Annotated in this window: 56 protein-coding genes (2 of these 56 only partly in view); 55 read left to right on the top strand and 1 reads right to left on the bottom strand. The window is 30.4% G+C overall.

Annotated elements, in window-relative coordinates; translation table 11 throughout:
* From SD960_RS04285 to ctlX, 3 genes are all read left to right on the top strand, one after another.
* On the top strand, positions 1-1,252 hold the 3' portion of the coding sequence (locus tag SD960_RS04285; protein ID WP_318801119.1) for a citrate synthase. Its footprint begins 26 nt before the window's first position; only the last 1,252 of its 1,278 coding nucleotides appear in the window; the start codon falls outside the window, past its left edge; the stop codon is at positions 1,250-1,252.
* A gap of 64 nt (positions 1,253-1,316) precedes the next feature.
* The gene (locus SD960_RS04280) at positions 1,317-2,231 is read left to right on the top strand and encodes a dimethylarginine dimethylaminohydrolase family protein (protein WP_318801118.1); all 915 of its coding nucleotides are present in this window, start codon (positions 1,317-1,319) and stop codon (positions 2,229-2,231) included.
* An 85-nt stretch (positions 2,232-2,316) separates the two neighbouring features.
* Positions 2,317-3,252, top strand: a complete 936-nt coding sequence (gene ctlX, locus SD960_RS04275) for a citrulline utilization hydrolase CtlX (protein ID WP_318801117.1) — start codon at positions 2,317-2,319, stop codon at positions 3,250-3,252.
* 77 nt (positions 3,253-3,329) lie between these two features.
* On the opposite strand, the gene SD960_RS04270 is transcribed toward ctlX, so the two are convergent.
* Positions 3,330-3,959: a MarC family NAAT transporter gene (locus SD960_RS04270; RefSeq protein WP_115847114.1), complete on the bottom strand. Its 630-nt coding sequence runs from the start codon at positions 3,957-3,959 to the stop codon at positions 3,330-3,332.
* A gap of 153 nt (positions 3,960-4,112) precedes the next feature.
* Between SD960_RS04270 and SD960_RS04265 the strand changes: the two genes are divergently transcribed.
* From SD960_RS04265 to SD960_RS04010, 52 genes are all read left to right on the top strand, one after another.
* Positions 4,113-4,478, top strand: coding sequence for a CoA-binding protein (locus SD960_RS04265; protein WP_073395799.1), 366 nt, complete (start codon positions 4,113-4,115; stop codon positions 4,476-4,478).
* A gap of 178 nt (positions 4,479-4,656) precedes the next feature.
* Positions 4,657-5,277 (top strand): recombination mediator RecR, encoded by a 621-nt coding sequence (gene recR, locus SD960_RS04260; protein ID WP_318801116.1) that lies wholly within the window; start codon positions 4,657-4,659, stop codon positions 5,275-5,277.
* 71 nt (positions 5,278-5,348) lie between these two features.
* The gene (locus SD960_RS04255) at positions 5,349-6,143 is read left to right on the top strand and encodes a polysaccharide biosynthesis/export family protein (RefSeq protein ID WP_318801115.1); all 795 of its coding nucleotides are present in this window, start codon (positions 5,349-5,351) and stop codon (positions 6,141-6,143) included.
* Positions 6,144-6,155: 12 nt separating this feature from the next.
* Positions 6,156-8,597 (top strand): polysaccharide biosynthesis tyrosine autokinase, encoded by a 2,442-nt coding sequence (locus SD960_RS04250; RefSeq protein ID WP_318801114.1) that lies wholly within the window; start codon positions 6,156-6,158, stop codon positions 8,595-8,597.
* Positions 8,598-8,606: 9 nt separating this feature from the next.
* Entirely contained in the window at positions 8,607-9,590 is a 984-nt protein-coding gene (locus tag SD960_RS04245; RefSeq protein ID WP_318801113.1) for an SDR family oxidoreductase, read from the top strand.
* A gap of 26 nt (positions 9,591-9,616) precedes the next feature.
* On the top strand, positions 9,617-11,008 hold the full coding sequence (locus SD960_RS04240; RefSeq protein WP_318801112.1) for a UDP-glucose 6-dehydrogenase: 1,392 nt from the start codon (positions 9,617-9,619) through the stop codon (positions 11,006-11,008).
* A 73-nt stretch (positions 11,009-11,081) separates the two neighbouring features.
* Positions 11,082-11,546 (top strand): UpxY family transcription antiterminator, encoded by a 465-nt coding sequence (locus tag SD960_RS04235; protein WP_318801111.1) that lies wholly within the window; start codon positions 11,082-11,084, stop codon positions 11,544-11,546.
* 301 nt (positions 11,547-11,847) lie between these two features.
* On the top strand, positions 11,848-13,131 hold the full coding sequence (locus tag SD960_RS04230; RefSeq protein ID WP_318801110.1) for a nucleotide sugar dehydrogenase: 1,284 nt from the start codon (positions 11,848-11,850) through the stop codon (positions 13,129-13,131).
* Between the two features lie 33 nt (positions 13,132-13,164).
* Positions 13,165-14,172 carry a mannose-1-phosphate guanylyltransferase gene (locus tag SD960_RS04225; RefSeq protein ID WP_318801109.1) on the top strand — a complete coding sequence of 336 codons (1,008 nt, stop codon included), beginning with the start codon at positions 13,165-13,167 and terminating at the stop codon, positions 14,170-14,172.
* Between the two features lie 9 nt (positions 14,173-14,181).
* Positions 14,182-15,228 (top strand): dTDP-glucose 4,6-dehydratase, encoded by a 1,047-nt coding sequence (rfbB, locus tag SD960_RS04220; protein ID WP_318801108.1) that lies wholly within the window; start codon positions 14,182-14,184, stop codon positions 15,226-15,228.
* A gap of 49 nt (positions 15,229-15,277) precedes the next feature.
* Positions 15,278-17,794 carry an SLBB domain-containing protein gene (locus SD960_RS04215; protein WP_318801107.1) on the top strand — a complete coding sequence of 839 codons (2,517 nt, stop codon included), beginning with the start codon at positions 15,278-15,280 and terminating at the stop codon, positions 17,792-17,794.
* Positions 17,795-17,803: 9 nt separating this feature from the next.
* Positions 17,804-18,871, top strand: coding sequence for a Wzz/FepE/Etk N-terminal domain-containing protein (locus SD960_RS04210; protein WP_318801106.1), 1,068 nt, complete (start codon positions 17,804-17,806; stop codon positions 18,869-18,871).
* A gap of 81 nt (positions 18,872-18,952) precedes the next feature.
* Positions 18,953-19,960, top strand: a complete 1,008-nt coding sequence (pseB, locus tag SD960_RS04205; RefSeq protein WP_318801105.1) for a UDP-N-acetylglucosamine 4,6-dehydratase (inverting) — start codon at positions 18,953-18,955, stop codon at positions 19,958-19,960.
* A gap of 3 nt (positions 19,961-19,963) precedes the next feature.
* Entirely contained in the window at positions 19,964-21,169 is a 1,206-nt protein-coding gene (pseC, locus tag SD960_RS04200) for a UDP-4-amino-4,6-dideoxy-N-acetyl-beta-L-altrosamine transaminase (RefSeq protein WP_318801104.1), read from the top strand.
* The gene (locus SD960_RS04195; protein ID WP_318801103.1) at positions 21,156-21,830 is read left to right on the top strand and encodes a class I SAM-dependent methyltransferase; all 675 of its coding nucleotides are present in this window, start codon (positions 21,156-21,158) and stop codon (positions 21,828-21,830) included. Before pseC ends, SD960_RS04195 begins: the two co-directional genes overlap by 14 nt.
* A 48-nt stretch (positions 21,831-21,878) precedes the next feature.
* Positions 21,879-22,754: an aldo/keto reductase gene (locus SD960_RS04190; protein ID WP_318801102.1), complete on the top strand. Its 876-nt coding sequence runs from the start codon at positions 21,879-21,881 to the stop codon at positions 22,752-22,754.
* A complete protein-coding gene (locus SD960_RS04185) occupies positions 22,745-23,506 on the top strand; it encodes a glycosyltransferase family protein (RefSeq protein WP_318801101.1) in 762 nt (253 codons plus the stop codon). The genes SD960_RS04190 and SD960_RS04185 overlap by 10 nt, the downstream gene beginning before the upstream one ends.
* The gene (locus SD960_RS04180; protein ID WP_318801100.1) at positions 23,506-24,813 is read left to right on the top strand and encodes an aminotransferase class III-fold pyridoxal phosphate-dependent enzyme; all 1,308 of its coding nucleotides are present in this window, start codon (positions 23,506-23,508) and stop codon (positions 24,811-24,813) included. Before SD960_RS04185 ends, SD960_RS04180 begins: the two co-directional genes overlap by 1 nt.
* 7 nt (positions 24,814-24,820) lie before the next feature.
* Positions 24,821-25,381, top strand: a complete 561-nt coding sequence (locus SD960_RS04175) for a GNAT family protein (protein ID WP_318801099.1) — start codon at positions 24,821-24,823, stop codon at positions 25,379-25,381.
* Complete coding sequence (locus SD960_RS04170; RefSeq protein ID WP_318801098.1) at positions 25,375-25,854, top strand: GNAT family N-acetyltransferase; 480 nt, start codon at positions 25,375-25,377, stop codon at positions 25,852-25,854. The genes SD960_RS04175 and SD960_RS04170 overlap by 7 nt, the downstream gene beginning before the upstream one ends.
* Positions 25,841-26,878 (top strand): pseudaminic acid synthase, encoded by a 1,038-nt coding sequence (pseI, locus tag SD960_RS04165; protein ID WP_318801097.1) that lies wholly within the window; start codon positions 25,841-25,843, stop codon positions 26,876-26,878. The genes SD960_RS04170 and pseI overlap by 14 nt, the downstream gene beginning before the upstream one ends.
* The gene (locus tag SD960_RS04160; RefSeq protein ID WP_318801096.1) at positions 26,875-28,152 is read left to right on the top strand and encodes a hypothetical protein; all 1,278 of its coding nucleotides are present in this window, start codon (positions 26,875-26,877) and stop codon (positions 28,150-28,152) included. Before pseI ends, SD960_RS04160 begins: the two co-directional genes overlap by 4 nt.
* 132 nt (positions 28,153-28,284) lie before the next feature.
* The gene (locus SD960_RS04155; protein WP_318801095.1) at positions 28,285-29,742 is read left to right on the top strand and encodes a polysaccharide biosynthesis protein; all 1,458 of its coding nucleotides are present in this window, start codon (positions 28,285-28,287) and stop codon (positions 29,740-29,742) included.
* A gap of 12 nt (positions 29,743-29,754) precedes the next feature.
* On the top strand, positions 29,755-31,008 hold the full coding sequence (locus SD960_RS04150; RefSeq protein ID WP_318801094.1) for a glycosyltransferase: 1,254 nt from the start codon (positions 29,755-29,757) through the stop codon (positions 31,006-31,008).
* Positions 30,998-31,933, top strand: a complete 936-nt coding sequence (locus SD960_RS04145; protein ID WP_318801093.1) for an NAD-dependent epimerase/dehydratase family protein — start codon at positions 30,998-31,000, stop codon at positions 31,931-31,933. Before SD960_RS04150 ends, SD960_RS04145 begins: the two co-directional genes overlap by 11 nt.
* Positions 31,934-31,965: 32 nt before the next feature.
* Entirely contained in the window at positions 31,966-33,174 is a 1,209-nt protein-coding gene (locus tag SD960_RS04140; RefSeq protein ID WP_318801092.1) for a hypothetical protein, read from the top strand.
* Positions 33,167-34,222, top strand: coding sequence for an acyltransferase (locus SD960_RS04135; protein WP_318801091.1), 1,056 nt, complete (start codon positions 33,167-33,169; stop codon positions 34,220-34,222). Before SD960_RS04140 ends, SD960_RS04135 begins: the two co-directional genes overlap by 8 nt.
* 16 nt (positions 34,223-34,238) lie before the next feature.
* A complete protein-coding gene (gene rfbF, locus SD960_RS04130) occupies positions 34,239-35,036 on the top strand; it encodes a glucose-1-phosphate cytidylyltransferase (protein ID WP_318801090.1) in 798 nt (265 codons plus the stop codon).
* Positions 35,021-36,136, top strand: a complete 1,116-nt coding sequence (rfbG, locus tag SD960_RS04125; RefSeq protein ID WP_318801089.1) for a CDP-glucose 4,6-dehydratase — start codon at positions 35,021-35,023, stop codon at positions 36,134-36,136. Before rfbF ends, rfbG begins: the two co-directional genes overlap by 16 nt.
* A complete protein-coding gene (locus SD960_RS04120; protein WP_318801088.1) occupies positions 36,124-36,567 on the top strand; it encodes a dTDP-4-dehydrorhamnose 3,5-epimerase in 444 nt (147 codons plus the stop codon). The genes rfbG and SD960_RS04120 overlap by 13 nt, the downstream gene beginning before the upstream one ends.
* Positions 36,561-37,511, top strand: a complete 951-nt coding sequence (locus tag SD960_RS04115) for an NAD(P)-dependent oxidoreductase (RefSeq protein WP_318801087.1) — start codon at positions 36,561-36,563, stop codon at positions 37,509-37,511. The genes SD960_RS04120 and SD960_RS04115 overlap by 7 nt, the downstream gene beginning before the upstream one ends.
* A gap of 11 nt (positions 37,512-37,522) precedes the next feature.
* Positions 37,523-38,293, top strand: a complete 771-nt coding sequence (locus SD960_RS04110; RefSeq protein ID WP_318801086.1) for a glycosyltransferase family 2 protein — start codon at positions 37,523-37,525, stop codon at positions 38,291-38,293.
* A 65-nt stretch (positions 38,294-38,358) separates the two neighbouring features.
* Complete coding sequence (locus SD960_RS04105; protein ID WP_318801085.1) at positions 38,359-39,453, top strand: glycosyltransferase; 1,095 nt, start codon at positions 38,359-38,361, stop codon at positions 39,451-39,453.
* A gap of 193 nt (positions 39,454-39,646) precedes the next feature.
* Positions 39,647-40,780, top strand: coding sequence for a glycosyltransferase family 1 protein (locus SD960_RS04100; RefSeq protein WP_318801084.1), 1,134 nt, complete (start codon positions 39,647-39,649; stop codon positions 40,778-40,780).
* 22 nt (positions 40,781-40,802) lie between these two features.
* Positions 40,803-41,615 (top strand): glycosyltransferase family 2 protein, encoded by an 813-nt coding sequence (locus tag SD960_RS04095; RefSeq protein ID WP_318801083.1) that lies wholly within the window; start codon positions 40,803-40,805, stop codon positions 41,613-41,615.
* Positions 41,616-42,515 (top strand): NAD-dependent epimerase/dehydratase family protein, encoded by a 900-nt coding sequence (locus tag SD960_RS04090; RefSeq protein WP_318801082.1) that lies wholly within the window; start codon positions 41,616-41,618, stop codon positions 42,513-42,515.
* Entirely contained in the window at positions 42,516-43,481 is a 966-nt protein-coding gene (locus SD960_RS04085; RefSeq protein ID WP_318801081.1) for a glycosyltransferase family 4 protein, read from the top strand.
* Positions 43,478-43,903, top strand: coding sequence for a WxcM-like domain-containing protein (locus SD960_RS04080; protein ID WP_318801080.1), 426 nt, complete (start codon positions 43,478-43,480; stop codon positions 43,901-43,903). Before SD960_RS04085 ends, SD960_RS04080 begins: the two co-directional genes overlap by 4 nt.
* Positions 43,896-45,038 carry a DegT/DnrJ/EryC1/StrS family aminotransferase gene (locus SD960_RS04075; protein ID WP_318801079.1) on the top strand — a complete coding sequence of 381 codons (1,143 nt, stop codon included), beginning with the start codon at positions 43,896-43,898 and terminating at the stop codon, positions 45,036-45,038. The genes SD960_RS04080 and SD960_RS04075 overlap by 8 nt, the downstream gene beginning before the upstream one ends.
* 26 nt (positions 45,039-45,064) lie before the next feature.
* Positions 45,065-45,613 carry a dTDP-4-dehydrorhamnose 3,5-epimerase gene (gene rfbC / locus SD960_RS04070; protein ID WP_318801078.1) on the top strand — a complete coding sequence of 183 codons (549 nt, stop codon included), beginning with the start codon at positions 45,065-45,067 and terminating at the stop codon, positions 45,611-45,613.
* The gene (gene rfbD, locus SD960_RS04065) at positions 45,613-46,458 is read left to right on the top strand and encodes a dTDP-4-dehydrorhamnose reductase (RefSeq protein ID WP_318801077.1); all 846 of its coding nucleotides are present in this window, start codon (positions 45,613-45,615) and stop codon (positions 46,456-46,458) included. The genes rfbC and rfbD overlap by 1 nt, the downstream gene beginning before the upstream one ends.
* 78 nt (positions 46,459-46,536) lie before the next feature.
* On the top strand, positions 46,537-47,421 hold the full coding sequence (gene rfbA, locus SD960_RS04060) for a glucose-1-phosphate thymidylyltransferase RfbA (RefSeq protein WP_318801076.1): 885 nt from the start codon (positions 46,537-46,539) through the stop codon (positions 47,419-47,421).
* A gap of 86 nt (positions 47,422-47,507) precedes the next feature.
* Entirely contained in the window at positions 47,508-49,475 is a 1,968-nt protein-coding gene (locus SD960_RS04055; protein ID WP_318801075.1) for a nucleoside-diphosphate sugar epimerase/dehydratase, read from the top strand.
* A 217-nt stretch (positions 49,476-49,692) separates the two neighbouring features.
* The gene (locus tag SD960_RS04050; RefSeq protein ID WP_318801074.1) at positions 49,693-50,559 is read left to right on the top strand and encodes an ABC transporter permease; all 867 of its coding nucleotides are present in this window, start codon (positions 49,693-49,695) and stop codon (positions 50,557-50,559) included.
* Between the two features lie 59 nt (positions 50,560-50,618).
* Complete coding sequence (locus tag SD960_RS04045; protein WP_318801073.1) at positions 50,619-51,884, top strand: ABC transporter ATP-binding protein; 1,266 nt, start codon at positions 50,619-50,621, stop codon at positions 51,882-51,884.
* 74 nt (positions 51,885-51,958) lie between these two features.
* Positions 51,959-52,573: an acyltransferase gene (locus SD960_RS04040; protein ID WP_318801072.1), complete on the top strand. Its 615-nt coding sequence runs from the start codon at positions 51,959-51,961 to the stop codon at positions 52,571-52,573.
* Positions 52,563-53,441: a class I SAM-dependent methyltransferase gene (locus SD960_RS04035; RefSeq protein WP_318801071.1), complete on the top strand. Its 879-nt coding sequence runs from the start codon at positions 52,563-52,565 to the stop codon at positions 53,439-53,441. Before SD960_RS04040 ends, SD960_RS04035 begins: the two co-directional genes overlap by 11 nt.
* The gene (locus SD960_RS04030; protein WP_318801070.1) at positions 53,438-54,331 is read left to right on the top strand and encodes an SDR family oxidoreductase; all 894 of its coding nucleotides are present in this window, start codon (positions 53,438-53,440) and stop codon (positions 54,329-54,331) included. The genes SD960_RS04035 and SD960_RS04030 overlap by 4 nt, the downstream gene beginning before the upstream one ends.
* Positions 54,310-55,455 (top strand): glycosyltransferase, encoded by a 1,146-nt coding sequence (locus SD960_RS04025; protein WP_318801069.1) that lies wholly within the window; start codon positions 54,310-54,312, stop codon positions 55,453-55,455. The genes SD960_RS04030 and SD960_RS04025 overlap by 22 nt, the downstream gene beginning before the upstream one ends.
* A gap of 8 nt (positions 55,456-55,463) precedes the next feature.
* A complete protein-coding gene (locus SD960_RS04020; RefSeq protein WP_318801068.1) occupies positions 55,464-56,366 on the top strand; it encodes a glycosyltransferase family 2 protein in 903 nt (300 codons plus the stop codon).
* Complete coding sequence (locus tag SD960_RS04015; protein ID WP_318801067.1) at positions 56,363-57,502, top strand: glycosyltransferase; 1,140 nt, start codon at positions 56,363-56,365, stop codon at positions 57,500-57,502. Before SD960_RS04020 ends, SD960_RS04015 begins: the two co-directional genes overlap by 4 nt.
* Before the next feature lie 55 nt (positions 57,503-57,557).
* On the top strand, positions 57,558-57,671 hold the 5' end (the start) of the coding sequence (locus tag SD960_RS04010; protein ID WP_318801066.1) for a glycosyltransferase family A protein. Its footprint extends 909 nt past the window's final position; the window shows 114 of its 1,023 coding nt (coding positions 1-114); the start codon lies at positions 57,558-57,560; its stop codon lies off the right edge, out of view.

Below are 57,671 nucleotides of genomic sequence, written 5' to 3'. Positions count from 1 at the left end.
AGATGGTCAAAAAATTGAACTTCCGGTAATCACAGGAAGCGAAAATGAATCAGCTATCGATATTAACAAATTACGTGATTTAACTGGTATTATTACAATCGATCCTGGATATAAAAATTCTGGTTCTTGTAAAAGTGAAATCACTTTCTTAGACGGAGAATTAGGAATTTTGCGTTACAGAGGATATTCAATTGAAGATTTAGCTGAGAAAGCTAGCTTTTTGGAAGTATCATATCTTTTAATTTTTGGTGAATTGCCAACAGCTCAGGAATTAGAGCAGTTTGAAAATGGTATTAAAAAACATACTTTGGTAAACGAAGAGATGAAAAATATCATTGATGGTTTTCCAAAAACAGCACATCCAATGGGTGTACTATCTGCTTTGACAAGTGCTTTAACAGCATTTAATCCAAAAGCTGTAAATGTTGACAATGAAAAAGAAATGTACGAAGCCATTTGTAAAACAATGGGTAAATTTCTAGTAATTGCTACATGGACATATAGAAAATCTATGGGTTATCCTTTAAATTATTATGATAACACAACAGGTTATGTAGATAATTTTATGCAGTTAATGTTTAAATTGCCTACAGGGCCTTACTCTGCAAATCCAGTTATTGTTGATGCATTAGATAAATTATTTATTCTTCATGCAGACCACGAACAAAACTGTTCTACTTCTACAGTAAGAATGGTTGGTTCATCTCACGCAGGTTTATTTGCTTCAATTTCTGCTGGAGTTTCTGCCCTTTGGGGTCCGCTTCACGGTGGCGCAAATCAGGCAGTACTTGAAATGCTGGAAGAAATCAATAAAGATGGTGGAGATACAGATAAGTTTTTAGCGAAAGCAAAAGACAAAAATGACCCATTCCGTTTAATGGGATTTGGGCATAGAGTTTACAAAAACTTTGATCCGAGAGCAAAAATTATTAAAAAAGCGGCTAAAGAAGTATTAGAAACTTTAGGAGTTGATGATCCTATTTTAGAAATTGCTAAAAAATTAGAATCAGCAGCTCTTGAAGATGATTACTTCAAGTCAAGAAATTTATATCCTAATGTTGACTTCTACTCTGGAATTATTTACAGAGCACTAGGAATTCCAACAGATATGTTTACAGTAATGTTTGCTATTGGTAGATTACCGGGCTGGATCGCACAATGGAAAGAAATGCGTGAAAACAAAGAGCCAATTGGAAGACCAAGACAAATTTATACTGGACATCCTTTGAGAGACTTTAAGTCTAACAAATAAAAAACTTTAAAGCTTCACTTAACTGTGAAGCTTTTTTTATATTTGCTCAAAATATAATACTATTATGTTGCAATTAAATGTAAAGAACGAAACGTCAAGATTGCGTGCTGTAGTTTTGGGTTCAGCCGTTCATAATGGGCCAACTCCATCTTTGGAAGAAGCCTACGATCCTAAATCATTGGAACATATTAAAGCAGGAACATATCCAATTGAAAAAGATATGGTTGCTGAAATGGATGCTTTTAATGCTGTTTTTCAAAAATATGATGTAAAAGTTTATCGTCCGGAAATGATTGAGAATTATAATCAAATTTTTGCCAGAGATATAGGTTTTGTTATTGACGACACTTTTGTGAAATCGAATATTTTGCCAGATCGAGAACGTGAATTAGATGCAATTCAATTTGTAATTGATCAAATGGATGCAACTAAAGTGGTTCGCCCGCCGGAGGAAGTTCATATTGAAGGCGGAGATGTTATGCTTTGGAATAATCATATTTTTATTGGAACATATAAAGGCAGCGATTATAAAGATTATATCACGGCAAGAACAAATATGCATGGTGTTAATTTTATCAAGGAATTATTCCCGAATAAAATTGTCAAAGAATTTGATTTGGTTAAATCTAAGTTAGAAGCTCGAGATAATGCTTTGCATCTTGATTGCTGTTTTCAGCCTGTTGGAAAAAATAAAGGAATTATTTATAAAAGAGGTTTTCGTGAGGAAGCTGATTATTTGTATTTGGTCAATCTTTTTGGAAAGGATAATTTATTTCACATTGAGAGAAACGAAATGTACAATATGTTTTCAAACGTATTTTCAATTGATGAGAATGTCGTGGTTTCAGAGAAGAATTTTACTCGCTTAAATAATTGGCTTCGTGCAAATGGTTTTATTGTTGAAGAAATTCCTTATGCAGAAATTGCAAAACAAGAAGGCTTGCTAAGATGTTCTACTTTACCATTAATTAGAGACTAAAAAATAAAGTTTCAAGTTTCAGGTTTCAAGTTTCGTGTTGTTTACAAACTTGAAACCTGAAATTTGAAACAAAAAAACAAAGAAAATGAAACAAACTACAAATGCAATCGTAATGATTCGGCCAGTTGCTTTTAGAATGAATGAGCAAACGGCTGTAAATAATTATTACCAAAAAGTATTAGACGGACTTTTACCAAGTACTGTAAATGCAAAAGCGCAACAGGAATTTGATACTTTCGTTGAGAAGTTAAGAGCAGTTGGAGTTGATGTGACAGTAATCGAAGACACATTAGATACAGATACTCCGGATAGTATTTTCCCAAACAATTGGGTTTCATTTCATGAAAATGGAGATGTAGCTTTATATCCAATGTTTGCCGAAAATCGTCGCCATGAACGTCGTGAAGATATTTTAGATACTCTTGAAGAAAAAGGTTTTGAGATTTCTAATATAATGGATTATACATCTGCAGAAGAAGATGGTTTTTTTCTGGAAGGAACAGGAAGTTTACTTTTAGACAGAGCTAATGCAAAAGCATATTGTGCTTTATCTCCTCGTGCTGATGAAGAATTGTTTATCGAATTTTGTGAAGATTTTGATTATGCTCCTGTTATTTTTGAAGCATTTCAAACGGTTGATGGGGAGCGAAAACTGATTTATCACACCAATGTAATGATGTGTTTGGGTGAAACTTTTGCTGTTATTTGTGCGGATTGTATAGATGATAAAAAAGAACGCAAAATGGTGTTGGATAATTTAAAAGCTGATAAAAAAGAAATTATTTTAATTACGGAAGCTCAGGTAAATAATTTTGCCGGAAATATGCTGGAAGTTCGAGGAGCAAATGACAAAAAATATATTGTTATGAGCGCATCGGCACATCAAAGTTTAACTCCAAAACAAATTGCACAATTAGAAAATCATGCAGAAATTTTAAGTTCAAGTTTAGATACAATTGAAGCTTGTGGTGGAGGAAGTGCAAGATGCATGATGGCTGAAGTATTTTTGCCAAGAAATTAAAAAGTAATTTCAGAATATAAAAAAGGGATAGAACGTAAGTTTTATCCCTTTTGATTTATATAAATAGAGACAATGAATTACATTAAATTTCCTTTGATAATATTTACGATTGAGCTTACTATATATTGAATTCCGATAGAAATTACAATAAAACCAACAATCCTTGATATTGCCACAATTCCTGAAGCTCCTAATATGCGAGCCAGATAATGCGCGCTTTTAAGTATGGCAAAAATGGCAACAGCAATCGCAAAAATGGCTAAACTAGAAATAATGATCTCATTCATTTCATGGTGTTCCTGATAAAAAGCAATTAATAATGACATCGACCCAGGGCCAGCTAACATTGGTATTGCTAATGGAGTAAGCGCGATATCGTTTCGATGATGTGCTTCATTTTCAATTTTTTTGTTGATGCCTCGTTTTTTGTTGAATTTTCCTGAAAGTAAAGAAAACCCTGAATTTACAATCACGATTCCGCCGGCAATTCTAAGAGCGTCAATGCTGATTCCGAAAAAGGTTAAAACATATTGACCTATAAAATAAGAAACCATTAAAATTATAAAAACATTTATCGCTGTCCAAAGTGAAATTCGCGAACGTTCTTTCTGAGAATCATCCTGCGTAAGTCCAACAAAAATAGGAACAGTACCAATTGGGTTTAAAACCGAAAAAAGAGCAGCAAATAAGTAAATAAATAAATCCATAGAGTTTTGGTTAACGAAGTAAAAATAGTCAAATTTTAATATTACAGAACAATTTGATGTAAGGTTATTCGTTTTTTATTGCTTTAATTCGTAAATTAATAACTTAAAATTAGCTCATTCTTTTTGACTACTTTTGTAAAATATTTTAAAATGATGAAAAATAAGAAAACTTTAGTTCTGGGCGCTACTACAAAACCAGATCGATACGCATATAGAGCTATAAATATGTTAGTTCAAAAAGGACATACTGTTTTAGCAATTGGTCAAAATACCGGTGAAGTAGCCGGTGTAAAAATTCAAACCAAAGCCATTCCGGTTAAAAATATAGACACAGTAACTTTGTATTTAAACCCTACTCGTCAGCGTGATTATTACAATTACATAATCGAAGCTCAGCCAAAAAGAGTAGTTTTTAATCCGGGAACTGAAAATCCTGAATTATATCAGTTGCTTGAATTGAATGATATTAAGGCAGAAGTTGCTTGTACTTTGGTTTTATTAGCAACAAATCAATATTAATTTTCGGATGGTCCAATTTAGTTCAAATCCTTTTTTATTCTGTGTCACTAATAAAAAAGGATTTGATTTTATAATTTAAGTAAAAAAACTCTTTAGTAGTATATTTGCTCTTTTAAAATACAGTGAATTTAGTTGTCCCCAAGTCTGCTAAACCATTAAAAGTATTACTTTTGTCGTTATGGAATTTTCATCAAAGTTAATAGAAAAAGCAGTTAACGAAATGTCGCAATTACCAGGTATTGGTAAGCGTACGGCATTACGATTGGTTTTGCATTTGCTAAAGCAACCAAAGGAGCAAACTGGTTTTTTATCTCAGGCATTGCTTAATATGCGTGAGGATATTAAGTTTTGTAGAAGCTGTCATAATATTTCTGATACAACAGTTTGCGAAATCTGTGCAAATTCAGCCAGAAACCATCAGACGATTTGTGTCGTAGAGGACATTAGAGATGTGATGGCAATCGAAAATACAGGACAATACAAAGGAATATATCACGTACTCGGAGGAAAAATTTCTCCAATTGAAGGTGTTGGGCCTGGACAATTAAATATCTCAAGTTTAGTAGAAAAAGTGAAAGCCGGAAAAGTAATTGAGATTATTTTTGCGCTAAGCTCTACTATGGAAGGTGATACAACTAATTTTTACATCTATAAGCAAATTGCAGAATCTGATATTGTGATTTCGACAATTGCAAGAGGAATATCTGTTGGAGATGAATTAGAATATGCAGATGAAATTACACTTGGAAGAAGTATTTTACAAAGAGTACCATTCGAAAAAACTTTTAAAAACAACTAAATAAAACCAAACAAAAGTTAGATTTCCTGAAGATTAAAGGAAAAGCTATATTTGCGACTAAATTTTAAATAATGACAAGAAAAAGCTTTTATATATTGCTGTTAATTAGCACACTTTTTACATCTTGTATTCCAATAAAAGATTTGGTGTATTTACAAGATAAAAACACTTCAGCAGAACAAAATACAATTGCTGCAGTAGAATCTAAACCTTATAGATTGCAAGTTAATGATATTGTTAGTATCGATATAAAAGCAATTGATCCTAAACTTGTTACTATTTTTAATTCAACCGAATCCGCTTCAGGAACTACGGCAAAATCCGAATCATCATTATATTTTAATGGTTTTACGGTAGATGATCATGGAAATATCCGTATGCCAATTTTGGGTGAAATAAATGTAATTGGATTTACAATCGAGGAAGTAAGAGTTAAAATTGAAAAAAAGTTACTTGAAGAATATTTTAAAAGTGATGCGAATATTTTTGTAACTGTCAAATTAGCGGGTTTTCGATATACGATTAATGGAGAAGTGGGAAGCACGGGAACTAAAACACTATTTCAGCAACATGTAAATATTATGGAGGCTATTGCAAATGCTGGAGATATTACGACTGTTGGAAATAGAAAAGCTGTAACAGTAATTCGTCAAACACCAACGGGAGTTCAAATGAACGATCTTGATCTTACAGATGTAAATGTGATGAAATCTCCATATTACTATTTACAGCCTAATGATTACATTTATGTAAAACCACTCAGACAAAAAACATGGGGAACAGGACAAACCGGAATACAATCAATTGGTACAATTATAACCTTGTTGTCATTGGCAACGACGGTTTATTTGATTCTGAAAAATTAAACTAAATTCAAAATGTTAGATATAAAAGATTTTTCGATTTTTGAAAATCATTCAAATTTTGATTTTAAAGGGTTTTTATTGAAAATCGCCAGTTATTGGAAATGGTTTCTCGCTTGTTTAATAATTGCATTTACAATTGCATATCAGGTAAATATTCGAAAAGAGAAAATTTATGCAATGCAAACGATGATTTCTATCAAAGAAGAGAGTAATCCTTTTTTTACTTCAAATACCAGTTTAGTCTTTAACTGGGGAGGAATATCTGATCAGGTAAATGGAATTTCTACTATATTACAATCAAGATCGCATAATGAATTAGTTGTAAGTAAGTTGCAATTTTATATTGATTATCTGAAACAAGGAAAATATAATTTGACCGATGCATATGGAGCAGTTCCTTTTTATCTAAATATTGATAAATCAAAAGGTCAGCTTGCAAATACTTTAATTGGGATTAAGTTTTTAAGTGAAAATGTATATGAAATTCGAATTCCGTTTGAAAATTCTTCAGTTTCAGTAGTAGACTACACGACCAATACTTATTCGAATACAAATGTACAGCCTACAGAATTTGTAAAAAGGTATAAAGTTGGAGAACAGGTTACATTGCCTTTTTTAAATTGGAAATTACAAATCAATGATAATCCCGGTTTTTATAAAGGAAATGAATACTTTGTAAAATTCAATGATTTTAATGGCACAGTATCAAAATACAGAGGTATAAATATTGATTCTGATGATAAAGGTGGTTCTATATTGACTTTAAGTATGCAGGGTACAAACAAAGCCAGAATGGTAGAATACTTAAATGCTACTGTGAGAATGTTGATAAAAATTCAGCTTGACGGAAAAAATCAATTTGCAAACAATACAATACGATTCATAGATAGTACTCTTGTGGCTATGGAAGGGCAATTGAAGCAAACCGGAAACGAATTAAAAACTTTCAGAAAAGATAAGAATGTTTATGACATAGAAGCCGGAGGTGCAAAGTTTTCAGATCAAATAATGAATTTTGATGTAGAGAGAGATCAAATTTCCAGAAAAATAGCATATTATAATTCATTAAAAACTTATTTGAATAACAGTGTCGATTATTCCAGGCTTCCGGCTCCTTCAGTTGCTGGTATTGAAGACCCAAATATTGTTGCCAATGTATCAAAAATAATAGCACTTTCTACTCAAAGGTCAGAGATGGCTTATGCAGTAAAAAGCGATAAGATTTTTAAAGATTTTGATAACCAAATGCGTGCTGTTAAAGATGTTTTATTAGAAAATATCGGTACGGCGAAATCTTCACTATTGTACGATTTATCTATGGTGAATGCTAAAATTGGTCAGGCAGAAAGTACAGTTAAAAAGTTGCCGGAAGAACAACAGGAGTTATTGAAGATTAAAAGAAAATATGATTTAAATGATAATATTTATACTGAATTTCTTCAAAAACGAAATGAAGCAGAAATTGTAAAAGCTTCTAATTTATCCGACATACATTTTATTGATCCGGCCAAAGATATTGGAGGTGGTTTAATTGGACCAAAAACTTCTGTAAATTATGTGTTGGCTTTATTTTTGGGTATCTTAGTTCCTTTATTATTCGTTTTTGGAATTTTCTTCATTAATAATTCAATTCAAAATACTGAAGACGTAAATAAATTGACCCAGATTCCACTTATTGGAGTAATTGGTGTAAACAAGGATAATGTTAATTTAGCAGTATTCGACAAGCCAAAATCTGCTCTTTCTGAGTCTTTTAGGGCTATTCGTTCTTCATTACAATTTTTGTATAAAAAACAGCAGGTAAGTGGTGCAAAAACATTAATGATCACTTCTTCCATAAGTGGAGAGGGAAAAACATTTTGCTCTATAAATATTGCTACTATTTTCGCTTTAAGCGAAAAGAAAACTGTTATTATTGGTTTAGATTTGAGAAAGCCGAGATTAGCTGACGAGTTTAATTTGAGTAATCAGGCAGGGGTTGTGAATTATTTAATTAAACAAAAGACGTTGAGTGAAATTATTAACCCAACTGAAATCCCTAATCTTGACGTTATACTTTCCGGCCCTATTCCACCCAACCCATCTGAACTTATTATAAGTGAAGCTATGAAAGAGTTGATAGAAGAGCTAAAACAAAAATATGATTATATTATTTTAGATACTCCGCCGGTTGGTCTGGTTTCCGATGCTTTAGAATTGGTTCAGTATGCAGATGTAACATTGTATATAGTTAGACAAAATTATACTAAAAAAGATATGATCACGTTGTTGAATACTAGAGTAAAAAGAGGAGAGCTAAATAACACGAGCATTGTCTTGAATGGATATGAAAATAAAGCAAAATATGGAACTGCTTATGGATACGGTTATGGAGTATATTCTAATGGTTACCATGAAGAAGAAGTAAAACCAGGTTTCATGAAGTCTCTTTTTAATAAATTCAATAAAAAATAAATTCAATAAATGGAAACATCGACTCAATATAAAATTTTGATTACGGGTGGAGCAGGTTTTATTGGTTCAAATTTATGTGAGTATTTTCTAGAATCAGGTCATAAAGTAATTTGTTTAGATAATTTTTCGACGGGTCATCGTCATAATTTGAAAGATATTTTAAATCATCCAAATTTTAAATTAATTGAAGGAGATATACGAAATATAGAAGATTGTGTTTTGTCTGTAAAAGATGTTGATTACGTTTTGCATCAGGCAGCTTTAGGTTCTGTGCCAAGGTCTATAAATGATCCCATAACTACAAATGATGTTAATGTTTCAGGATTTCTTAATATGCTGGTAGCTTCACGCGATGCAAAAATTAAACGTTTTATTTATGCGGCAAGTTCTTCAACTTATGGAGATTCTCAAGGATTGCCAAAAGTTGAAGATGTTATAGGAAAGCCTTTGTCTCCATATGCAATTACGAAATATGTAAATGAATTATATGCAGAGATTTTTAGTAAAACGTATGGTTTAGAAACCATTGGATTACGTTATTTTAATGTTTTTGGAAGAAAACAGGATCCAAATGGTGCTTATGCTGCAGTAATTCCTAAATTTGTAATGCAATTCATGCATTATGAAAGTCCGGTAATTAATGGTGATGGAAATTATTCTCGTGATTTTACGTATATTGATAATGTAATTCAGATGAATGAATTAGCTATGACAAGTCAAAATCCGGAAGCTATAAACACTATTTATAATACGGCATATGGTGATCGAAATACATTAAATGATTTGGTTGGGTATTTAAAAAAATATTTAGCTGAATTTGATTCAAAAATAGCAGATGTTGAAGTTGTTTATGGAGCAAGCAGAGTGGGAGATATTCCGCATTCATTGGCAAGTATCGATAAAGCAAAAGCGGTGTTAGGTTACGATCCAAAATATTCGTTGCAGGAAGGATTAAAAGAAGCAGTAAATTGGTATTGGAATAATTTGAAATAAATCAAGGATAACATAATAAGAAATAAATGGAAATCACAAAAATTTGTTGTATTGGAGCTGGTTATGTTGGAGGGCCAACAATGGCAGTAATTGCGCAAAAATGCCCTCATATTCAAGTGACTGTTGTTGATTTGAATGAACAAAGAATTAAAGATTGGAATGATCCAAATACAGAAAATATACCCATTTACGAACCGGGACTTTCAGAAATTGTAGCTCAGGCCAGAGGAAGAAATCTTTTTTTCTCCACAGAAGTTGAAAAAGCAATCGATGAAGCTGAAGTCATCTTTATTTCAGTAAATACGCCAACCAAAACCTATGGAAAAGGAAAAGGAATGGCTGCGGATCTTAAATATATTGAATTATGTGCAAGGCAAATTGCAAAAGTTGCTAAGCAAAATAAAATTGTTGTAGAGAAATCTACTTTGCCTGTTCGAACTGCTGAGGCTATAAAAAGTATTCTGGATAATACTGGAAATGGAGTTCAATTTCAGATTTTATCAAATCCTGAATTTTTAGCGGAAGGAACAGCTGTTTCAGATTTATTAAATCCAGACAGAATTTTAATAGGTGGAGATACAACACCAGAAGGCGAAGCTGCAATTAATTCTTTAGTTGATGTTTATGCTAATTGGGTTAGCAGAGATAAAATATTGACTACAAATGTATGGTCGTCAGAGTTGTCAAAACTGACCGCAAATGCATTTTTAGCTCAACGTATTTCTTCAATAAATGCAATGTCTGAATTATGTGAAAAAACCGGAGCAGATGTAAGCGAGGTTGCCAGAGCGATTGGAATGGATAGTAGAATCGGTCCTAAATTTTTAAAAGCATCAGTAGGATTTGGAGGTTCATGTTTTCAGAAAGATATTCTTAATCTGGTTTATATTGCTAAGTCGTATGGATTACTTGAAGTTGCAGATTATTGGGAGCAAGTAATTATCATGAACGATCATCAAAAAAGAAGATTTTCAAATAAAATTGTTCAGACGTTATATAACACAGTTGCAGATAAAAAAATTACTTTTTTAGGTTGGGCATTCAAAAAAGACACCAATGATACACGTGAGTCTGCCGCTATATACGTAGCAGATGATTTGATCAATGAACAAGCGAAAATTTCAGTTTATGATCCGAAAGTTTCAAGAAATAAAATGCTAAATGATTTAAATTATTTAGAAACAAGGTCAGTTGAAGAAAACAATTCAGCAGTTTTAACGTTTGATGATGCCTATAGTGCTTGCAACGGATCACATGCAATTGCAATTCTTACTGAATGGGATGAATTTGCTGCTTATGATTGGAAGAAAATTTATGATTCAATGCATAAGCCAGCTTTTGTTTTTGATGGAAGAAATATATTAAATGGTAAGGAATTAGAAGCAATTGGATTTATTTATAATGGAATAGGTTCTTAATTGAAGATTAAAATTAATCTGAAATTTAAATAGTAATAACAATAAGGGCTGGATTTTCAATATAGAAAAAATTATGAATTGGTATGTTATTTATACTAAACCCAAATGGGAGAAAAAAGTTGCCGAAAAATTAAATGAAATTGGAATTGAATCTTACTGTCCTGTCATTACTCAAATAAAGCAATGGTCAGACAGAAAAAAGAAAGTTGAAGTACCACTTTTTAATTCTTATGTATTTGTTCAGTTATTAGAGAGTGAACGCAATTCTGTTTTTCAAGTTTCGGGTGTAGTTCGATATTTGTTTTGGTTAGGAAAACCTGCAATTGTAAGAGAGGAAGAGATTAATATTATAAAGAAAAGTTTAGCATCTCCTAATTTAAGTGATGTTTCAGTAACTTCAATTCAGGTTGGAGATCGTATAACATTAGAAACCGGAGCTTTTAGTAATCAGGATGCAATCGTAAAAGAAGTTTCGAAAACCCATTATATTTTAGTTTTAGAATCTTTGGGATGTGTTCTGAAAATAAAATATAAATAATTTTAGGACACAATCAACATCAAATAATACGAATAAGAGAGCAAAAATCACTTTTTGTGTGATATTTGCTCTCTTTTTTCTTGTAAAAAAAATCGTTGTTATCTGATTTGTAAAGATTTGAAAATCCGTTATTCTTTTTATTCTGTTTCTTTTGTAGTTCTGTAAGAAACTCATTGAATAAATTGAGTGAATGTGTTATATTTGCCAAAAAATGATTCTATGGTATCTGTGTCCAATATTTGTGACTCAGAGTAGCGAAGCTATGAGTTATAATGATCAAAGTTGATAAAAGATAAGAAAAATGGATGAAAACATAAAAATTGCCATTATAGGTTTGGGTTATGTTGGTCTTCCTTTAGCGAGACTATTTGCTACTAAATATCCAGTTGTGGGTTTTGATATAAACGAATCAAGAGTAGCTACTTTAAAATCAGGTACTGATACAACTTTAGAAGTGGATGATGAGACTTTACAAAAAGTCTTAGTTGCTAATCCTAATAATGAAAATGGATTGTATTGCACTACTACTCTAAGTGATATTGCAGATTGTAATTATTTTATAATCACAGTTCCAACGCCAGTTGATAAAAATAATCGTCCAGATTTAACTCCTTTATATAAATCTAGTGAATCTGTTGGAAAAGTCTTAAAAAAAGATGATATTGTAATTTATGAATCTACTGTATATCCAGGAGTTACAGAGGAACAATGCATACCAGTTTTAGAAAGAGTTTCAGGTTTAGAATTTAATGTTGATTTCTTTGCGGGATATTCACCAGAAAGAATAAACCCGGGAGATAAGGAACATACTGTTGAGAAAATCTTAAAAGTAACGTCTGGATCAACAAAAGAAATTGGTTTAAAAGTTGATGCTCTTTACAAATCTGTCATTACAGCAGGTACACATTTAGCACCAAGTATAAAGGTTGCCGAAGCCGCAAAGGTTATTGAAAACTCACAAAGAGATATTAACATTGCTTTTGTAAATGAACTGGCTAAGATATTTAACTTGATGAATATTGATACGCAGGAAGTGCTAACTGCCGCAGCGACTAAGTGGAATTTTTTGCCATTTAAACCTGGCTTGGTTGGAGGACATTGCATTGGTGTAGATCCTTATTATTTAGCGCAAAGAGCGCAAGAATTTGGATATCACCCTGAAATAATTTTAGCAGGACGACGTTTGAATGATAGTATGGGCGAATACGTGGCATCGCAAGTAGTTAAATTAATGATTAAAAAAGGGATTTCAGTTAATGGAGCAAATCTTTTAATGCTTGGCATTACTTTTAAGGAAAATTGCCCCGATGTTAGAAACACCAAAATTGTAGATGTAGTAAAATCATTAAAAGAATATGGTATATCAGTTACAATATATGACCCATTAGCAAATATACAAGAAGTTAAAAAAGAATATAAATTGACAACAGTAGATTCATTACCGGCAGAAAAGTTTGATGCTATTGTCTTAGGAGTTGCCCATACTGAGTTTTTAGAATTAAACTTTTCAGAGTTACAAAAATCAAATAGTTTATTATATGACGTAAAAGGAGTTTTAGGTACTATAGCCGATAATAGATTATAGAACTGAAATTCTTTTTTTTATACTAAAAGAAAAATGGAGAAAAACAATTCAATTATACATGTAATTTTGACGGGAGGAGTTGGTAGTAGATTATGGCCACTTTCCCGTAAGAGTCAACCTAAACAATATCTTGAGATATTTGAGAATAAATCTTTATTTGAGATGACGGTTGACAGGAACAGTCATTTAGCAAATAAAGTAATGGTTGTAGGTAATGTAGACAATCATCATTTAAGTGGTAAGGTTATGAATAAAACCAATACTGCTTATGTGAATATTGTTGAAGCTACTCCAAGAAATACAGCTGCAGCTATCGCTTTCGCAGCTTTTGCAGCAAACCCGGATGATATATTAATTGTAACACCTTCGGATCATATTATTGATCGTATGGAAAATTACAATCAGGCGATTAATGAAGCAATTTCAAAAGCACAAGATGGTTATATAGTGACATTTGGAATTATTCCAACCAAGCCAGAAACGGGATATGGTTATATTGAATCAAAAGGGGATAAAGTTTTGTCATTTAGAGAGAAACCTAACGAAACGACTGCAAAGGAGTTTATTGCAAAAGGGAATTTTTTATGGAATAGTGGAATGTTCTGTTTTAAGGCCGGAGTTCTTTTAGAAGAGTTAAAGCAATTTCAACCTGAAGTTTATGAGAAATCAAAAGCTGTTTGGGAAGCAAGTAAGGATGGTTTCTTAGATTTAGATTTATCCTTAGCAATACCATCCATAAGTATTGACTATGCTGTAATGGAACGTAGTAAAAAAATAAAAGTAGTTCCAGCATCATTTTCATGGTCAGATTTAGGATCTTTTGAATCAGTTTATGATTATTTAGTTTCAAAAGGACATCATATTGATAAAAATGGGAATATGGTTATTGGTAGCGGAAAGCACACTACATTTTTAGGATTAAAAAATACTATTTTTGTTTACACTGATACAGCAAATTTAATTCTGCAAAAAGAAAATTCACAAGATGTTAAAGATATCTATAGCGAATTAGAGAAAATAAATTCTGATCTGCTAAATTAATTAATGAAAATGAAAAAAATTCTTATAACAGGTGGTGCTGGTTTTATTGGTTCTCACGTGGTTCGTCGCTTTGTAAATAAATATCCTGAATACCAGATTTACAATTTAGATGCTTTAACTTATGCAGGAAATCTTGAGAATATTAAAGATATTGAAAATCATGCAAACTATACTTTTGTAAAGGGAGATATTGTGGATGAATCTTTTATAAATAAACTTTTTTCAGAACATAATTTTGATGGAGTTCTACATTTAGCAGCAGAATCCCATGTTGATCGATCTATAGAAGATCCATTAGCATTTGTTAAAACAAATGTTATTGGGACTATGAATTTATTAAACGCTGCCAAAAATCAATGGAAAGATAATTTCGAGGGCAAACGTTTCTATCATATTAGTACTGATGAAGTTTATGGGTCACTAGGAGCAGAAGGTCTATTTACCGAAACGACTTCTTATGACCCTAATTCCCCATATTCAGCTTCCAAAGCAAGTTCAGATCATTTTGTGAGAGCTTACGGTGAAACTTATGGGTTGCCATATGTTTTAACTAATTGTTCTAATAATTATGGTTCATATCATTTTCCTGAAAAGTTGATTCCTCTTTTTATAAGTAATATAATCAATAACAAACCATTACCAGTTTATGGAGATGGGAATTATACTAGAGATTGGCTTTTCGTAGAAGATCACGCTATTGCAATTGATTTAGTTTTTCATGAAGGTAAAAATCATGAAACATACAATATAGGAGGATTTAATGAATGGAAAAATATTGATTTGGTAAAATTACTATGCCAGATTATGGATGAAAAATTAGGGAGAATTGAAGAAACTTCTCAAGAATTAATTACTTATGTAAAAGATAGACCGGGCCATGATTTACGATATGCAATTGATGCTTCTAAAATTAATAAAGAATTAGGGTGGAAACCATCTGTAACTTTTGAAGAAGGATTAGAAAGAACTATTAATTGGTATTTGAATAATGAAGAATGGTTACAAAATGTAACCTCTGGCTCTTATAAAGATTATTATCAAAAGCAATATTCTTAAACCAATAATTCTTTTAAACCAAACTTTAAGGTTAAATTGTAAACCATATATGAAAAAGATAATATACGTTCTTGCACTGTTTTTTATTTTACTAATGTCGTCTAATGCAAATGCTCAGGACATTATAAAATCTAAAGATTTAAGTACTGTTAAAGTTGATTATTTATCAGATGATGAAATTGGTAAAATAGTTTCTCAATTAAAAAGCAATAGTGCAACAATTGATGATGTTGAATCAATGGCCTTGTCAAAGGGAATGAGCCAAAATGAATTCAATAAATTAAGAACCCGAGTTAAAGACTACGAGAAAAAAAACTCCAGCGATAAAGATAAAAAAGATAAAGATAAAAAAGACAAGGATAAAAAAGACAAGAATAAATTAAAAGATACAGACGAAGATTCAGAGTTTGGAAGAAAACAAGAAAAAATAAAAAACGAAAAAATAAAAGATTCCTTAAATGCTTTGATTTTTGGATCTGAATTATTTGATAACCCAACTTTAAGTTTTGAGCCAGATCTAAAAATGGCCACGCCAGTGAATTATGTTCTAGGGCCAGGTGATAAATTAGAAGTTAGCATCTATGGTGTTCAGCAATTTGATGATACTGTTCCAGTAAATTTTGAAGGTAAAATTACAATTGAAAATGTTGGACAAATTGCAGTAGCGGGGATGTCAATTGAAGCTGCGACGCAAAAAATAAGAGCCGCAATTGCAAGAGTGTACAGCACTGTTAGATCTGGACAGTCACAAGTTAGTGTAAGTTTAAGTGATATAAGAACTATCAAAGTAACAATTGTTGGAGGGAAGCAACCTGGAAATTATTCTATTTCATCTCTTGCCTCTGTTTATAATGCGTTGCATCTGGCAGGTGGACCAGGAAAAAATGGTAGTTATAGAAATATAGAATTAATCCGAAATAATAAAGTTTATAAAAATATTGATATTTATAAGTTTATAGTTAAAGGAGATCAATCGGAGAATGTAAATTTAAGAGACAATGATGTAATTAGAATTCCTGCCTACACAGAAAGAGTAGTAGTGGAGGGAGAAGTAAAAAGACCGGGAATTTTCGAGATGAAAAAAGGAGAAACATTTTCTGATTTACTAAATTTCGCTTCTGGATTTAATGAATTTGCTTATACAGCATCAGTAAATGTTTTGCAAAAAACAGGTAAAGAGTTTAAAGTTCATGATATAAACGAAAGCGAATTTGGTTCTTATTTGCCTAAATCAGGAGATGTCTTTAAAGTTACAAAAATCTTAAATCGATTTGAAAATCGTATTAAGATAGAAGGGGCAGTTTTTAGACCAGATTATTATTCCTATAGTGAAGGAATGACAATTTCAGATCTTATTACAAGAGCAGAAGGTATTAAAGAAGATGCTTATACAAAAAGAGCAAGAATTATTCGATTAAAAACAGATTTAACTACAGAAATTGTAAATGTTGATTTAAGCGCAGCTTTGTCAGGGGATTTAAATTCTGACGTTGAGTTAAAAAGAGAAGATATTGTTACAGTTTATTCAATACTTGATTTTAGAGAAGAATATAAAATTACTATAGATGGAGAAGTAAAAAATCCTGGAGAATACGAATATTTTGATAATTTAACCTTAAACGACCTAGTAGTACAAGTTGGAGGGTTAACAGGTTCGGCTTCAAAAAGAGTTGAGATTGCAAGAATGGTAAAATCTGATGCAATTGACGATAGCGATCCAAAGCGTATCGAATTAGTAGAGCTTGAAATCACTGCAGATAATAATGAACAAATTAAAAATTTTGTTTTAAAACCTTTTGACGTTATTAATATAAGAAAAATGGCGGTTTACGAAAAACCTGAAATGGTTAAAGTTACTGGAGCAGTAACTTATCCAGGGAAGTATGTACTCGCTAATAAAAGGGAGACAGTTTACAATGTTGTAATGAGAGCTGGAGGATTAACATCAATTGCTAATTTGGATGGTATGAAAATTAAAAGACCAATTAAGGAAGAGCAAATCGAGCAGTTAGAAAGTGTGAATCTTAATCTGGATAAAAAAATAGCAGAAGAAGGAAAAGACCTGAAAGAATCAAATTTAAAAGAAAAGGATACGCTAAGTTCTAAATTATCTAAAAAACTTAGGGATGAATTAAAATTTGCGACGATTCCTGTAAACTGGGAAAAAATTGTAAAAGATAAAAATCATTATTCGAATGTTACCTTGTTTCCTGGCGATGAAATTGAAGTAGCAGTTTATAATGAGGGAGTAAAAGTAACAGGAAATGTATTATTAACTTCTGAAATCCCGTATAGAAGTGGAAAAGGATTTAGATATTATATCGATGCTGTTGGAGGTGTTGATTATAAAGGTTGGAAGAAAAAAGCATATATAATTTATCCAAATGGTAAGGCTTCTGTGACCGGTTCGTTTTTATTTTTTAGATCTTATCCAAAAGTTACTCCGGATTCTCAAATAGTAGTGCCGGAAAAACCAGAAATGAAAAAAATGAGTGCAGGAGAATGGGCTGGTATTGGAAGTGCCCTTGCTAGTATAGCCTTATTAATTGTCACAGCTTTTAAATAAGAAATTTTAATGGAGAAAAAATCTATTGAAAACGATGAAATATCGTTGAAAGAATTAATAGTTAAAGTAAAAGAATGGTATGTATACCTTTTATCTCAATGGAAAATTATTGTTTTAGTCGGAATAGTTGGTGCTGCTTTAGGAGTGACATATTCTTTAATAAAAAAGCCTATTTATACTGCAAGCTTGTCATTTGCGTTAGAGGATGAGAAATCAGGTGGGGGCGGTTTAGGAAGTGCATTAGGTTTAGCTAGTTCATTCGGTTTAGATTTGGGAGGAAGTGGAGGTGGAATTTTTACAGGTTCTAATCTAACAGAACTCTTTAAATCAAGATCTATGGTCGAAAAGACATTGCTATCTTCGGTTAATCTAAATGGCAGGACAACTTCTTTAGCAGAAATGTATATTGAAAATAATGATTGGAGAGAAAGTTGGGACGAGGATCCTAAATTATCAAAATTAAAGTTTTTACCAAATCCAGATCGTAAACATTTTACTAGAATTCAAGATAGTATCATGGGGGTAATGTTTAATAATTTATCTAAGTCTGGATTAACTGTTGGTCAAAAAGATAAAAAGATATCAATTATTAATATTGATGTATCGTCAAGCAACGAGTTATTTGCTAAATATTTTTGTGAAGCTTTAGCAAAAGAAGTAGGTCAATTTTATATTGAAACAAAAAGTAAAAAAGCCAGAATGAATATGGCAATTTTAGAACGTCAAGTTGATTCAATTAGGAGAGAACTAAATGGAGCTATAAAAGGTGTTGCTGTTGCAAATGACAATACTTTTAATTTAAATCCGGCATTGAATGTTAGACGTGCTCCATCTGCTAGAAGGCAGGTTGACGTTCAGGCTAATACGGCAATTTTAACAGAATTAGTTAAACAATCGGAATTAGCTAAAGTTACTTTGCGGAAAGAAACTCCATTAATACAGGTTATTGACAGACCAATTTTACCTTTGCCAAAGATACGTTTCGGAAAAGCCAAGGGTTTAATTATTGGTGGATTTTTAAGTGGATTATTAACAGTCTTTATATTGATTGCAAGGAAAGAGATAAAAAACATTTAAAAACATTTTATATTTAGTATCATAAATTGTAAAATAATTTTAATAAAATAACTGTAAATAATATTTTAGCAAATAAAAAATATGGATCTTCTAAATAAAACAATTTTAATAACGGGTGGTACAGGTTCTTTAGGGAAAGCTTTAACCACACATATTTTTAAATATCATCCCAATATAAAGAAACTTATAATTTTATCCAGAGATGAACAGAAACAATTTCAAATGGCTCAAGAGTTTACAGAAAGTAAATTTCCTCAAATTCGTTTTTTCTTGGGTGACGTTAGAGATCAAGAAAGGTTAATAAGAGCATTTCAGGGAGTTGATATTGTTATTCATGCAGCAGCTATGAAACATGTTCATTTAGCTGAGTATAATCCTGATGAGTGTATAAAAACAAATATAGGTGGTGCTCAAAATGTTATTCATGCTGCTTTGCAGACCACTGTGAGTAATGTAGTTGCTTTGTCAACTGATAAAGCTTGTGCTCCAATTAATTTATATGGTGCTACAAAATTGACATCAGATAAATTATTCGTTGCAGCTAACAACATTAAAGGGGGAAACCCAATTAAATTCTCTGTTGTAAGATATGGAAATGTAATGGGATCTAATGGCTCTGTAATTCCATTCTTCTTGAAAAAGAAAGCTGAAGGGAAATTACCAATAACAGATACGACTATGACTCGATTTAATATTTCGCTTCAAGGTGGTGTTGATATGGTAATGCATGCTATTGAAAAAGCTTGGGGGGGTGAAATTTTTATACCAAAAATTCCATCATATAAAATTACCGATATCGCCGAAGCTGTGGCTCCAGAATGTAGTATAGAAATTGTAGGTATACGCCCGGGTGAGAAAATTCATGAAGAAATGATTACTTCATCTGATTCGTATAACACTTATGATCTGGGCAAATATTTTACAATTTTACCTTCTGTGCCTAATTTTAATCTTGATGATTTTATTTCTTCTTTTAATGCAGTAAAAGTTTCAGAAGGATTTAATTATAATTCTGGTACAAATACAGAATGGGAAACTGTCGAAGGACTGAGAAAATTGATTAAAGAACATGTAGATTCAAATTTTTAACAAATGATTGATAAAGTTATACCTTATGGTCGCCAAAATATAACTCAGGATGATATTAATGTTGTTATTGCCTCATTGCAATCTGACTATTTAACTCAAGGACCACAAATTTTAGAATTCGAACAAGCATTTGCTAGATATGTCGGTAGTAAATATGCTGTTGCAGTTTCAAATGGAACTGCAGCTTTACATTTAAGTACATTGGCATTAGATTTAAAAGATGGGGATAAAGTTATTACTACTCCAATTACTTTTGCTGCTTCAGCAAATTGTGTGAGATATTGTGGTGGTGAGGTTGTCTTTTCAGATATTGATCCTAATACATATCTTTTAGATATTACAAAAGTTAAGGAACTATTGAAATCGGTACCAAAGGGTACTTATAAAGGGATTATTCCAGTTGATTTTGCTGGGAGAGCTGTAGATCTTGAAGCTTATAGAGAATTAGCAGACCAATATGGATTATGGATTATAGAAGATGCTTGCCATGCTCCGGGAGGATTTTTTATGGATAATAATAATTCTATTCAGAATTGTGGGAATAGTAACTTTGCTGATTTAGCTATTTTTTCTTTTCATCCAGTTAAACATATTGCTTGTGGTGAAGGAGGAATGATTACGACAAATGACAAGGTCCTCTATAAAAAACTTTTAGCATTACGTACTCATGGTATTACAAAAAATGAGGTAGAGTATCATAATTCAATGAATTTTGCTAATGGAGTTGATAGTGATACGATCGATACTTATCCGGGTTGGTATATGGAAATGCAGACTTTAGGATTTAACTATAGATTAACTGATTTTCAGGCGGCGTTAGGAATTAGCCAGCTTAAAAGAGCTGATGAAGGTTTGTTAAAAAGAAGAGACATAGCATCTGTATATAATAAAGCGTTTATAGGAAAACCTTATATTAAGGGACAATCAGGTATTATTGAAGGTCATGCTTATCATTTGTATATTATTGAGGTTGAAGATCGTTTAGGATTATACAATTATTTAAGAGAGAACAATATATTTGCTCAAATTCATTATATACCATGTCATTTAATGCCTTATTATAAAGCATTTGGATGGAAAGAAGGGGATATGCCAAATTCAGAAGAATATTATAAAAGATGTATCAGTTTACCAATGTTTCCAACTTTAACAATTGAAGATCAGAATTTTGTAATAGATAAAATAGACTTTTATTATGGAAGGCGATAATCAAAAGAACTCATTTTTAGGATATGAGGCTAACGCTTGGTTTGTTAGAAACAAAGCGGTAATTGATAACTACAATTTAGATCGAGATAGGGTAATAACTTTGATTAAGGAATATAATCTAGATCCTAAGAAAGTACTGGAAATTGGATGTTCTGCGGGTTATAGGTTAAATGCTATTAATTCCATATACAAAGATTGTGTTACGTATGGTGTCGAGCCTTCTGATAAAGCTATTGAGTATGGCAAAGATAATTATCCTAATGTTAATTTCATACATGGTACAGCAGATGATTTAATGGTATTTGATAAAGAATCTATTGATATTGTCATCGTTGGTTTTGTTTTCTATGTCATTGATAGAAGTATATTATTAAAAGTAATAGCTGAAATAGATAGAGTACTACGAAATGGCGGGATACTTATTATTGTTGATTTTTTTTCCGAAAGTTCTTTGAAAAACGTATACCATCATATTAAAGATTTTAAAGCATTTTCATTTAAGCAAAATTATGATGAAGTATTCACTTCGTCTAAACTGTACTATCTTTTAGATAGATCTACATGGAATCACTCAGAAAAGGTATTAGATGCAACTGATAATTACTATGATAAATACAGTATATCACTTTTAAAAAAAGATATAAACGCTAGTTATAAATAATTATTTCTGTTATTTAATTTTAAATTATAGACATTTATCTTGTAAGAAATGATTAGATCAACAAAAAAAATTGTATTAGGAACAGTTCAGATGGGATTGGACTATGGTATAAATAATGAAACAGGAAAAATAGATTTCGAAAGTAGTTGTCAAATTCTTTCAAAGGCTTTTAAACTTGGTATTGATACATTGGATACGGCAGAAGCCTATGGTAATGCACATCAGGTTATAGGAGATTTTCATAAATTAAATCCAAACTCAATATTCAATATAATTACAAAAGTACCACATGGCAAAATTCACGATTTTGAAAGTAAAGTGTATGATTACCTTAAGGAATTGAATGTTGATTTTTTAGAGGTTTTAATGTTCCATTCTTTTGATTCTTATTTAAGTAGTAAAGAAAGTATTTCCGTTTTAAATAATTTAAAAAAGCAGGGTATAATTAATCATATAGGAGTTTCTGTTTACACAAATGAACAAATTGAAGCATTGTTATTAGATAATAATATTACTGTCGTACAGATGCCTTTTAATTTATTGGATAATGTATCGGTACGCGGTGAGGTAATGATTGCTATGAAGAAGCATGGAAAAATAATTCATACAAGATCTTCTTTTTTGCAAGGATTGTTTTTTAAAGAAAATTACGATGATAATACTATAGCTCAACAATTAACATCTGAATTAAATTCCATAAAAAAAATAGTTAAAGCTCAAAATACTAATATCTCAAATTTAGCATTAAGTTATTGCTTGAATGAGGTATTAATAGATCAAGTTTTAATTGGTGTAGATTCCGAAGAACAGCTTATAGATAATTTGAAAGCTATAAATTATAAGATTGGGGATGATGTAATTGTTGAAATTAATTCATTAAAGGTTAAGAAATTAGATTTATTAAATCCATCATTATGGAAGTAAAAACAGTATTAATAAGTCAAGCGAGAGTTGGAAGTACTAGACTTCCAGGAAAGGTGTTGAAAGAAATAGGAAATCAATCTTTACTCCAGATACACTTGAATAGATTGCAAAAATGTACAAAGGTTTCAAAAATAATTGTAGCTACTACAGTTATGTCAATTGATACAGTTATTTCTGACAAGGTTATTGAATGGGGTTATGAAGTTTTTAGAGGATCTGAAGCTGATGTTTTAGATCGCTTTTACCAATCTGTAAAGGATGAAAAAGCCGATTGGATTGTGAGAGTTACATCCGATTGCCCTCTAATAGATCCTAATTTAGTTGACGAAGTTATAGCATTTGTTCAGGAAAATGATAAGGATTATGGATCAAATGTTCTTATTGAAAACTTTCCAGACGGGCAGGATATTGAGGTTTTTAAATTTTCGGCACTTAAAAAGGCTTGGGAGGAAGCTAAATTACTGTCAGATAGAGAGCATGTTACAACTTATATAAGAAACAATTCTGATTTTAAGGGGGGAAGTTTGTTTTCTGCAATTAATTATCAATGCTATGCAGATTTTTCTAATATTAGAATGACCGTTGATGAACAGAGTGATTTCGATTTAATTGAGATAATTATAAGTAAATTAGGAACATCGAAATCTTGGATAGAATATGTGAATTTTATTATTGAAAATGATTTAATCAAAATAAATGATCAAATTATTAGAAATGAAGGATTATTAAAGTCATTAAAAAGAGATCTATAATGGGAGCAGGACAAGAATTATATAAAAAAGCTAAAACATTAATACCTGGAGGTACAATGTTACTATCTAAAAGGCCGGAAATGTTTTTGCCAGATTTGTGGCCTTCTTATTTTTCAAAAGCCAAAGGTTGTAAAATTTGGGATCTGGACGGTAGAGAGTTATTAGACATGTCTATAATGGGTATCGGAACAAATACACTTGGATATGGTAATGACGAAGTTGACGAGGCCGTTATGGAAACTGTGAAAAACGGGAATATGACTACTCTAAGTTGCCCAGAAGAAGTTTATTTAGCAGAAAAATTGATTGAATTAAATCCTTGGGCCGATATGGTACGCTTTGCCAGGAGTGGAGGTGAAGCGAATTCAATTGCAATTCGTATTGCACGTGCAGCATCTGGAAAAGATAAAGTTGCAATATGTGGGTATCATGGATGGCATGATTGGTATTTATCAGCAAATCATAATGGAAGTGATGATTTATCAGGACATTTGATTCCAGGTTTAAGTCCAAAGGGAGTACCTAAAAATTTGAAAGATACTGTGTTCCCATTTAATTATAATAATTATGAGGAGTTGTTATCAATCGTTGAAAAGAATGATATTGGGGTAATCAAAATGGAAGTAGTGCGAAATTTTGGGCCTGAAGATAATTTTTTGCATAAAGTGAGAGCTTTAGCTACTCAAAAAAATATTGTACTTATTTTTGATGAATGTACTTCTGGTTTTAGAGAAACCTTTGGAGGTATTTACAAAAAATATGGAGTAGAACCAGATATGGCAATGTATGGAAAAACTATTGGTAATGGATATGCTTTAACTGCAGTTGTAGGAAAAAGATCTGTTATGGAGGCTGCCCAAAGTACCTTTATCAGTAGTACTTTTTGGACTGAAAGAATAGGTCCTACAGCAGCAGTTGCTACTCTAAAAGTAATGGAACGTGTTAAATCATGGGAATCTATTACCCAAATAGGAACTAAAATGCGTGAGGGTTGGCAAAAACTTGCAGATACTCATGGTTTAAGTATCACAATATCAGGCATACCAGCTTTAAGTACCTATGGTTTTAATAGCTCTGATGCAATGGCATATAAAACATTAATTGCACAAGAAATGCTTGATAAAGGTTTTCTTGCCAGCACTAATTTTTATGCATCAACGGCACATAATGACGACAATCTTGAGTTATATTTTACCGCTTTGGACGAGGTTTATCATCAAATAGCAAATTGTGAAAATGGCAATTTGCAAATTGAAAACCTTTTAAAAGGACCAATTTGTCATGGTGGTTTTAAGAGATTGAATTAATAAAAAAATGAGAAGTTATAAATGTTTGTCAACTTTGATTTTTCGAGAAAATTTATTTTCGTTAGTTCCAATTAGAGACGAGGATAAATATGATATCTTAAAAATAAGAAATGAGCAAATTTATCATTTAAGACAAAAAAATGTATTGACTAAAGCTCAGCAGGATTATTATTTTAGTGAAATTGTTGCTAAATTATTTGAAGAAGAAAAACCTAATCAAATTTTATTTTCTTTATTAAAAGACGGTGAATTTATTGGATATGGAGGATTAGTCCATATAAATTGGATTGATAAAAATGCTGAAATTTCGTTTATTATGAAAACTGAATTAGAGCAGAGTAGTTTTTCTACTATCTGGCTCAGTTATTTAAAACTAATCGAAAAAGTAGCATTTGATGATTTAAAAATGCATAAGATTTTTACTTATGCTTTTGATTTAAGACCTCATTTATATACCGTACTTGAAAATGCTAATTTTGTTGAAGACGCCAGATTGAAAGAGCATTGTTTTTTTGATAATGAATATATTGATGTCGTAATTCATTCAAAAATAAATAGAATATGTTAAGTTTTAAAAAAGCAAGTTTGGCTGACATGAAACTGTATTTTGAATGGGCAAACGATTCAATTGTTCGAGAGCAATCATATAATTCTGGTACAATTGATTTTGAAAATCATGAAAATTGGTTCAGGTCCAAATTAAGTGATAATTCATGTATGATGGTGATTTTTGAGAATGAAGAGAATTTGAAGGTTGGACAAATAAGAATCCAAAAAGAAAGTGACTACGATGCTGTAATTGGCATATCTATTGCCTTAGAGCATAGAGGTAAGAGTTATGGAAAAGAAATGCTAGAAATGGCAACAGATTTTTTTTTACGTTTAAACCCAAACTTTACAATAAATGCATTTATAAAAGAAACAAATTTAAGTTCTAAAAATGTTTTCGAAAAAGCTGGATTTAAATTTAAGGAGATGAGGAAGTATGAGAATTTTAATAGTTTTCATTACATAAAAAAAGAACAGAATGAAAATAGATAATTTCAAAATAGATGAAGAAAGCAGTGTTTTTATTATTGCAGAGCTTTCAGCCAATCATAATGGTAGCATAGATACTGCTATTGAAACTATTCGCGCCGCAAAACGAGCAGGGGCAGATTGCATAAAATTTCAGACGTATACAGCTGATACTATAACAATTGATTCCAATAAAGAAGATTTTTTAATTAAAGGAACAATTTGGGAGGGTAAAAATCTTTATAAATTGTATCAAGAAGCTTATACTCCATGGGAGTGGCATGAAGAGTTGTTTAAAGTGGCAAAAGAAGAAGGTTTAGTTTGTTTTTCTTCCCCATTCGACAAAACTGCTGTTGATTTCTTAGAGACTTTGAATGTACCTGCTTATAAGATTGCTTCTTTTGAAATTACTGATATACCTTTAATAGAATATGTGGCTTCAAAAGGAAAACCCATAATTATTTCTACTGGTATAGCTGAAGAGGTCGATATAGAATTAGCTTTGGAAGCGTGCAGACGGATGAATAATAATGAAATAGCCTTATTAAAATGTACGTCGAGCTATCCAGCACCAATTTATGAGGCAAATATGTGCATGGTTAAGGACCTTGCGTTAAGGTATAATGTAATAAGCGGCTTATCTGATCATACTATGGGCGCTACAGTGCCAATTGTAGCAACTGTTTTTGGTGCTAAAATCATTGAAAAACACTTTATTTTGGATCGTTCTATAGGTGGGCCAGATTCTTCTTTTTCGATGAACGAAGAGGAGTTTACAGCAATGGTTAAAGCAGTAAGGGAAGCTGAACATGCAATAGGTAAAGTAGATTATAAACTAACTGAAAAACAGGCCAAAGGAAGGGATTTTTCACGTTCATTATATGTTATAAAAGACATGAAAGAAGGCGATATAATTACAAAAGAAAATGTTAGGGCTATTCGACCTGGTTTCGGCTTGCATCCTAGATATCTAAAAGATCTTTTAGGGCAAATCGTCACTAAGGATATTGAAAAGGGAGAAAGATTTGATTTAAAGATGTTAAAATGAAGAAGCAGTTAGGAAATAACTATTATAATACTATTGTTTCAAATGAGGATAATGAAAATTATGATTTACTGCTTAACGATGTAAATGCTGCATTATTTGATTACAGTGATCATCATGCTGCAAATAAACCTAGTTCAAAATCGTTGCTTAAAAATTTTGTAATTAATAAACTATTTTTTGTTTTTTATTTTCGGAATAAATTAAAAAGCAAATATAATGGCAGAAATATAATTTTAAGTAATGCATATATTAATTTAGATATTCCAACTTCGATTACGCTATTACCACCATGGCAGTTTTCAATTGCAAAAATTTCGCTAGGCAATTGGAGAATAACAATGATAATAAGAAAACTGAATTTAATTCGTAAAAAAAAAAGCATAAGACTTTTATTGTCAGATAAATTTAAGTCTTTGAGGATTGAGTTTGAAAAAGAGTTAAATATTTTATTTGCTAAAAATAAGGTTTTAGCTATAATTGTTTCTAATGATATGGCTTTTTTCGAAAAGCTTTCCTTAAAAATAGCCAGAGAGAATGCAATTCCAAGCTTTGTTTATTTACATGGGCTGCCGGCCAGATATAATTGCATTGATGATAACAGAGCAGATTATCTCATTGTATGGGGAACAGGACTTAAGCAATTATATAAAAATGTGGGTGTTAGGGAGGATAAAATTTTAACTTTAAAACATCCTTTTTATTCTTCATTTGACTCTGTTACACTCAACTCAAATTTAACAAATGTTTTGGTACTTACTAAAGCTACGTGTGGAGTTCCTTGTGATTCATCCAAACTTACTTTAACAGAAAGATCTACGGTCCTGTATTATACTGAGCTAGTTAAAGAAAATTTAAAAAAGTTGGGAGTAAAATGTGCTATATTGAGACTCCATCCATCTGAAGATGCAGATTTTTATTTAAAAAATCTTACTGATGACTTTTTTATTATAGATTCTTTGCCAAAAAACGAATCATTGATTAGAGCCAGTCTTGTAATAGGACCTAGTTCCACTATGATTTTTGATGCACTTAAGATTGGTGTAAATTATGTCTTATTTGATCCTATTTTTGAGGGACTTACGTTGGAAGGTCTGCCATTAGTGTCTCCATTTACAGGAGACTCATTTGTAAAGCTTTCAAATAATTTTAAAGATATGGTCTACAATATCAATAATCCCGATAAAAATATATGCTACGATAAATTAAATGATTTTTTGAGCATAGATATAAATGATGAGAATAAATTTTTAAATATTATAAACGCTAATAGCTAAATTATCTAGGTTATCATTGAATATTTAGATTAATCCAATTAATAAAAAAACGTAGTGCAGCAATCATACACAAAAAATTATTTTAAAATTTATCTTTGGCAAGGTATTTCATTGGTATTAAATTTTCTGTCGATGTTTGTGGTAATTCCTTATCTTACTTCGGATCCAATTACTTACGGAATTTATTCAGTATGTATTTCATTTTCTATATTTCTTGCTTATGCTGATTTGGGATTTATGGGAGCAGGTCAAAAATATGCTGCTGAATATTTTGCGAGGGGCAACAAAAAAGAAGAAATTAAAGTTATTGGTTTTACCAATTTTGTTTTATTGGTTTTTTTATCATTGTTTTCTATTGTTTTTTTTATTTTGAGCCAAAAACCAGAGCTGTTAGTTAAAGGAATTAATACGGTCAATCAACATTATATAGCTTCCAGTTTATTACTAATTTTAGCTATTTTTACTCCCACTACTTTGTTGCAACGTTTATTGCAAATGATATTCGGTATACGAATGGAAGATTTTATAATACAGCGCACAAATATCATAGCTAGTATATTTAAAATAATTTCGGTTTTGTGGTTTTTTCGTGAGCAGAACTATGATATAGTTGGGTATTTCTTATTTACTCAAATAGTTAATTTTATAGCGGCATTAATCACGTTGTTTATTGCTAGAAAAAGATACAATTATGATTTCAAATTCTTATCTCACTCAATCTGTTTTAATAGGACAATATTTGATAGAACGAAAGGTCTGGCATTTACAAGCTTGTTTATGACCTTCTCATGGATATTATATTACGAATTAGACTCGGTAGCAATTGGTAAGTTTTTAGGAGCTAATCAAGTTGCTATTTATTCTATAGGATTAACTGTGCTTTCTTTTTTTAGAAGTGTATTAGGGATTTTTTTTTCTCCTTTCAATATTCGGTTCAATCATTTTGTTGGGAGCGGTAATGACGAGTTATTAAGGTCATTCTATTTACAAGTAATAACCATTTTAGCACCTGTGGTAATTTTTCCCATAATAGCAATTGCTATTTTTGCAAAGCCAATTGTACTTGCTTGGGTGGGTATTAATTATTTAGATTCGGTAGAGGTAATTCAATTTCTGGTTTTCTGTAATGTTTTTGCATTTGTTACCTATCCCACAAGCTCTTTGCTGATTGCAAAAGAAAGGCAAAAGACATTATATTTTGTTAGTGTGTTGTTACCTTTTATTTTTTGGTCAGGAATTGCCTTAACCATAAGTGCTTTGGGGATAAATTCATTTGCAATTTTTAAATTGGTAGCCTTTGTATCTTCTGCTTTTGTTTTTTATAAATTAATGATCGATTATTTGAATTTGAATATTTTGGAATCTTTGCAAAACATTTTTTCTCCAATGCTCTTCCCTGTTTTATTTTTAATTTTTATTTCATTTCTGGTAAGAGACTATTTGCCTGAGGAAAAATCGAAAATAAATTTATTAAGTGTTGCAGCTGTAATGTCAGTAATACTTGTCGTATCTTTTGTTATTCAATATTTTGTTTCAGAAAGTTGGAGACTGCAAGTAAGTAAGACTTTGGGGCTATTTAAAAGCAAATAGTTTTTTAAAATCATGAGAAAACAAAAAATACTAATCTTTAGTGATTGTTATATATATGGTGGTAGCGAGAAGTTGATGGCTTTTTTATTGAAAAATGAAATTCTAAATAAAAATTTTATCTTTCTATATGCCTACCGGAAACATAAGAGTTATGAGATAGGGCTGGAAAATGAAAAGTTGTTGGATAGGAAGGGAAATCATCCTTTACTTTTATTGTCAAATGAAACATTATTTCATAAAATAAATATATTAAAAGTAAATAATCTAGTGAAAAAGGTAATTAAATTTCCTTTTTTTTTAGTCGAGAAAATTAAGTTTTATTTTTTGTGGAACTTGTTGGTTTTAATGTATCTCTTGCTAAAAACAAAACCAACTTTAGTACATATTAACAATGGCGGATATCCTGCAGCTAAAAGCTGTAATATATTTGTTGTCGCCAATTATTTAACGATCAAAACAAAAATAATTTACCAGGTAAATAATCAAGCACAGTCGTGTAACAGTTTTTTAGAAAGAATTTATGATAAATTTATTTATAAAAATGTCAATCTATTTATAAATGCCTCACATAAAGCAAAACAGCAATTGGTAGAAAAAAGAAATTTTAATCCTAACAAAATTGTCTTAGTTGATAATTGTGTGCCGTTGCCAGAAGTGAAAAAAAATAAACAAGAGCTTTTTAAAGAATTGAATATACCTTTGGATAGTTTCCTTATTGTTGAGGTTGCTTTTTTATCAGAACGTAAAGGACAACGTTATTTGATAGATGCCTTGTCAGATTTGTTTAAAAATCAATTACTTTCTAAAGAAAAAGTATATTGTGCTTTTGTTGGAAATGGAGAGCAGGAAAGTTTTTTAAAAAATTACATTAATGAACTTGGTTTGAATTCAAATATTTTTTTATTAGGATATAGAAATAATAGTGAAGACTTCATTTCAGCTTGTAATTTATTTATATTACCATCTATAAAAGATGAGGATATGCCATTAGTTTTATTATCAGCTTTAGGATATGGAAAACCAATTATTGCTACTGATTTTGCGGGAATCTCCCAGGTAATAGAAACAAATGTAAATGGTGTCTTGCTACCAAATAATTTGGGAACCTTTAAAGAAACTTTAGCAAATGAAATTTATCGATTATATAATGAGGAATTCTTAAGAGTAAAATTGGGTTCAAACGCGAGGGAAACTTATGCTAATTACAGTCCAGCAACATACGGAATAAAATTGAAGCAAATTTATGAGCAAACTTATGCAAGCTAAAGAAACAATTTTATTGCTAGGAGGAACTGGTTTTATAGGGAGAAATATAATTGACTATGTTCTAATACAAAAAGACTTCAATAATTATAAAATTATCGTTTTATCGCGAGATATCCAAAAGAACTTCGGAGAAAGAGTAGAATTTGTAACCGGAAATTATGAAAATAAAGATGTGTTAATAAGTTTGTTCTCTAAATACAGCTTTACGAAAGTATTCCATTGTGCTACTTCAACCACTCCATTATCTTCGAGTAACAATGTTTTATATGATATTAATGGAAATTTAATTGCTACGATTGGATTACTTGATGTGATGAAAGAATTTGGATGTAATTTTATCTTGTACTTGTCTTCAGGTGGAGCTGTGTACGGTGAAAAACATTTGGATTTAATATCTGAGAATGAAATTTGCAATCCTGTAAGTTCTTACGGTGTAGTGAAATTGACGATTGAAAATTATCTACGTTTGTATAAAAAGCAACAAGGAATTAATTATTTGATTTTACGCGTTTCTAATCCATTTGGAAAATTTCACAGTTCTGAAAATCAAGGGATTGTTAATATTGCTATCCGAAGATCTTTGGTAGGAAAAGATTTAGAAGTATGGGGAGACGGGACACAATCAAAAGATTATATATTTATAGATGATTTAGTGGTTATTATTTTTCAGCTTTTAAAAAGAAATATAGTTAATAAAACGATTAATGTAGGTTCAGGGAAATCAAATCAATTAAATAGGATATTGGATATAATTAAAATATATTTGCCGGCTTTAAAAGTGACTTATTTAGCATCAAAAGCAACTGATGTGAAAGATTTTTGTTTGGATATTTCGTTACTACAATCGATTCTTGATTTTGAATTTACTGTATTTGAAGAGGCTATCAAAAAAACAATTTTGTTCGAAAAAAAACAATTGAAATAAATTAAAAACAGATCATTTTAGCCTTAATTTAGATGGAAATAGTAAGATACAATAAAATAGCCTTAATTTTAGTGCTGCTAATTGGTTTTTTTATATTTATGCATTCTCCGTTTGTTGTGTCAATATACGTACCTTTTATTATTCGCATACCACTATTTTTATTTATTGTTTTTTTTTCACTTTTGACAGTAATAAAGAAAAAATATTTTGTTCGCGTCTATTTGCCAATTATGGTTTTTTTAGTCTTTGCCTTTGTGTACTGGGTTTCTGTAGGCGCAATTTTGGCTGAGATTATTTATTCGGTATTGTATTTTTTTTTAGCAATTGTATTATTAGTAAGTGTCAAAAGAAATAGAAGTCTTAGAAGATTGCTGGTGAATTTTTACTTTATTTTGATTGTAGTACTTTCTGTTTTATCAATAATTTCATTTTTAGCTTTTAACTTAGGATTAGCTCCATATGTCTTAAAACCAGTTGGTGAAGGACTGGATGTTTACATGTATTGGCATAATTATTTTTTAGGATATATTAACCCCAAAATTTTTGAATCTGGTGTTATAGGGAGAGTATGTGGTTTTTTGATTGAACCTAGTTATCAAGGATGGTTTCTTTCAACTAATTATTTTCTGATCTCAAAATTCATGAAGAATAAATCTTATGTATTCTTCATTCAGTTAATTGTTTTATTAGGAGCATTAAGCTCTGTTTCTACAATGAGTTGGATTGTGTTTAGTATTGCTTTTGCTTCAATGTTAGGGTTCAAAATCATGTCTATTTTTGGATTAAAAGAAAAAACTGCGAATATTTTATATGGAATTATGCTGTCGGTTGGGATAGCATTAATGTTTACAGTTGTAAATACAGATGAACTATTAGAAAGTTTAGGTCCTTCTTCTTCTGACGATAGAACAGAAAGAGCAGATACTTCATTTTTATATTTAGTCATGGCTTCTCCAAAAGAATTATTTCTGGGTAGGGGGCCTGGATTTATTGGTAAAAATAATGATAGAGGGGAATCTAATCCGATAATTAAATCCTTGGTTGAAAATGGAATATTAACTACAATTCTTGTTTTAGTTTTTATTATATACTGTACTTATCGTTCAAAATATTATATGATTACAACTTTATTATGGCTAAATAGTGTTGTGATTTTGTTTACTCCTTTGTTTATTATTAATGTATTAGTATGTAGGTGGATGGATGAGGGGATTGATCTTAATTTAAAAAAGTATGAATAATAAAGGAAAAATTAGAATTGATACTTTAGATTGGTTAAGGGGGGTAATGGCGTTGTCAATAATGTTTTATCATCTCAAGGGCTGGGAGGGAGTACATTTAAATTCGCATAATTTTTTAGGTAGATTAGGGGTTTACGGAGTTTCTATATTTTTTATATTGTCTGGTTTAAGTATGGCAATAGTATATAATTCTTACATTAAAAATATTAGAACAGCTCTTAATTTTATTGTTAGGAGGATTTTTAGAATTTGGCCTATGTTATGGTTGGTGTCTTTTTATCTTTTTTTTCAACAAATTTTTTCTGGAAATGCTTATAGTTATAAAATGTTAATCATAAATTTAACTACAGTATTTGGTTTTATAAGGCCTTCTGCTTATATGGCTACCGGTGCGTGGTCAATTGGGAATGAAATGGTTTACTATGTACTAACTCCATTAATATTATTTTTTTATAATTATAAAAAAGTAGCTGGAAATTTATTTTTTTTATTTTGTCTTTTGATTGGATTCGTTTTTGCTTTTTATATACTTAAGCCGGTGCATAGTTTATCAAATCAGTGGAATATGTACATAAACCCATTCAATAATTTGTTTTTATATGTTAGTGGTATAGCAATTTATTACAATTTTGAGAAAATTGATTTTAATCCTAAAATTATAAATTCTATTTTGTTATTGTCTTTGTTATTGTTCTGCTTTTTGCCTTTCACAGGTGATCAAATTGTTATTGTTACAGGTATTGGAAGGATTATATTTGTTTTATTTTCAATTTTGATTGTGTTTTGTTTTTATAAGTTAAAAATAAACTTACCTTTTTTTTTAAGTAAACCATTAGAATTACTTGGAGTCTCAACTTATGGGGTATATATAATTCACCCATTAGTTTATTTTTTCTTGAAAGATCAATTGAATATAAAGTTAGGTCTGTTAGTGTTAGTTCCGTTGGTTACAATTTTGTTTTCTATCTTATTATATAATTTTTTTGAATTAAAATTTATTAATATGGGTAAAAAATTGACGTCAACAAAAGTTAGATTTAAAAATTAATAAATTAATATATTTTATGAAAGCAGTAATATTATGTGGAGGTTACGGAACAAGAATTCGTGATGTGGCAGATGATATACCAAAACCAATGATTCCTATTGGAGGAAAACCTATAATTTGGCATATTATGAAGACGTATGCTACATACGGATATTACGATTTTGTACTGTGTATGGGGTATAAAAGTGAAATAATTAAGGATTTTTTTATTAATTATGAACTTCGAAGTGCTGATGTAACTATCAAATTGGGTAAGAAATCGGAACAAATCGTTTCAGAAACAAGTCATGATGAAGATGGTTGGAAAATAACTCTAGCAGAGACTGGTATCAAGGCTATGACTGGAGCTCGCGTTCGACGTATTAAAAAATACATTGGTAATGATTCTCATTTTATGTTAACATATGGTGACGGTGTAGGAGACATAGATATAGAAGCACTGGTTGCTTTTCATAAGTCGCATGGGAAAATGGTTACTCTTACTGGGGTAAGACCTCCGGGGCGTTTTGGAGAATTGGGTATAGCAGAAGATGGTAGTACTATAACTGGTTTTAATGAAAAACCACAAGCAAGTGGTGGACGTATTAATGGGGGGTATTTTGTTTGTAATCGTGAGTTTCTAGATATTCTTAGTGATGATGAAGATTTGGTTTTGGAGCAAGAACCAATGAAAAAGTTGGTAGAGATGGGAGAATTAAAAGTATTCGAGCACGATGGATTTTGGCAACCCATGGATACTTCGAGAGAGTATTCTTTATTGAATGAATTGTATATTAATAATAAGGCACCTTGGGTAAAATGGAACAAAAAATAATCTTTGGAGATGTTTATCGTAATAAAAAAGTATTAGTTACGGGAAATACCGGATTTAAGGGATCGTGGTTATGTACTTGGTTAATTTCATTAGGAGCGGATGTTTTCGGGATTTCGAATGCAATTCCCACCAATCCGTCTATGTTTCAAGAACTGGGGTTGGCGGATAAAATGAAACATTATTTTGCCGATGTTCGTGATTTGGGTGAAATGAGGAAAATTATCTATGAAATTGAGCCTGATTTTGTATTTCATCTTGCAGCACAGCCTATAGTTTCTTTATCTTACAGTGAACCTGTAGATACGATTGCTACAAATGTTATGGGAACCACCAATGTGCTGGAAGTTTTAAGAAATTACACTAAACCTTGTACTGCAATTATTATTACTAGTGATAAATGTTATGATAATGTAGAGTGGATTTATGGTTATAAAGAAACTGATGCTGTTGGAGGAAAAGATATTTACAGTGGAAGTAAAGGTGCTGCTGAATTAATTTTTAAATGTTATTACCATTCTTTTTTCAAAAAAGAAGGCGGAACCGTTCAAGTCGCTTCGGCCCGTGCCGGAAACGTAATTGGGGGTGGAGATTGGGCTTTAGACCGAATTATTCCAGATTGTATGCGTTCATGGAGTGAAGGGAAAGTTGTTGAAATACGAAGTCCAAAAGCAACTAGGCCGTGGCAGCACGTTTTAGAACCTCTTAGTGGTTATTTGCAATTGGGAGAGCGTTTGTATAGGGATCATACTTTGAATGGTGAAAGTTTTAATTTTGGTCCAAAGCCAGAATACAACCATACCGTTCAAGAAATATTGGAAGATATGAGCCTGCGTTGGCATTTCGAAAATTCAAAAGAAGCTTATCAGGTTACAGGAGATATAAAATTCTATGAGGCTGGTTTATTGAAGTTGAATTGCGACAAAGCTTTGTTTCACTTTCAATGGAAGCCAACTTTGAATTATCATACTTTGATAGAGTATACCAGCGACTGGTACTATGAATTTTACAAGAATAGTGGTAATATGTTTTCTTACACACAAGGTCAAATTGAAGGATACGAAAATTTAGCATCACAGGCACATTTAGTATGGACAAAATAACTGTACATGGCGTTTTATTGACTCTATTAAAGAGAATACATCATCCAAAAGGTGATGTTTTTCATGGCATGAAGAAATCGGATCCCGGGTATTCTGGTTTTGGAGAAGCCTACTTTTCTACGATACATACTGATGATACTAAACCATGGAAGAAACATTTAGAAATGACATTAAATTTTGTAGTACCAATAGGAGAAATCCGCTTTGTTATCTTTGATGATAGAGAAAATAGTCCTACAAAAAACAATTTTTTTGATGTAACCCTAGGTGAAAACAAATACCAGAGAATTACTATTCCTCCAGGAGTGTGGGTAGCTTTCCAAGGTGTTGGTTTGAGATTTAACTTATTGTTAAATTTGGCCAATTTGGAGCATGACCCCAATGAAATACAACGTATGGAAAATTTATCAGACATCAAATATAAATGGTAAAAAAGAAAGTACTCGTTACTGGAGGTAGTGGTTATATAGGTGCCCGTCTTTGTTTACATTTGGCAAAGGAAGGTTACTTGGTTACAGCTTTATGTCATTCGAAAATTCCTGATGATAATGAATGGGTTTCTCAAATGGATAGAGTAATTGTTGGTGATGTGAGAAATGAGGAGTTTCTTGATGAGTTATCTGATTATGATTATGAAGTATTGATACATTTGGTGTCATTAGACCATCACCAGTCTAACAGTATTCCTTCAATTGTGACTTCAGTAAATGTCACGCCTGTGTGGTCTTTATTAGATGTCTTTTCAAAAAAGGGATTAAGTAAATTTATCTATTTTTCGACGGCTCAGGTGTATGGAATCCTTCAAAATGAAGTGATAACAGAAAACAGTGCAACTGATACTCGTAATGCCTACGGATTGACTCATTATATCGGAGAGATGTTGTGCGACTATTATAACCGCATTTCGTCTATTGAATGTCGGGTAGTAAGACTCTCAAATAGTTATGGAGCTCCCATATTTGAAGAGAACAATTGTTGGTGGTTGGTCGTGAATGATTTATGTAAAATGGCATATTGTCAAAAGAAAATAATTTTGCAATCAGATGGTACACCATTACGAGACTTTATACATGGTTGGGATTTATGTCATGGTGTTCAGGCTATAATCGAGACTTCAGAGCCATATACGACTTATAATTTAAGTACTGGTAATACTTTTTCTATTTTAGAAATTGCAAAAAAAGTGCAAACTGTTTATGCCAAACGTTACGGAATTGAGTTGCCTCTAGTGGTCACGAAGAATAAAACTAATTCAAAGCCTTCTTTGTATAAGCTAGATAATAGTCTCATTAAAAGTATTGATTTTGAGCCTAAATGGACCCTTGAAGATGGTATAGATGATCTTTTTAATTACCTTGAAAAGATTAAGAAATAAAAATAGAAAAAATGCCTCTAGTTAGTGTAATTGTTACAACTTATAATAGAAAAGAACTTTTAATAGAGACCTTAAATTCAATTTTAAGTCAAACTTTTCAGGATTTTGAACTAATTGTAGTAGACAATTTTTCAAATTATGATTTTTTTAGTCATATTGAAGGCTTAAATGAATCAAAAATAAAACCATTTCAAAATGCAAATAATGGTATTATAGCGATTAATAGAAACTTTGGATTGAAAAAAGCTAAAGGGAAATACATAGCATTTTGTGATGATGACGATGTTTGGTTTCCTAATAAGTTAGAGCGTCAGATTGAAGGATATAAGATTTTTCAGCACAATTCTAATGTCCTAATTTATTCTGAAGTCCTACTTTTTGGTGGAGTTGCTAAAGAAGAAATTTCAAATCGCAAAGTTGTAAAAAATATTAATGATTTAATAAAAAAAAATCAAATTGCACTTTCCTCAACCTTTATATCAAATTCTGAACTATTAGAGTTTGATGAAGATCCAAATTTGGTTACTTCAGAGGATTATGCTTTGTGGCTAAAATTAATTAGTAATGGATACTTACCATTATTTATAAAAGACCCTTTAGTAAGATATAGAATGAGTAGTAATTCTGCGTTTGCAACAATTTCTACCCAAGTTCATATTAAGAACGTTTATACATTAATTAGGCATGTTTTAAAAAATGGTATTTCTGGAATTAACTATTTGCGATATTTTTACAGGATAAATATCGAACTTTTTTATTTTTTTCGCCGAAATAAAAATTAGACAATTTTAATCGCTAACTAGTTTAAGATTGATTTATAGTAATCGATAATAAATTGATAATATTTATGAAAGGTAAGCATATCGTTTTTTTTGTTTCAAGTTTTAATGTGGGTGGCGTAGAACGAGCCTTTGTGAATTTAGCTAATAGTTTTGTTGAAAATGGACATAAGGTTGATTTTGTAGTTAGTCGGAATATTGGAAACCTTCATGCAGAATTAGATATTCGAATAAATGTAATAGATTTAAATGCAAAGAAATTAAGGCATTCTTTTTTTAGTTTATATAAATATATAAAAAGTTCTTCAGCCGATTGTTTAATAGCAGGGCCGACTTACCCGAATATAGTTGCTTTGGTTGCTAATATGCTTGCTTTTAATAAAATGAAAATTATCGTGAGTCAACATAGTTATCAGGATCTTGAAATGCAAAAATTAGGATTAACTGGAAAAATAGCCCCTTTTTTAGTTCAGTTTTTGTATAATAAATCTTATAAAGTTGTTGCGGTTTCAGAAGGAGTAAAGGATTATTTAATTTCAGATTGTAAAGTTCAAGAAAAAAAGATTCAAACGATTTACAATGCAGTAATAAACAATTCTTTTTTTAAGAAATCGGAGGAAGAAATCCCAGAAGCAATAGCAAATAAATTATTAGGAAAAAGGTATATTATCGCTGTAGGAAGATTAGAAGCAGTAAAAAACTATTCTTTCATGCTTCAATCTTTTGTCCAATTGAGAACACAGGGTTTTGATTATGATCTAGTGATTCTAGGAGAGGGAGCAGACCGGGATATGATTGAAAAAAAGATTAATGAGTTAAGATTGAATAATATAATTCATTTATTTGGAGCTTTAGCAAATCCCTTTCCTATTATTAAAAAAGCAAAGCTTTTTATTCACACCTCTTTTTCAGAAGCTATGCCTTTGGTTTATGTAGAATCTTTGGCTTTAAAAGTGCCTGTAGTAACAATAACTAATAAGGGAGCCTTAGAGATTTTGGGAAATATTAAATCAAAATATATTGTAAATTCTCATAATCAGGAAGAATTTACTTCAGCAATATACAAAATGCTTCGATTAAAGTTTTTAGAAGAAGATTTTGTGGAATTGAAACAATTTCATTCAGATGAGATAATGAAATCGTATTTAATGTTAATTGATTAAATGAAAAATAAAAATAATTACCACAGGAGATTTATAGCAAAGAAAAAAATATAAATTTATCAAAATAATAAATACTGATTGAATAGTTTAAAAATGGAACTAAATTTAATCAATATAGATTATAAAGAGAATTAGATAGTAGTAACATGAGTTGCTCAACTAAATTATTCAATTGAAATTGAATTCAAACAAAATGAAAATACTAATTGATTTTACACAAATTCCTTTAAAAAAGGTTGGAGTTGGAGTTTATGCGATGTCTTTATTAAAGGAAATAAACAAAATAAAAAAAAGTGAAGAATATTTTGTAGCTGTTCTAAATGATGACTATGAGGTAATTGAATTATTAAAAGAAAGTAATGTTTTTAAGATTATTTATTTAAAGAAAATTTTTAGAAGACTTGTTTTTAGATTTTTGTTCGAACAATTTTATCTGCCTATTTTAATTTTGAAGAATAAGATTGATGTAGTTCACTCCTTACACTATAGTTTTCCAATTTTACCAATGAAGGTGAAGAAAGTTGTTACTTTACATGATATGACTTTTTTTCTATATCCTAATTTTCACAAAAAAATTAATGTATTCTTTTTTACAAATATGATTAAATTTTCTGTTAAATGTTGTGATGAAATTATCTGTGTATCTGAGGCCACAAAAAGAGATGTTTTCAATATATTAAATGTAAAAAAAGATTTAAGAGAAAAGTTTGTAGTTGTTCCTTTGGGTGTAGATGATAGGAAGGAAATAGTTTTAAATGGAAAAGATTCTAATATTTTGTTGAAACACAGTCTCGAACCCAAAAAATATTTATTATTCATTGGGACCATAGAGCCAAGAAAAAATATTAAATCTATACTAGAAGCTTACTCTATGATTCATGAAAAATATTTAGATTACAAATTGGTTATAGTAGGTAGAAAAGGATGGCATTATGATAATGTTTATCAAACAGTTGAAGAATTAAAATTGGGTGATAGAATTGTATTTACCGATTTTGTAACTGAAAATGAGAAAAACAATTTGTTGGCCAATTGCTATTTATTTTTGTATCCTTCTTTTTACGAAGGTTTTGGAATTCCCGTATTAGAAGCAATGTCATTTGGGATCCCTACTATTACAAGTAAAATATCTTCAATGCCTGAAGTATCAGGTGATGCAGCAATTTTAATCGATCCATATAACGTTAAAGAAATAGCAGATGGAATAACCCTTCTTATCGATGACAAATTTCTTTATCAAGACTTAGTGGCAAAATCCCTAAAACAAGTTAAAAAGTTTACGTGGAATCAGATGGCTACAAGTACTATGAAAGCCTATTTAGAATAACTAGATAATTTTTGATAACCATATGATTATAACAGTTTCAGTAGTTTTATATAATACGAATTTAGATGATTTATTAAAAGGTATAAATAGTATTTTTCAAACAAATTTAAACATAAAGCTTTTTTTAATTGATAACTCAATAACGGATAAATTAAGAGAATTTATAAACGATCCAAGAACTATTTACATTCACAATCCCTCAAATCCAGGTTTTGGTCCTGCTCATAATATTGCTATTCAGAAGTCAATAGAACAAGGAGCTAAATATCATTTTATTGTTAATCCGGATATTTATTTTCATGAGGATGTTATTTCTCCAATGATCAGTTTCATGGAGAATGATGCGTCAATTGGTATGATGATGCCACAAATATTAAATTTAGACGGAACCGTTCAAAATTTACCAAAATTATTGCCAAGTCCATTTGATATTTTGTGGAGAAAATTAAAGAAGCCTCAAAAAGCCTATGAAAAATTCATTAATCAATATGAATTAAGGCAAGTAGCAAAAGATATGATTTATAATGCTCCCGTCCTTTCAGGATGCTTTACATTATTAAATTTAGAAGCTATTAAAAAAGTTGGAATGTATGATGATAAATTTTTCATGTATTTTGAAGATTGGGATTTGTCGAGAAGAATTCATCAGCATTATAAAACAATATATTTTCCATTAGTATCTGTTTATCATGGATATGATTCAGGAGCTAATAAAAGTAGTAGATTATTTAAGATTTTTTTAAATTCTGCAGTGACTTATTTTAATAAATGGGGATGGTTTTTAGATCGTGAAAGAGTGAAGATAAATAAAAGCGCATTATCTCAATTTACATAAATGAAAATAAATATTACAGGTTCATCTGGATTTGTTGGTAAAAACCTTTCTGATTATTTATCAGTTAATTTTTTTTCGATTGAAAAAATTTCTTTGCGAAATTTAAATTGGAAAAATAATCTGACCGGAGATGCCATTATTCATTTAGCTGGAAAAGCACACGATACAAAGAATACTAGTCACGCATCCGAATATTTTGAAGTTAACACAAATCTAACTAAAGAGTTATTCGATGAATTTTTAAAAAGCAATATTAAAGATTTTATCTATTTCAGTAGTGTTAAGGCAGTTGCAGACGAAGTGCCTGAGATATTGTACGAAGATATAAATCCAAATCCTCAAACTCCATATGGTCAATCAAAATTAAAAGCTGAAGAATATATTTTATCAAAAAATATTCCAGAAGGAAAAAGAGTTTTTATTATTAGGCCTTGCATGATTCATGGTCCCGGAAATAAAGGAAATTTAAATTTACTTTATAGTGTGGTCAATAAAAGAATACCTTATCCATTAGCCGCTTTTTACAATGAAAGATCCTTTTTAGGAATAGATAATTTAAATTATTTGATTAAGGAAATTTTGCAAAACAAAGAAATTCCTTCTGGAGTCTATAATTTTGCAGATGATGAAGTGTTATCAACAAATAAGCTGATTGAAATAATTTCGAATACTGCTAATAAAAAGAATTTATCGATAGCAATACCTAAAGGTTTAATAAACGTTATTGCAAAATTCGGAGATTTGATAAAATTCCCTTTAAATTCTGAAACAATACAAAAGTTAACAGAAAACTATAGGGTTTCAAATGAAAAAATAAAGTTAGCTATAGGAATTGAGAAACTTCCAAACACAGCACGGCAAGGACTCGAAAAAACAATCAAAAGTTTCATAACCAAATAAATGGAATATACAATACTTGGAATTCTTTTAATGATCATAATGCTGTTATACTTCAAAGTAGCAGATAAGTTTAATATCATTGACAAACCCAATCAAAGAAGCTCACATAGCGAAATTACCTTAAGAGGTGGAGGAATTATTTTTTGGTTCTCTGCCTTGCTTTATTTTATACAGCATTTTCAGGATAACTACTTTTTCTTTACCGGAATTACATTGGTAAGTTTAGTGAGTTTTTGGGATGACATTCAAAATCTTTCAAATAAAATTCGAATTTCAGTTCATTTTATTTCGATAACCTTAATTTTTTTTGATTTAGGATTATTTAATCTTGTTCCTGTGTGGGGAGTAATAATAGCTTATGTTTTAGCTATCGGACTAATTAATGCCTACAATTTCATGGATGGAATTAATGGTATTACTGGTTTATACACTTTAGTTGTAATGGGGACATTGTTATATGTAAATACAAAGATTCAACTTTTTACAGATGGCAATTTTATAAAATATGCAATGATTGCAAGTTTAGTTTTCTTATTTTTTAATTACAGAAAAAAAGCTAAATGTTTTGCTGGTGATGTAGGTAGTATTGCAATCGCTTTTTGGATAATTTATTTGATCTTAAAGCTTATTCTGATAACAAATTCGGTTATCTGGCTTTTATTTTTAGCTATTTATGGAGTCGATGCTATTTGTACCATATTGCATCGACTATATTTAAAACAAAATATTTTCGAAGCGCATCGTTTACATCTTTATCAGGTATTAAGTAACGAATATAAAATTCAGCATAGGTTGGTTTCATTATATTATGCACTGGCACAAATAGTAATTTCTATTTTGGTTATTTATTTTTATCAAAAAGTACAAGATTTATATTTATTTGTATTTATAATTACGCCTCTGCTTTTAGTATATACTTTAAAATTTTATTTATTGAATAAAAATAATTTGAAAGTTAATATATGACTCCTAAAATAATTCAGGGCGGAAATTTTTCAGATCATCGCGGAACTATTTCATTTGTAAATGATTTTAGTTTTAAAGATATCGAAAGGTTTTACATTATTAGTAATTCAGATGAAAATCCAATTCGCGCCTGGCAAGGACATAAGTTAGATGCGAAGAATTTCTATTGCTTAAGCGGATCTTTTAACATTCATTTTGTAAAAATTGATAATTGGGAAAAGCCTTCAAAAGATTTAGTTATAGAAACAATATTTGTTTCTGATTCAGAAAGTAAAATTGTTCATGTTCCGGCTGGTTATGCAAATGCGATAGAATCTCTTCAAACAAATTCAAAATTAATTTCCTTTTCTACTTTACCGTTAGAAAATGTCAGCGATGATGATGTTCGTTATAATTCAGATTATTGGAAGATAAATGGATAATAAACGAATTTATTTATCCCTTTCACAACAAAGTGGTTTTGAACAAGAATATATTCAGAAAGCACTAGAAACAAATTGGCTTACATCTGGTGGTCCAAATGTTGATGATTTTGAAAATAAATTACAAAATTATTTTTCCAATGCATCATTCATTACAGCATTAAACTCAGGAACTTCTGCCATACATTTGGCTTTAATTTTATTAGGAGTAAAAGCTGAAGATGAGGTCATTTGTCAGACTTTGACGTTTTCGGCATCAGCCAATCCTATTTTATACCAGGGAGCAATCCCTGTTTTTGTAGATAGTGAAGCGGATACTTGGAATATCAGTCCCGAATTTCTTGAAATTGCTATAAAAGATAGAATTAAAAAAGGAAAGAAACCTAAAGCAATCATTACTGTTCATTTATATGGGAATCCATATAAAGTTGAAGAAATACATACAATTGCAGAACGCTATAATATTCCGATAATTGAAGATAGTGCAGAAGCACTTGGGAGTTCTTATAAAGGTAAAAAATGTGGCACTTTTGGAGCTTTTGGAATTCTTTCATTTAATGGAAATAAAATTATTACAACTTCCAGTGGAGGTGCATTAATTTCAAATTCAAAAGAATCAAAAGAAAAAGCGATTTTTTACTCAACCCAATCAAAAGATATTGCTGTGCATTATCAACATAGTGAAATTGGTTATAATTATAGAATGAGCAATGTTTGTGCAGGTATTGGACTGGGCCAAATTAAAGTACTTGACAATAATATTTCAACAAGAAGAACAACCCATTTTTTTTATAAGGATCTTTTTGATAGTATTAAAAATGTAACTCTTTTCGAAGTATTAAATGAAGATTATTTTTCAAACTATTGGTTAAATGCGATTTTGGTTGAGCCAATTTTGGAGAAAAATATAAATAGCGAAACTTTGCGATTGGCTTTTGAAAAAGCAAATATTGAAACTCGGCCACTTTGGAAACCAATGCACCTACAGCCTGTTTTTCTGAAATATCCATATTACGGTAATAAAATTGCTGAGGACTTATTTTCAAAAGGTCTTTGCCTGCCTTCCGGATCAAATTTATCAAAAGAGGATAAAATTAGAATTGAAGAAGTTATCAAAACCTTTTTTAATTATTAAAAAGAAATAAGAATTAGATTTTTAATATGAAAATTGAAGAAACATTTATAAAAGATTTAGTGGTTGTAGAACCAACCGTTTTTGGGGATGAAAGAGGGTATTTTTTTGAATCCTATAGTAAAACTAAATTTGAAGATTTAGGAATTAATATTGAATTTGTTCAGGACAATCAATCCTTTTCAAAAAAAGGCACTTTAAGAGGCTTACATTATCAAAACCCACCTTTTGCGCAAACAAAATTAGTTCGTGTTTTAGAAGGGAAAATAATTGATGTTGCAGTAGATTTAAGAAAAGATTCTCCTACTTATGGAAAAGCTTTTAGTGTTTTATTATCAGCAGAAAACAAAAAACAATTATTAGTTCCTCAAGGATTTGCACACGGTTTTTCGGTTATTAGCGAAACAGCTTCCGTAATGTATAAATGTGATCAATTTTATAATAAAGCATCTGAAGGCGGAATTAAATACGATGATCCATCGGTTAATATCGATTGGGGTATGAATTTAGAAGATGCAATAGTTTCTGAAAAAGACCAGATACTTCCTTTTATCGAAAATTGTAATAGTTTATTTTAATGAAAAAAATTCTTGTAACGGGAGCAAATGGACAATTAGGATCTGAACTCAATTTTTTATCCGTTAATTATCCAAATTATCAATGGATCTTTGCAGACAGAACGATGGTTACATTAGATAATCTCGATCTTTTGAATACGCAATTAAAAAATATTCAGCCCAATATAATTTTAAATTGTGGCGCCTATACTGCAGTTGATAAAGCAGAGACTGAAAAAGAATTAGCATTTACAATTAACAATTTAGCTGTTGAGTTAATAGCAAAATATGCTGCAGAAAATAAAGCGAAATTAATTCACATTTCAACAGATTATGTTTTTGATGGATCTTCAGCTATGGCATTAAATGAAGAAGCACCCACCAATCCGATAAATGTTTATGGAGAAAGTAAGTTGGCTGGGGAAATAGCATGTTTAAATAATAACCCTGATTCAATTGTTATTAGAACTTCTTGGGTATATAGCAAATTTGGCAACAATTTTGTTAAGACAATGCAAAGATTAATGCAGGAAAGAGAATCGATTAATGTCGTTAATGACCAAATTGGTTCCCCAACTTATGCTGCCGATTTGGCTCAGGCGATGATTGATATCTTGGAATCTTCGAATTGGGTTTCCGGTATTTACAATTATTCAAACGAAGGAGAAATAAGCTGGTATGAGTTTGCATTAAGCATAAAAGAATTTGGAGGCTATAATTGTAATGTTGGCGGAATCCCATCCTCTTCATATCCAACTCCTGCAAAAAGACCGGAATTTTCACTGTTAGATAAGAAAAAAATTAAAGCTATTTATAATTTAAATATCCCCAATTATAAAGAGAGTTTAGCAAAAATGTTTGTATAAAATAAAGATGATTTAAGATTCGACTTTAATGTTTTAGCATTGGAAAAAAGTCTATCCAAAATATAAAAAAAAAGATTTATGAAAGGAATTATATTAGCCGGAGGTTCAGGCACGCGTTTGCATCCTTTAACATTAGCAATGAGCAAGCAAATGATGCCTGTTTATGATAAACCGATGATTTATTATCCGTTATCAACGTTGATGATGTCCGGGATTAATGAAATATTAATTATTTCTACTCCACATGATTTGCCGAATTTTAAAAAATTATTAGGGGATGGTTCTAGCTTGGGCTGTAAATTTAGTTATGCAGAGCAGGCGATTCCTAACGGACTAGCTCAGGCTTTTGTAATTGGAGAAGAATTTATCGGTAAAGATGACGTAGCGTTAATACTTGGGGATAATATCTTTTTTGGTTCCAACATGCAAGAACTATTAAAGTCAAATACAAAACCAGATGGAGGTGTAGTTTTTGCTTATCATGTTTCAGATCCTGAACGTTATGGTGTAGTTGAATTTGACGAGAATTACAAAGCGATTTCTATCGAAGAAAAACCAGAAGAACCAAAATCCAGTTATGCTGTTCCGGGATTATATTTTTATGATAATTCAGTAGTAGAAATTGCTAAAAATATTAAGCCAAGTGCCAGAGGTGAGTATGAAATTACCGACGTAAATAAAGTTTATTTAGAAAAAGAAGCTTTAAAAGTTGGTATTTTGAGCAGAGGGACGGCATGGTTAGACACTGGAACTTTTAATAGTTTGATGCAGGCAGGACAATTTGTTCAGGTTCTTGAAGAAAGACAAGGATTAAAAGTAGGTTGTATAGAAGAAATTGCATGGAGACAAGGCTTTATAAATGATACTCAGTTAGAAGAACTTGCCTTGCCTTTAGTTAAATCCGGATACGGATCTTATTTAATTGATTTTTTAAAACAAAAGAAAAAAGTTGTTAAAGTTTAATTTCTGTTAGAGAAACAATTTTTTGAAACCTTTAATTTGTACTTTTGTATGTAATACGAAGTTTACAAAATTAAACAGAACCCAAATTGAATACAGAAGAGCAAGCTAAAATAAGGACTTTGTTCCATAATTTCCTATCCCCGAGAAATTTAAGGGCAAATATTAATAACCTGAGCTATTTACCCAGGTGGATTATTATTGCTATAGATGTTATGGTGCTGATTTTTTCGTTCACATTTACATACATGCTGTTTGAAGGGACAGCATTAGGTTATATTGTTACATCACATCATTTTTACTTTGTTGGGAGCTTACTTTTTGTAAATATATTTTTCTTTTGGTTGTTTAGAACCTATTCGGGAATTATTAGACATTCCTCTTATATAGACGCTATCAAACTATTGTTTTCTCAAATGTCAGTTTTAGTGTTCTTTCTGTTTTTTAATCTGGTTTTCGAATTATACGCCGGACATAAAGCTTTTTTAAATACAGCTCTCTTTATTAATTTAGTCCTGTCTTTTTGCGGATTGTTTTTATATCGTGTAATTGTAAAACAGACTTTTGAATTATACTTTTCAGAGAAAACAAGCACTAAATTAATTAGAACAGTTATTTACGGAACAGATGCCAATGCTATCTCGGTAGCCAATGCATTAAAGTTTGAAACGCCTTCTCGTTTTAAAATAGTTGGTTTTGTTGATAAGAACAATCAAAATGCATCTAAGAGAATGTTGGATTTGCCAATTTTGATTTTAAGGAAAAAATTGCCAGCCTTAATGCGTTCCGTTGCTGCAGAAGGTGTAATTATAGCGGATAAAAGTTTAACAAAAGATGAACAGTTAATTATTGTTGATCAATGTTTAGAGTTCAATTATAGAGTTTATACAGTTCCTTTGATTTCTGACTGGGAAAATCAAAAAGAAATTTCTCAAAAGGTAAAAAATATCCAGATTGAAGATTTATTAGAAAGAAAACCGATAGTTCTGGATAGTAAATCAATTTCAAAGCAATTAAAAGACAAAACAATTCTTATCACAGGTGCAGCCGGTTCCATAGGAAGTGAGATAGTAAGACAAGTACTTGGATTTAATCCTAAAAAAGTAATTATTTTAGATCATGCTGAAACTCCACTTCATAACTTATGTTTGGAGACTTTGAGTATGAATTCTGAAACAAAAATTATTGCTGTAATTGCTGATGTAAGAAGTAAGAAAGCATTAGAAAAAGTTTTTAAAATGCATACCCCACATGTTGTTTTTCATGCTGCTGCTTATAAACATGTGCCATTAATGGAAGAAAATCCTTCACAGGCAATATTAACGAATATTAAGGGGACTAAAAATTTAGCTGATTTAGCGTGTAAATACTTTGTAAAGAAGTTTGTAATGGTCTCAACAGATAAGGCTGTTAATCCGAGCAATGTAATGGGAGCCAGCAAACGAATTGCTGAAAAATATGTACAGTCTCTATTTTTGAAAAACCAAAAAGAGAATGTAGAAGGTGCAACAAAATTTATTACTACTCGTTTTGGAAATGTTCTGGGATCAAATGGCTCAGTTGTTCCTTTGTTTACCAAACAAATTGCTGAAGGCGGACCGGTAACAATTACACATCAGGATATCATACGATATTTTATGACAATTCCTGAAGCTTGTCAATTAGTTTTAGAAGCCGGAGCGATGGGTAACGGAGGGGAAATTTATATTTTTGATATGGGTAAACCGGTTAAAATAATTGATTTGGCGAAGAAAATGATTAAACTGGCAGGTTTTATTCCTGATAAGGAAATAAAAATAAAAATTGTTGGTCTACGACCAGGTGAAAAATTATATGAAGAGTTATTAAACGATACATCTAAAACTTTACCAACTTATCATAATAAAATCATGATAGCACAAGAGATACAGGATGAATATGAAAACCTGCATACTGAAGTCGATGAGCTTATTGGAATTGCTGATTTTTATGATAACGATGACATTGTATCTAAAATGAAAAAAATAGTTCCGGAATTTAAAAGCATGAATTCAGCTTTTGAAGTTTTAGACAAGTAATTTGCTTAATACAGACGAGAAATTTTAAATCGATATTTAAAAAGGTGTTTTAATAAAACGCCTTTTTTGCTTTTTATATATTTGGGAATTGAGTAAAAATCTTGTTAATTCTATTGCGCTGAATCGATTTTTAATTATAATTTATAAGTAACTAAAAAATACTTTTTTATAATTTTTAAATGACTATTATTGCACTCCAAATTGTAATCAAAATAAAATGAAGAATAACAATGTTTCAAATGATTGGCTATTTGAAATAACACCAAAAAACAAATTTTTTTCGCTTAATCTTAAAGAAGTTTGGCAATATCGTGATTTACTATTCTTATTTGTAAAACGTGATGTAATTACAGTATACAAACAAACCGTTTTGGGACCTCTTTGGTATTTAATCCAGCCTTTGTTTACTTCGGTAACTTTTACAATAATTTTTAACAATGTCGCTGGTATAAATACGGGCACAGTTCCTCCTTTTTTATTCAATTTAGCAGGGATTACGGTATGGAATTATTTTACAGCCTGCCTTAACGGAACTTCTGATACTTTTAAAACTAATGCAAATATATTCGGGAAAGTTTATTTCCCGAGAATTATAACACCGCTATCAGTTGTAATTTCTAATTTAATTAAGTTTGGTATTCAATTTTTGATCTTCATAATATTTTATATTTTTTATTATTTTCAGGGCTCAAATTTAGGATTAAATAACATGGTATTATTTTTTCCGGTCTTAATTGCAATTATGGGACTTTTAGGATTAGGTCTTGGAATGCTTATCTCATCTATGGTAACTAAATATCGTGATTTTAGTTATTTAGTTGGATTTGGTATACAACTTCTTATGTATTTATCTGCAGTAATGTATCCGATGGAATTGATTGAAGAAAAACTACCAACGTATGGCTGGCTTGTTCAATATAATCCATTGGCCTATATTATTCAAACTACCCGTTATATGCTTTTAAATGTTGGAGAAATTTCAATTTTGGGATTGGTTTATACTTTTGTGGTTACAATTACCATATTTTTTATTGGTCTTTTAATTTTCAATAAAACTGAAAAAAGCTTTATAGATACAGTTTAGGTTAATTTTCGATCAAAAAGAATAAATTCTTATAAATTACAATTAATAATATATTATAATTGGGAAAAGATATCATTTTAAAAGCTGAAAATGTCTCTAAACAATATCGATTAGGACAAGTAGGAACTGGCACATTGAGTCATGACCTAAATAGATGGTGGCATCAGATTAGAGGAAAAGAAAATCCATATTTAAAAATTGGAGAAACGAATGATCGTTCTACAAAAGGTAACTCTGATTATGTTTGGGCATTACAGGATATAAATTTTGAAGTTGAAAGGGGTGAAGTTTTAGGTATTATTGGTAAAAATGGAGCAGGAAAATCAACACTTTTAAAAATACTCTCAAAAGTGACGGCACCAACAACAGGAAGTATTAAGTCACGTGGGCGTATTGCTTCTTTACTTGAAGTTGGTACAGGATTTAATGGCGAAATGACAGGAAGAGAAAATATCTTTTTAAATGGAGCAATTTTGGGTATGACCAAAAAAGAAATCGCTTCAAAACTTGATGAAATAGTAGAGTTTTCGGGTTGTCAACGTTATATAGATACTCCCGTTAAACGTTATAGCAGCGGAATGACTGTACGCTTAGCATTTGCGGTTGCTGCTTTTTTAGAACCTGAAATTTTAGTTATAGATGAGGTTTTAGCTGTTGGTGATGCCGAATTTCAGAAAAAAGCAATTGGCAAAATGCAAGATGTTTCTAAACAAGAAGGAAGAACTGTTTTGTTTGTGAGCCACAATATGGCAGCAATTAGACAATTGTGTACAAAGACTATCATGATGGAAAATGGCATGATTATTTTTGAAGGAAGTACGAATGATGGAATTGACTACTATTTGCAATCTAATCAATATGAAGGTTATAAAGGAATTTATAATAATGAATCTGTTGGAGAATCCGGTTTTGTAAATATTTCTTTAGTTGATAAAGAAAATGTTAATAGAACTGAATTTGGCTTTGATGAATCTATTGTAATCAAAATAAAAGTTAAAGTTGCCAGACAGCACCTGAAAGCACATTTAGGTTTTAGACTAGTTGATAGAAAGGAAAGAGTAATTTTTACATCAGAAATCAAATTATCAGACAAAATTAGTGAAGCTGGTATACATCAGTTTGAAGTAAAATTGCCACAAAAGTTTTTAGTGCCCAATCAATTCAATCTTACTTTTGGCTTACATCTGCCTAACGTCGAATTAATTGATTATAGAGAAGAATGCTTATCTTTTGAAATTATTGAAACAGGATCAGATTTACATATCTATGGTAAAAATGATTATGGATGTGTTTTTGTAGATTGTAATTGGGGAATTATTAATTAACTTTCTATTTATACTTTTTAAAAGTTATGAGTAATTTCGTCCAAAAAACAATAGCAAAAATTCTTAATTCAAAATTGGTTTTTAAAAATCCATATATTAATATTGAGACAATTGATTTAAGATTGAATGCTTTAAAAATTATAAAATGTTTAGAACAAGTAACTATTGGTGAAAAATCTAAATTTTATGAACAAGCGGAAGTCAGTAATTTTCAAAGAAACAAAAATAATATAAAAATAGGAACTAATAGTCATATAAGAGGACATCTTCAAATCTTTAAACAAGGAGGAAACATTACTATTGGTAATTTTTGTTATGTAGGTGAGAGTTCAAAAATTTGGTCAGCATGTAATATTATTATTGGCAACAAAGTTCTTATTTCTCATAATGTAAATATTCATGATAATATTTCGCATCCAATTAATTCAGAAATGCGAATTAAGGATTATAAAAGAATTTTAGGTGTTGAAAATTATAACGCAGAGATTTTTGATTTAAGGCCAAAATCTGTTTTAATTAAAGACAAAGCCTGGATCGGTTTCAATAGCATTATTCTTAAAGGTGTAACTATTGGCGAAGGAGCTATTGTTGGAGCAGGGAGTGTTGTAACTAAAGATGTTCCAGACTGGACAATTGTTGGTGGGAATCCTGCAAAAATTATCAGAGAAATTCCTGAAAATGAAAGATAAAATGACTTGGGAAGAAACCATAAAATTTATAAGAACTCAACCTGAATTTAAATATTTAGTTGACAAAGCTTATTTTGAAGAAGATTTATCTTTAAATGTTGAACGATTTAAGCAAAGCGAAGAATTTACAGAAACACTTAAACTTTTAAAACAGTATCAGCCTAATGCTAAAACTGTTTTAGATATTGGTAGTGGAAACGGAATAAGTGCTGTGGCTTTAGCGCTGCAAGGTTACGATGTGGTAACAATCGAGCCGGATTCTAGTGATACTATTGGAGCAGGTGCAATTAGAAAATTAAAAGAATATTATAATTTAACTAATTTAGAAATTTACGAAGCTTATGCGGAAGAACTTCAGTTACCAAATGAAAGTTTTGATATTGTTTATACACGTCAGTGCATGCATCACGCTTATGATTTAGATAAATTTGTAGCAGAATCCAGCAGAGTAACAAAAAAGAACGGATTATTTATCACAATTCGAGACCATGTAATTTTTAATAAAAAAGATAAAGAATGGTTTTTAGAAAATCATCCGTTACAAAAATTTTATGGTGGAGAAAATGCATTTCACCCAATTGAATATATAAAAGCAATGGAGAATGCAGGATTACGAGTTGAAAAAGAAATAAAATATTTTGAGAGTGTCATTAATTTTTTTCCAATATCAAAAGAAGAGATTTTTAATCAGTTTCAAGTTAAAAAAAATAAAGCTATTTTGCGTTTAAAGAGTAAAATAGGCATATTATCTAAGCTTTCTCTTTTACAGAATATGTACTTTAAAAGGTTGGGATTAGATAAAGAGACATTTTATAATGAAGATAAAGTTCCAGGGAGAATGTATTCTTATGTAGCTCTAAAAATATGAAGATCTTAATAATAGGTTCCAAAGGATTTATCGGCAGCCATTGTGTTGATTATTTTAAAAATAAGGCATTTGATGTTTATCGGGCCGATGTTAATCAATCGTTGGAGAAAAATACTTATAAAATAGAACGTCAAAATTCTGATTTTTCTCAACCCTTCAAAGATCACCAATTTGATGTGTGCATCAATGCATCAGGTTCGGCGCATGTTGGCTTTTCGTTTGAAAATCCTTCTCAAGACTTTGAACTTAATGTAGTTAATGTCCAGAAAATATTAGTTGCTATTAGAGATTATAATGAAAACTGTAAGTTTATTAATTTTTCAAGTGCTGCAGTTTATGGTAATCCACAGGTTTTACCAATTGTAGAAAATAGTATTTGTAAACCACTCTCCCCTTATGGTTTTCATAAATTACAAAGTGAGTTGTTATTAACAGAATATCATAAATTTTTCGGTTTAAATACCTGTAGTTTACGTGTTTTTTCTGCCTATGGTCCACGATTAAAAAAACAATTGTTCTGGGATTTATATCAAAAAGCGCTGCATAACAATGTTGTGTCACTTTTTGGAACCGGTAAGGAGACTAGAGATTTTATTTATATAGATGATTTATTAACTATTATAGATTTAGTTATTGAAAATTCCCCATTTCATGGAACAATTTACAATGTTGCCAGTAACCTGGAAACTACAATTAATGAAGCGGCGCAGATTTTTATAAAAGAGTTTTCTCTAGAAAAGAAAGTAACCTTTAATGGAGAAGCCAAAATAGGAGATCCAAATAATTGGGTCGCAGACATGAAAAAACTTAATAATTATGGGTTTCAACCTCAGTTCAATCTGAGTTTAGGACTTAAAAAATATATTGAATGGCTAAAGAAAAGCGAATAGGTATTATTTACAACTTTGATGAAAACTGGATTGGAGGTGCTTACTACATTCAAAACTTAATCAGTTCCCTAAATTATCTTCCAGAAAAAGAGCAAATTAAATTGTATGTTCTGGCAAAGGATAAATCTCTTTTTAAAGAATTACAAAATATAACTGGCTACCCAAAACTAAAATTTATAGAATACAAAAAGCAATACAATAAAATTGAGCGAGCTTTAAATAAAATTACAATGCTTGTTTTAAAAAAGAAGTTGATTGTAAAAAAAATTAAGCTGGATTGGGTTTTTCCATTGTATTCGATTCCTCAGGATTTGTGTCATATAAAAAAACAATTATTTTGGATTCCAGATTTTCAAGAAAAATATTTGCCTGAATTTTTTTCTGCAAAAGATGTAAAAGTTCGTCAGTCTGCCTACGAAAAGATGGTAGGATTAAATTACCCCATAGTTTTTAGTAGTAACTCTGCTTTAAGTGATTTTAATACTTTTTTTCCTGATTCAAAAAATGCAAGAAACGTTTTGCAATTTGCAGTTGTCCATCCAGATTTGAAAACAAAAACAATAGATGGGGTAAAAGAAAAATATGGAATTAGGGGAGATTATTTTATTTCACCTAATCAATTTTGGCAGCATAAAAATCAAACAGTAATAATAGAAGCTGTTAAAAAACTAAAAGATAGTGGAGTTGTCGTAAAACTTATTTTTACCGGTAAAGAATACGATTACAGAAATCCGGAGTATACAAGTGATTTGAAGAAAAAAGTAATTGATTATCAGCTAGAAAATGAAATCATTTTTTTAGGTTTTATTGATAGAGTAGATCAACTTCTTCTTATGAAAAATTCAATTGCTATAATTCAACCTTCGTTATTTGAGGGCTGGAGTACAGTTGTAGAAGATGGGAAAGGATTGAATCAGACTTTAATTGTATCAAATATTTCTGTTCACAAAGAGCAATTAGGAGAGAAAGCATATTTCTTTTCTCCAAATGATTTTAATGAATTAACGCTAAAAATGCTTACTGTTATTAATAATCCTTCAGACAAATTAATTTATGATTTAGACTACACGGAAAACATTAAAAATTTTGCGTTAAATTTAAAATCAATAATTAATAATAATTAATTTTTAAAATGAAAAATGTTTTATCTATTATAACTATTAATTATAATAATCTCGAAGGTTTAAAAAAAACAGTACAAAGTATTTTGAATCAAACCTGGCAGGAATTTGAGTATATAATTATTGATGGGGGATCAACAGATGGCAGCGCTGCTTTTATTGAATCTAAAAATGATCAAATTGACTATTGGATAAGTGAAAAAGATTCAGGAATTTATAATGCCATGAATAAAGGTATTAAAAAAGCTTCTGGTGAGTATTTATTGTTTTTAAACAGTGGTGATCATTTATTTGATAATATTGTTTTAGAAAAATATAATAAGCTTCTTGTCAAAAAAGATCTTATTTTTTTTAATTTGAATTTTGTAAAAGATAAGAGTTCATGGATAAATAAATATCCCGAATTTTTAAATTTTTCATTTTTTATAGTTGATACTTTGCCACATCCGTCAACATTTATAAAGAAAGATTTATTCAAAACGACTGATTATGACGAGAATTTTAAAATAATTTCTGATTGGAAATTTTTTATGGAAAGTATTTGTCAAGACAATTGCTCTTACATTTGGATTGATGAAACTTTAACGACTTTTTATACAGACGGTTTAAGTTCAGAACCTCAAAATAAAAAAATAATATTTAAGGAAAGGCATCTGGTTTTAAAGCCCAAACTTCTCATTTATCTGGAAAATCTAACAGATCCGGAGACTAGAAATGAAGTTGTTTATCTTTATTTAAAAACCCTGAAAAAAAGTTTAACCACAAAGAATTACAATATTTTTTTTAAAGAAGTTCTAAGTTTCAAACCTATAGCTTTTAGATTAAGAATCAAATTAATTTCTAGCGGTATAGCATATGTTTTATTTAAAAAAGGCCTGGATAGATTTTCAAACGATTTAAGAGTATTAAAATGAAAATACTTTTTGTTTCAATGCCTTCTATACATTTTACCCGTTGGGTAGAAAATTTAAAAGATACAAATTATGAATTGTATTGGTTTGATGTATTAAATAGAGGAAAAATAAAAGAACTAGATACAGTTGTTCAGTTTACAGATTGGAAAGAAAGAAAAATAAAACCAATAAAAGGAGAATATTTTTTGTATAAGAAACTGCCTAAATTACATGAGCTTGTTGCTCCTTACCTGGAGAAAACTGCAAATGAAACTTTAGAAGAAATTTTATTAGAAATACAACCAGATATTGTTCATAGTTTTGAGATGCAAGGATGCTCATATCCTATTTTAAAAATAATGAATAAGTTTAATAAAATTAAATGGATTTATTCATGCTGGGGAAGTGATTTATACTATTACAAAAACTTTAAAAGTCATTATTCTAAAATAAAAAATGTTTTAAAAAGAATTGATTATTTGATTACAGACTGTGAAAGAGATTATGTAATAGCAAAAGATTTAGGATTTGTAAATAGTTTTTTAGGTGTAATACCCGGAGGTGCCGGATTTAAAATAGAAGAATTGCAATCATCGAAATTGCCTGTCTCTGAAAGGAAAATAATTTTGATAAAGGGTTATGAACACAATTTTGGAAGAGGTTTGAATGTTGTTAAAGCAATAGAACAAATAGATTTAATAACTCAAAAATATGAAGTAGTTGTTTTTGGAGCTCATAATTCGGTTGCAACATATGTTAAAGCCAAAAAACTTAATTTTAAAGTATATAGCCGTCATGGATTAAGTCACAATGAAGTTTTAAGTTTAATGGGAAAATCTTTGCTGTATATTGGCAATAGCATTTCTGATGGATTACCTAATTCTCTACTTGAAGCCATAGTAATGGGAGCTTTTCCAATACAGTCTAACCCTGGAGGAGTTACAGCTGAGATTATTGATAACGGAATTAATGGACTGTTAATTAACGAACCTAACAATATAGAGTTAATCAGGGATTTAGTTTTGAGTGTGTTAAATAATTTTGGGTTTATCGATGCTGCCTTTAACTTAAATTTAAAAATCGCACAAGACAAATTAGATTACAGTATAAATAATAAAAAAAGTACAGATTTGTATAATGAAGTAATTAATAGTTAGTTTTTATTTTGTGTTATATTGATAAATAAGCTTTAAAATTGAAAAGTTTTAGAAAATGAGAAAAGGAAAAAACCTTTCAAAAGATATTTTATTACCCGTTTCGGATTCAAATCACCGAATAATAATTCCATTATATATTCCGGAAGAAGATGGTTATTATAAGGACGCT

The organism is Flavobacterium sp. MMLR14_040, assembly GCF_033657265.1.
Classification (GTDB): Bacteria; Bacteroidota; Bacteroidia; order Flavobacteriales; family Flavobacteriaceae; genus Flavobacterium.
The sequence above is the reverse complement of the archived record's forward strand: the minus strand, read 5'-3'. Positions and strand labels throughout refer to the sequence as shown.

Excerpts from the sequence above, each read along its gene's own strand:
- SD960_RS04280 (WP_318801118.1), top strand. The coding sequence starts at position 1,317 with ATGTTGCAATTAAATGTAAAGAACGAAACGTCAAGATTGCGTGCTGTA.
- ctlX (WP_318801117.1), top strand. The coding sequence starts at position 2,317 with ATGAAACAAACTACAAATGCAATCGTAATGATTCGGCCAGTTGCTTTT.
- SD960_RS04270 (WP_115847114.1), bottom strand. The coding sequence starts at position 3,959 with ATGGATTTATTTATTTACTTATTTGCTGCTCTTTTTTCGGTTTTAAAC.
- SD960_RS04265 (WP_073395799.1), top strand. The coding sequence starts at position 4,113 with ATGAAAAATAAGAAAACTTTAGTTCTGGGCGCTACTACAAAACCAGAT.
- recR (WP_318801116.1), top strand. The coding sequence starts at position 4,657 with ATGGAATTTTCATCAAAGTTAATAGAAAAAGCAGTTAACGAAATGTCG.
- SD960_RS04255 (WP_318801115.1), top strand. The coding sequence starts at position 5,349 with ATGACAAGAAAAAGCTTTTATATATTGCTGTTAATTAGCACACTTTTT.
- SD960_RS04250 (WP_318801114.1), top strand. The coding sequence starts at position 6,156 with ATGTTAGATATAAAAGATTTTTCGATTTTTGAAAATCATTCAAATTTT.
- SD960_RS04245 (WP_318801113.1), top strand. The coding sequence starts at position 8,607 with ATGGAAACATCGACTCAATATAAAATTTTGATTACGGGTGGAGCAGGT.
- SD960_RS04240 (WP_318801112.1), top strand. The coding sequence starts at position 9,617 with ATGGAAATCACAAAAATTTGTTGTATTGGAGCTGGTTATGTTGGAGGG.
- SD960_RS04235 (WP_318801111.1), top strand. The coding sequence starts at position 11,082 with ATGAATTGGTATGTTATTTATACTAAACCCAAATGGGAGAAAAAAGTT.
- SD960_RS04230 (WP_318801110.1), top strand. The coding sequence starts at position 11,848 with ATGGATGAAAACATAAAAATTGCCATTATAGGTTTGGGTTATGTTGGT.
- SD960_RS04225 (WP_318801109.1), top strand. The coding sequence starts at position 13,165 with ATGGAGAAAAACAATTCAATTATACATGTAATTTTGACGGGAGGAGTT.
- rfbB (WP_318801108.1), top strand. The coding sequence starts at position 14,182 with ATGAAAAAAATTCTTATAACAGGTGGTGCTGGTTTTATTGGTTCTCAC.
- SD960_RS04215 (WP_318801107.1), top strand. The coding sequence starts at position 15,278 with ATGAAAAAGATAATATACGTTCTTGCACTGTTTTTTATTTTACTAATG.
- SD960_RS04210 (WP_318801106.1), top strand. The coding sequence starts at position 17,804 with ATGGAGAAAAAATCTATTGAAAACGATGAAATATCGTTGAAAGAATTA.
- pseB (WP_318801105.1), top strand. The coding sequence starts at position 18,953 with ATGGATCTTCTAAATAAAACAATTTTAATAACGGGTGGTACAGGTTCT.
- pseC (WP_318801104.1), top strand. The coding sequence starts at position 19,964 with ATGATTGATAAAGTTATACCTTATGGTCGCCAAAATATAACTCAGGAT.
- SD960_RS04195 (WP_318801103.1), top strand. The coding sequence starts at position 21,156 with ATGGAAGGCGATAATCAAAAGAACTCATTTTTAGGATATGAGGCTAAC.
- SD960_RS04190 (WP_318801102.1), top strand. The coding sequence starts at position 21,879 with ATGATTAGATCAACAAAAAAAATTGTATTAGGAACAGTTCAGATGGGA.
- SD960_RS04185 (WP_318801101.1), top strand. The coding sequence starts at position 22,745 with ATGGAAGTAAAAACAGTATTAATAAGTCAAGCGAGAGTTGGAAGTACT.
- SD960_RS04180 (WP_318801100.1), top strand. The coding sequence starts at position 23,506 with ATGGGAGCAGGACAAGAATTATATAAAAAAGCTAAAACATTAATACCT.
- SD960_RS04175 (WP_318801099.1), top strand. The coding sequence starts at position 24,821 with ATGAGAAGTTATAAATGTTTGTCAACTTTGATTTTTCGAGAAAATTTA.
- SD960_RS04170 (WP_318801098.1), top strand. The coding sequence starts at position 25,375 with ATGTTAAGTTTTAAAAAAGCAAGTTTGGCTGACATGAAACTGTATTTT.
- pseI (WP_318801097.1), top strand. The coding sequence starts at position 25,841 with ATGAAAATAGATAATTTCAAAATAGATGAAGAAAGCAGTGTTTTTATT.
- SD960_RS04160 (WP_318801096.1), top strand. The coding sequence starts at position 26,875 with ATGAAGAAGCAGTTAGGAAATAACTATTATAATACTATTGTTTCAAAT.
- SD960_RS04155 (WP_318801095.1), top strand. The coding sequence starts at position 28,285 with ATGTTTGTGGTAATTCCTTATCTTACTTCGGATCCAATTACTTACGGA.
- SD960_RS04150 (WP_318801094.1), top strand. The coding sequence starts at position 29,755 with ATGAGAAAACAAAAAATACTAATCTTTAGTGATTGTTATATATATGGT.
- SD960_RS04145 (WP_318801093.1), top strand. The coding sequence starts at position 30,998 with ATGCAAGCTAAAGAAACAATTTTATTGCTAGGAGGAACTGGTTTTATA.
- SD960_RS04140 (WP_318801092.1), top strand. The coding sequence starts at position 31,966 with ATGGAAATAGTAAGATACAATAAAATAGCCTTAATTTTAGTGCTGCTA.
- SD960_RS04135 (WP_318801091.1), top strand. The coding sequence starts at position 33,167 with ATGAATAATAAAGGAAAAATTAGAATTGATACTTTAGATTGGTTAAGG.
- rfbF (WP_318801090.1), top strand. The coding sequence starts at position 34,239 with ATGAAAGCAGTAATATTATGTGGAGGTTACGGAACAAGAATTCGTGAT.
- rfbG (WP_318801089.1), top strand. The coding sequence starts at position 35,021 with ATGGAACAAAAAATAATCTTTGGAGATGTTTATCGTAATAAAAAAGTA.
- SD960_RS04120 (WP_318801088.1), top strand. The coding sequence starts at position 36,124 with ATGGACAAAATAACTGTACATGGCGTTTTATTGACTCTATTAAAGAGA.
- SD960_RS04115 (WP_318801087.1), top strand. The coding sequence starts at position 36,561 with ATGGTAAAAAAGAAAGTACTCGTTACTGGAGGTAGTGGTTATATAGGT.
- SD960_RS04110 (WP_318801086.1), top strand. The coding sequence starts at position 37,523 with ATGCCTCTAGTTAGTGTAATTGTTACAACTTATAATAGAAAAGAACTT.
- SD960_RS04105 (WP_318801085.1), top strand. The coding sequence starts at position 38,359 with ATGAAAGGTAAGCATATCGTTTTTTTTGTTTCAAGTTTTAATGTGGGT.
- SD960_RS04100 (WP_318801084.1), top strand. The coding sequence starts at position 39,647 with ATGAAAATACTAATTGATTTTACACAAATTCCTTTAAAAAAGGTTGGA.
- SD960_RS04095 (WP_318801083.1), top strand. The coding sequence starts at position 40,803 with ATGATTATAACAGTTTCAGTAGTTTTATATAATACGAATTTAGATGAT.
- SD960_RS04090 (WP_318801082.1), top strand. The coding sequence starts at position 41,616 with ATGAAAATAAATATTACAGGTTCATCTGGATTTGTTGGTAAAAACCTT.
- SD960_RS04085 (WP_318801081.1), top strand. The coding sequence starts at position 42,516 with ATGGAATATACAATACTTGGAATTCTTTTAATGATCATAATGCTGTTA.
- SD960_RS04080 (WP_318801080.1), top strand. The coding sequence starts at position 43,478 with ATGACTCCTAAAATAATTCAGGGCGGAAATTTTTCAGATCATCGCGGA.
- SD960_RS04075 (WP_318801079.1), top strand. The coding sequence starts at position 43,896 with ATGGATAATAAACGAATTTATTTATCCCTTTCACAACAAAGTGGTTTT.
- rfbC (WP_318801078.1), top strand. The coding sequence starts at position 45,065 with ATGAAAATTGAAGAAACATTTATAAAAGATTTAGTGGTTGTAGAACCA.
- rfbD (WP_318801077.1), top strand. The coding sequence starts at position 45,613 with ATGAAAAAAATTCTTGTAACGGGAGCAAATGGACAATTAGGATCTGAA.
- rfbA (WP_318801076.1), top strand. The coding sequence starts at position 46,537 with ATGAAAGGAATTATATTAGCCGGAGGTTCAGGCACGCGTTTGCATCCT.
- SD960_RS04050 (WP_318801074.1), top strand. The coding sequence starts at position 49,693 with ATGAAGAATAACAATGTTTCAAATGATTGGCTATTTGAAATAACACCA.
- SD960_RS04035 (WP_318801071.1), top strand. The coding sequence starts at position 52,563 with ATGAAAGATAAAATGACTTGGGAAGAAACCATAAAATTTATAAGAACT.
- SD960_RS04030 (WP_318801070.1), top strand. The coding sequence starts at position 53,438 with ATGAAGATCTTAATAATAGGTTCCAAAGGATTTATCGGCAGCCATTGT.
- SD960_RS04025 (WP_318801069.1), top strand. The coding sequence starts at position 54,310 with ATGGCTAAAGAAAAGCGAATAGGTATTATTTACAACTTTGATGAAAAC.
- SD960_RS04020 (WP_318801068.1), top strand. The coding sequence starts at position 55,464 with ATGAAAAATGTTTTATCTATTATAACTATTAATTATAATAATCTCGAA.
- SD960_RS04015 (WP_318801067.1), top strand. The coding sequence starts at position 56,363 with ATGAAAATACTTTTTGTTTCAATGCCTTCTATACATTTTACCCGTTGG.